Source organism: Streptomyces polyrhachis, from assembly GCF_042663125.1.
In the GTDB taxonomy this organism is placed as follows: Bacteria; Actinomycetota; Actinomycetes; order Streptomycetales; family Streptomycetaceae; genus Streptomyces; species Streptomyces polyrhachii.
Genome location: NZ_JBHSZO010000044.1, coordinates 1 through 43,792, shown reverse-complemented (window position 1 = coordinate 43,792; position 43,792 = coordinate 1). Strand labels below are relative to the sequence as shown.

Annotated in this window: 37 protein-coding genes and 2 pseudogenes; 25 read left to right on the top strand and 14 right to left on the bottom strand. The window is 71.0% G+C overall.

The features are described 5' to 3' along the window. The 10 genes from ACFQLX_RS22525 to ACFQLX_RS22480 form a co-directional block, all read left to right on the top strand. Positions 1 to 6,965 (top strand): amino acid adenylation domain-containing protein (locus ACFQLX_RS22525; RefSeq protein ID WP_386417908.1); only part of this gene is annotated, 6,965 nt, incomplete at its 5' end. A 79-nt stretch (positions 6,966 to 7,044) separates the two neighbouring features. After that, positions 7,045 to 8,307: an enterochelin esterase gene (gene fes / locus ACFQLX_RS22520; RefSeq protein WP_386417906.1), complete on the top strand. Its 1,263-nt coding sequence runs from the start codon at positions 7,045 to 7,047 to the stop codon at positions 8,305 to 8,307. After that, the gene (leuB, locus tag ACFQLX_RS22515) at positions 8,304 to 9,440 is read left to right on the top strand and encodes a 3-isopropylmalate dehydrogenase (protein WP_386417904.1); all 1,137 of its coding nucleotides are present in this window, start codon (positions 8,304 to 8,306) and stop codon (positions 9,438 to 9,440) included. Before fes ends, leuB begins: the two co-directional genes overlap by 4 nt. After that, positions 9,437 to 10,912 carry a pyridoxal phosphate-dependent aminotransferase gene (locus ACFQLX_RS22510; protein ID WP_386417902.1) on the top strand — a complete coding sequence of 492 codons (1,476 nt, stop codon included), beginning with the start codon at positions 9,437 to 9,439 and terminating at the stop codon, positions 10,910 to 10,912. The genes leuB and ACFQLX_RS22510 overlap by 4 nt, the downstream gene beginning before the upstream one ends. 10 nt (positions 10,913 to 10,922) lie before the next feature. Further along, complete coding sequence (locus tag ACFQLX_RS22505) at positions 10,923 to 12,269, top strand: hypothetical protein (RefSeq protein WP_386417901.1); 1,347 nt, start codon at positions 10,923 to 10,925, stop codon at positions 12,267 to 12,269. A gap of 44 nt (positions 12,270 to 12,313) precedes the next feature. Further along, positions 12,314 to 13,717 (top strand): 3-isopropylmalate dehydratase large subunit, encoded by a 1,404-nt coding sequence (leuC, locus tag ACFQLX_RS22500; protein ID WP_386417899.1) that lies wholly within the window; start codon positions 12,314 to 12,316, stop codon positions 13,715 to 13,717. A 57-nt stretch (positions 13,718 to 13,774) separates the two neighbouring features. After that, complete coding sequence (leuD, locus tag ACFQLX_RS22495; protein WP_386417897.1) at positions 13,775 to 14,404, top strand: 3-isopropylmalate dehydratase small subunit; 630 nt, start codon at positions 13,775 to 13,777, stop codon at positions 14,402 to 14,404. A gap of 17 nt (positions 14,405 to 14,421) precedes the next feature. Further along, complete coding sequence (locus tag ACFQLX_RS22490; RefSeq protein WP_386417895.1) at positions 14,422 to 14,622, top strand: MbtH family protein; 201 nt, start codon at positions 14,422 to 14,424, stop codon at positions 14,620 to 14,622. 93 nt (positions 14,623 to 14,715) lie between these two features. Continuing rightward, positions 14,716 to 15,066 carry a hypothetical protein gene (locus ACFQLX_RS22485; protein ID WP_386417894.1) on the top strand — a complete coding sequence of 117 codons (351 nt, stop codon included), beginning with the start codon at positions 14,716 to 14,718 and terminating at the stop codon, positions 15,064 to 15,066. Between the two features lie 60 nt (positions 15,067 to 15,126). Further along, positions 15,127 to 16,311, top strand: a complete 1,185-nt coding sequence (locus tag ACFQLX_RS22480) for a S8 family peptidase (RefSeq protein WP_386417892.1) — start codon at positions 15,127 to 15,129, stop codon at positions 16,309 to 16,311. An 87-nt stretch (positions 16,312 to 16,398) separates the two neighbouring features. Here ACFQLX_RS22480 and ACFQLX_RS22475 read toward each other — a convergent pair whose 3' ends face one another. From ACFQLX_RS22475 to ACFQLX_RS22440, 8 genes are all read right to left on the bottom strand, one after another. Further along, positions 16,399 to 17,595 (bottom strand): M23 family metallopeptidase, encoded by a 1,197-nt coding sequence (locus ACFQLX_RS22475; protein WP_386417890.1) that lies wholly within the window; start codon positions 17,593 to 17,595, stop codon positions 16,399 to 16,401. A gap of 88 nt (positions 17,596 to 17,683) precedes the next feature. Further along, entirely contained in the window at positions 17,684 to 18,421 is a 738-nt protein-coding gene (locus tag ACFQLX_RS22470) for an ABC transporter permease (protein WP_386417888.1), read from the bottom strand. Continuing rightward, positions 18,402 to 19,349, bottom strand: a complete 948-nt coding sequence (locus ACFQLX_RS22465) for an ABC transporter ATP-binding protein (RefSeq protein ID WP_386417886.1) — start codon at positions 19,347 to 19,349, stop codon at positions 18,402 to 18,404. Before ACFQLX_RS22465 ends, ACFQLX_RS22470 begins: the two co-directional genes overlap by 20 nt. Positions 19,350 to 19,697: 348 nt before the next feature. Further along, the gene (locus tag ACFQLX_RS22460; protein ID WP_386417884.1) at positions 19,698 to 20,972 is read right to left on the bottom strand and encodes an MFS transporter; all 1,275 of its coding nucleotides are present in this window, start codon (positions 20,970 to 20,972) and stop codon (positions 19,698 to 19,700) included. 81 nt (positions 20,973 to 21,053) lie between these two features. Continuing rightward, positions 21,054 to 21,920, bottom strand: a complete 867-nt coding sequence (locus ACFQLX_RS22455) for a hypothetical protein (protein ID WP_386417883.1) — start codon at positions 21,918 to 21,920, stop codon at positions 21,054 to 21,056. Positions 21,921 to 22,077: 157 nt separating this feature from the next. After that, on the bottom strand, positions 22,078 to 22,533 hold the full coding sequence (locus ACFQLX_RS22450; protein ID WP_386417882.1) for a VOC family protein: 456 nt from the start codon (positions 22,531 to 22,533) through the stop codon (positions 22,078 to 22,080). 88 nt (positions 22,534 to 22,621) lie between these two features. Continuing rightward, positions 22,622 to 23,023: a LysR substrate-binding domain-containing protein gene (locus tag ACFQLX_RS22445; protein ID WP_386417881.1), complete on the bottom strand. Its 402-nt coding sequence runs from the start codon at positions 23,021 to 23,023 to the stop codon at positions 22,622 to 22,624. Beyond that, positions 22,996 to 23,157 (bottom strand): LysR family transcriptional regulator, encoded by a 162-nt coding sequence (locus ACFQLX_RS22440; protein ID WP_386417880.1) that lies wholly within the window; start codon positions 23,155 to 23,157, stop codon positions 22,996 to 22,998. The genes ACFQLX_RS22445 and ACFQLX_RS22440 overlap by 28 nt, the downstream gene beginning before the upstream one ends. Positions 23,158 to 23,414: 257 nt before the next feature. Here ACFQLX_RS22440 and ACFQLX_RS22435 point away from each other — a divergent pair, with 257 nt between their 5' ends. The 8 genes and pseudogenes from ACFQLX_RS22435 to ACFQLX_RS22400 all read left to right on the top strand — a co-directional run bounded on the left by ACFQLX_RS22435 (position 23,415) and on the right by ACFQLX_RS22400 (position 30,531). Next, positions 23,415 to 24,440: an LLM class flavin-dependent oxidoreductase gene (locus ACFQLX_RS22435; RefSeq protein WP_386417879.1), complete on the top strand. Its 1,026-nt coding sequence runs from the start codon at positions 23,415 to 23,417 to the stop codon at positions 24,438 to 24,440. A 40-nt stretch (positions 24,441 to 24,480) separates the two neighbouring features. After that, on the top strand, positions 24,481 to 24,900 hold the full coding sequence (locus tag ACFQLX_RS22430) for a DoxX family protein (protein WP_386417913.1): 420 nt from the start codon (positions 24,481 to 24,483) through the stop codon (positions 24,898 to 24,900). A gap of 318 nt (positions 24,901 to 25,218) precedes the next feature. Continuing rightward, a complete protein-coding gene (locus ACFQLX_RS22425; RefSeq protein ID WP_386417877.1) occupies positions 25,219 to 26,382 on the top strand; it encodes an ATP-binding protein in 1,164 nt (387 codons plus the stop codon). Next, a pseudogene (locus tag ACFQLX_RS22420) lies at positions 26,379 to 26,782 on the top strand (roadblock/LC7 domain-containing protein). The gene ACFQLX_RS22425 and the pseudogene ACFQLX_RS22420 overlap by 4 nt, the downstream one beginning before the upstream one ends. Next, positions 26,779 to 27,156, top strand: a complete 378-nt coding sequence (locus ACFQLX_RS22415; protein WP_386417875.1) for a DUF742 domain-containing protein — start codon at positions 26,779 to 26,781, stop codon at positions 27,154 to 27,156. Before ACFQLX_RS22420 ends, ACFQLX_RS22415 begins: the two are co-directional and overlap by 4 nt. Beyond that, positions 27,131 to 27,724 carry a GTP-binding protein gene (locus ACFQLX_RS22410; protein ID WP_386417873.1) on the top strand — a complete coding sequence of 198 codons (594 nt, stop codon included), beginning with the start codon at positions 27,131 to 27,133 and terminating at the stop codon, positions 27,722 to 27,724. Before ACFQLX_RS22415 ends, ACFQLX_RS22410 begins: the two co-directional genes overlap by 26 nt. A 9-nt stretch (positions 27,725 to 27,733) precedes the next feature. Continuing rightward, complete coding sequence (locus ACFQLX_RS22405) at positions 27,734 to 29,077, top strand: cytochrome P450 (protein ID WP_386417872.1); 1,344 nt, start codon at positions 27,734 to 27,736, stop codon at positions 29,075 to 29,077. Between the two features lie 272 nt (positions 29,078 to 29,349). Then, positions 29,350 to 30,531: a tryptophan dimethylallyltransferase family protein gene (locus ACFQLX_RS22400; RefSeq protein ID WP_386417870.1), complete on the top strand. Its 1,182-nt coding sequence runs from the start codon at positions 29,350 to 29,352 to the stop codon at positions 30,529 to 30,531. Positions 30,532 to 30,600: 69 nt separating this feature from the next. Here ACFQLX_RS22400 and ACFQLX_RS22395 read toward each other — a convergent pair whose 3' ends face one another. After that, positions 30,601 to 31,911, bottom strand: coding sequence for a flavin-containing monooxygenase (locus tag ACFQLX_RS22395; protein ID WP_386417868.1), 1,311 nt, complete (start codon positions 31,909 to 31,911; stop codon positions 30,601 to 30,603). Positions 31,912 to 32,269: 358 nt separating this feature from the next. On the opposite strand from ACFQLX_RS22395, the gene ACFQLX_RS22390 reads away from it, so the two are divergent. Beyond that, positions 32,270 to 32,782, top strand: a complete 513-nt coding sequence (locus ACFQLX_RS22390; RefSeq protein WP_386417866.1) for a GNAT family N-acetyltransferase — start codon at positions 32,270 to 32,272, stop codon at positions 32,780 to 32,782. Between the two features lie 220 nt (positions 32,783 to 33,002). Here ACFQLX_RS22390 and ACFQLX_RS22385 read toward each other — a convergent pair whose 3' ends face one another. Both ACFQLX_RS22385 and ACFQLX_RS22380 read right to left on the bottom strand, forming a co-directional pair. Next, the gene (locus ACFQLX_RS22385; protein ID WP_386417911.1) at positions 33,003 to 33,251 is read right to left on the bottom strand and encodes a DUF6892 domain-containing protein; all 249 of its coding nucleotides are present in this window, start codon (positions 33,249 to 33,251) and stop codon (positions 33,003 to 33,005) included. Positions 33,252 to 33,350: 99 nt separating this feature from the next. Further along, entirely contained in the window at positions 33,351 to 34,262 is a 912-nt protein-coding gene (locus ACFQLX_RS22380) for a phosphatase PAP2 family protein (protein WP_386417865.1), read from the bottom strand. A gap of 588 nt (positions 34,263 to 34,850) precedes the next feature. On the opposite strand from ACFQLX_RS22380, the gene ACFQLX_RS22375 reads away from it, so the two are divergent. After that, on the top strand, positions 34,851 to 36,236 hold the full coding sequence (locus ACFQLX_RS22375) for a PP2C family protein-serine/threonine phosphatase (RefSeq protein ID WP_386417864.1): 1,386 nt from the start codon (positions 34,851 to 34,853) through the stop codon (positions 36,234 to 36,236). Between the two features lie 365 nt (positions 36,237 to 36,601). Here ACFQLX_RS22375 and ACFQLX_RS22370 read toward each other — a convergent pair whose 3' ends face one another. Further along, positions 36,602 to 40,276 carry a S8 family serine peptidase gene (locus ACFQLX_RS22370; protein ID WP_386417862.1) on the bottom strand — a complete coding sequence of 1,225 codons (3,675 nt, stop codon included), beginning with the start codon at positions 40,274 to 40,276 and terminating at the stop codon, positions 36,602 to 36,604. 682 nt (positions 40,277 to 40,958) lie between these two features. Here ACFQLX_RS22370 and ACFQLX_RS22365 point away from each other — a divergent pair. The 3 genes from ACFQLX_RS22365 (at position 40,959) to ACFQLX_RS22355 (ending at position 42,353) form a co-directional block, all read left to right on the top strand. Beyond that, the gene (locus ACFQLX_RS22365; RefSeq protein WP_386417910.1) at positions 40,959 to 41,696 is read left to right on the top strand and encodes an ATP-grasp domain-containing protein; all 738 of its coding nucleotides are present in this window, start codon (positions 40,959 to 40,961) and stop codon (positions 41,694 to 41,696) included. A 151-nt stretch (positions 41,697 to 41,847) separates the two neighbouring features. Beyond that, positions 41,848 to 42,081 carry a hypothetical protein gene (locus ACFQLX_RS22360; protein WP_386417861.1) on the top strand — a complete coding sequence of 78 codons (234 nt, stop codon included), beginning with the start codon at positions 41,848 to 41,850 and terminating at the stop codon, positions 42,079 to 42,081. Then, a complete protein-coding gene (locus ACFQLX_RS22355) occupies positions 42,081 to 42,353 on the top strand; it encodes a hypothetical protein (protein ID WP_386417859.1) in 273 nt (90 codons plus the stop codon). The genes ACFQLX_RS22360 and ACFQLX_RS22355 overlap by 1 nt, the downstream gene beginning before the upstream one ends. Before the next feature lie 28 nt (positions 42,354 to 42,381). Here the strand turns inward: ACFQLX_RS22355 and ACFQLX_RS22350 are convergent, their stop codons facing one another. Further along, the gene (locus ACFQLX_RS22350) at positions 42,382 to 42,579 is read right to left on the bottom strand and encodes a hypothetical protein (RefSeq protein WP_386417858.1); all 198 of its coding nucleotides are present in this window, start codon (positions 42,577 to 42,579) and stop codon (positions 42,382 to 42,384) included. Positions 42,580 to 43,038: 459 nt separating this feature from the next. Here ACFQLX_RS22350 and ACFQLX_RS22345 point away from each other — a divergent pair, with 459 nt between their 5' ends. Both ACFQLX_RS22345 and ACFQLX_RS22340 read left to right on the top strand, forming a co-directional pair. After that, positions 43,039 to 43,473 carry a hypothetical protein gene (locus ACFQLX_RS22345; RefSeq protein ID WP_386417857.1) on the top strand — a complete coding sequence of 145 codons (435 nt, stop codon included), beginning with the start codon at positions 43,039 to 43,041 and terminating at the stop codon, positions 43,471 to 43,473. Between the two features lie 91 nt (positions 43,474 to 43,564). Further along, the gene (locus tag ACFQLX_RS22340; RefSeq protein ID WP_386417856.1) at positions 43,565 to 43,699 is read left to right on the top strand and encodes a hypothetical protein; all 135 of its coding nucleotides are present in this window, start codon (positions 43,565 to 43,567) and stop codon (positions 43,697 to 43,699) included. Here the strand turns inward: ACFQLX_RS22340 and ACFQLX_RS22335 are convergent. After that, positions 43,691 to 43,792, bottom strand: a pseudogene (locus ACFQLX_RS22335) (IS5/IS1182 family transposase); the annotation flags it as partial. The gene ACFQLX_RS22340 and the pseudogene ACFQLX_RS22335 sit on opposite strands and share 9 nt — an antisense overlap.

Here is a 43,792-nt window from a genome sequence, read left to right as displayed (position 1 = left end):
TGCCAGTACCGTCCCCGACTGCTCTCGGCGAAGGGTTAAAGGAGGTCAAGGAGCTGCTGCGGGCACGTCCCCGGCAGGGCATCGGCTACGGACTCCTCGCCCATACCGGCAACCACGACCCCGCCCCCGACCCCGACTCCAGCCCGGTCAGCGCGATACCGGCGCAGATCAGCTTCAACTACCTGGGTCAGTTCGACGGTTCCATGGCGGGGAGTTTCGCGGCGTCCTCCGGCATGGCAGGACCCGACTGGCACCCCGACAACCGGCGCCCGTACCTGATCGATGTCATCGGCCGGGTCCAGGACGGCCGCCTGCACCTGGAGTGGACCTACAGCGACGCCGCACACACCCAGGAGACCATCAGCCACGTCGCCGAGAACACCCTCAATGCGCTGCGGCGCCTCACCGGCGAGGCGAAGCGACCCGATGTCCAGGGCTACAGCCCCTGCGACTTCCCGCTCGGCGCCCTGACGCAGGCACAGATCAACGACCTGATGGCGGAGCTACGCACCCAGCCCGCATGGCGCGAAGGCAGACAACCCCGCCCACTGGAGGACTGCTATCCGCAAACACCCGTCCAGCAGGGCCTGTGGTTCCAGAGCCACTACGCGCAAGGCGAGGGCATCTACCACGTCCAACAAGTGCTGCGGATTGAACAGCAGTTGGACACGGACGCCTTCCGGGAGAGCTGGGCGCAGGTCATGCGACGCCACCCGATCCTGCGCACCAGCTTCTGGGACAACGGGAGTCAGGCACTCCAACTGGTCTGGCACGACATCCCCGTCCCCCTCGAAGTACAGGACTGGCGCGACCGCAGCCCCGAGGAGCAGCAGGAGAGACTGAACGCCCACCTCACGCACGACCGCGCCCGGGGCTTCACCCCCCAGGACACCCCCCAGTGGCGGATGCTCCTCGTCCGCACCGCCGACGACGCCTACGAACTGGTCTGGAGCGCCCACCACACCATCCTCGACGGCTGGAGCATCAGCCTGCTGCTCGGCGAGGTCGTGCGGCAGTACGGCGTCCTCACCGGCGGCCGGCACACAGAGGTCGCACCGGTGCGGCCCTACCGCGACTACGTCTCCTGGCTCCAGCGCCAGGACACGGCAGAAGCCGAGGAGTACTGGCGCCACACCCTCCAGGGGCTGGAGGAGCACACCCCACTGGACCTCGGGAAACCACGGGGTGCCGAGGGCGGCAGCCCGGGGGATTCGGGCCGCCAGACGTGGGCCACCGAGTACCTCAGCGAGGCGGAGACGGCGGAGCTGCACAGCCTCGCGCAGCAGCACCGCCTCACCCTCAACACCGTGCTGCAGGGCTGCTGGGCACTGCTGCTCGCCCGCTACTCGGGCACCGACGACGTCGTCTTCGGCACCGTCACCTCGGGACGCCCCTCCGAGGTCGAGGACGTCGAGCGCATGGTCGGCATGTTCATCAACACCCTCCCGCTGCGCGTACACCTGCCGGCGGCGGCAACCGCCCTCGACTGGCTCCACGGCCTGCAGGAGCAGAACGTGCAGATGCGCCAGTACGAGCACAGCCCGCTCAGCCAGGTCCACCAGTGGAGCGGACTGCCCGCCGGCGCCCCCCTGTTCGAGAGCCTCTTCGTCTTCGAGAACTATCCCGAAGGCGACGGCCACGAGGAGGCCCTGCGCTTCACGGAGGCCGTCTCGAACGAGCAGACCCACTACCCGCTCAACACCGTGATCACGATGGGTGAACGGCTCGGCCTCAACATCCTCTACGACCCGCGGCGGTTCGACGGGCGCACGGCCGAGGCGATGCTCCGGCACCTGCGGCAGATCACCCGCGAACTGGTGGCCGCGCCGCACACGCCCCTGGCCCGGATCACCATGCTCACCGACGAGGACCTCGGCAGAGCCCTGGACGAGTGGAGCACCGGCACCACCGCGGAGACCGGCACCGCCCACGTCCACGAGCTCGTCGCGGCACAGGCGCGGCGGACCCCCGACTCGGTGGCGGTGGTCCACGAGGACGAGCACCTCACGTACGCCGAGCTCGACAACCGCGCCAACCGGCTCGCGCACTGGCTGCAGAGCCGCGGCGTGGGGCCCGAGACCCGGGTCGGCCTGTGCCTGGAGCGCTCGCTGGAGGGCATCGTCGGCCTGCTGGGCATCCTCAAGGCCGGCGGGGCGTACGTCCCCATCGACCCGCGCTATCCCCAGGACCGGATGGCGTACGTCATCGACGACACCCGGATGCGCCTGCTGCTCACCCAGGAGCATCTGCTGCCGACGCTGCCGGCCCGGGAGTTGGAGACCCTCTGCCTGGACTCCGACTGGTCCGCCGTCACCGCACAGCCCGCGCACGCCCCCGCGACGGCCCTGACCCCGGAGAACCTCGCGTACATCATCTACACCTCCGGATCGACGGGGCGGCCGAAGGGCGTGATGGTCGAGCACCGCAACCTTGGCCACGTGGTGCCGTGGATCGGCCGCAACGCCTGCTTCGAGCGACCGCAGAACGTCCTCCAAGTGGCCTCCATGAGCTTCGACTTCTCCGTGTGGGAGATCGTCATGCCGCTCGTGACGGGAGGCACGCTCCACATCCCGCGTGCGGACGCCCGCATGATCGGCACCGATCTGCACGACATACTGGCCGAACGGGCCATCGAGAGCCTGAACTTCACCCCGGGCGCGCTGGCCACCCTGGCGACCGAGCCGCCGCTGCCGCACCTTCGCACGCTCGTGGTGGGCGGCGAGGCGTACTCGGCGGACCTCATCAGGACCTGGGCGCCGGGCCGTACGTTCTTCAACGTCTACGGCCCCACCGAGACGACGATCTTCGCGACCGGTACGCACACCGACGAGCACCTGGACGTCATCCACATCGGCCGTCCCCTCACCAACGTGCGCCTCTACGTCCTCGACCCGTTCATGCAGCCGGTGCCGGCCGGTGTGCCCGGTGAGCTGTACCTCGGCGGAGTCGGCGTGACCCGGGGCTACATGAACCGCCCCGACCTCACCGCGGAGAACTTCGTCGCCGACCCGTTCTCCGGGGAGCCCGGCAGCCGGCTCTACAAGAGCGGCGACCTCGTCAGGTATCTCCCGGACGGCAACGTCGAGTTCGTCGCACGCGTCGACAACCAGGTGAAGATCCGCGGCTTCCGGATCGAGCTGGGCGAGATCGAGTCGGTGCTCGACCAGCACCCGCGGGTGCACAGCTGCGCCGTGCTCGCCCAGCCGGACGGCTCCGGCAAGCGCCTGGTCGGCTACGTGGTGCTGAACGAGGACGCAGAGGACGCCGAGAACACCGCGGACGCCGAGAGCACCGCGGACACCGCCGACCTGCTCCGGGCGCACCTGAAGGAGAAGCTGCCCTCGTACATGGTGCCGTCGGCCTTCGTCCGCCTCGACGAGCTTCCCCTCAACAGCAGCGGCAAGCTGAACCGCCGGGTGCTCCCGGTGCCCGGCGCGGACCGCGCACCGGCCGCCCGCGGAGGCGTACCGCCGCGCACCACCACCGAGGCACGGCTGGCCGAGATCTGGGAGGAGGTGCTGGGGTGCCGGCCCGTCGGGATCACCGACGACTTCTTCGAGCTGGGCGGGCACTCGCTGCTCGCGGTGAAGGTCCTGGCCCGGGTCCGGCAGGCGTTCGGCGTCGAGCTGCCCGTCAAGGCCGTCTTCGAACTGCCGACGGTCGCCCAGGTGGCCGCCGAACTGGACGGCCTGCTGCGGGACCGCCGGCCGTACGACGACCTCCCCCTGGTCCCCGCGGCGCGCGACGAGCCCATCCCGGCGACGTTCGACCAGCAGCGGCTGTGGTACATCGACCGCCTGCACCCGGACAGCCCGCTCTACACGGTCGGTTGGCTGGTGCACCGCCGCGGCCGGACCGACACCGAGCGGCTCAGGCGCGCGTTCGCGGTGCTCATCGAACGCCACGAGACGCTGCGGACGACGTTCCACGAGAGCCGGGGACGACTCCGCCAGGAGATCGCCGAGTCCGCCCCCGTCGTCCTCACCGAGGTGGACCTGTCGGCGGAGCCGGCCGACCGGCAGCCGGGCCTCGTCCAGGCCCGCACGCGCGAGCTGTGGCTGGAGACCTTCGACCTCGCCCGGGGACCGCTGCTCCGCGCGCTGCTGGTCCGCCTCTCCGACACCGAGTCGCTCCTTGCCTTCAGCGCACACCACGCGATCATCGACGGCTACTCGGTGCGGATCGTCAACGAGGAGCTGGAGCGGATCTACGACGCCCTGGGAGCGGACGGCCCCGTACTGCCGCCGGCGCCGGCCGTGCAGTACGCCGACTACGCGGTGTGGCAGCAGCAGTGGCTCGACGAGGACAGGCTGCGCCCGCACCTGGAGTACTGGAAGGAGCAGCTGTCCCAGGCGCCCGCGCTGATCTCGCTGCCCACCGACCACCCGCGGCCCGCGGTGCAGACCTACGAGGGCGCCTCCCTCACCCTCTCGCTGCCGGCCGACCTCACCGAACTGCTCGGCAGGGTCGGCCGCGAGCACGGTACGACGCAGTTCGTCACCGTGCTCAGCGCGTTCGCGACGCTCCTGGCGCACTACAGCGGCCAGGACAAGGTGGTCATCGGCATCCCGGTCGCCAACCGCGGCCGGATCGAGACCGAGCCGATGATCGGCTTCCTCGTCAACACGGTGGCCCTCTGCGTCGACCTGAGCGGCGACCCGGACTTCTCCGACGTGCTCAAACAGGTCCGCTGGAAGCTGCTGGAGGCGCAGAGCCACCAGGAAGTGCCGTTCGACCGCATCGTCGAGGAGCTGAGGCCCGAGCGCAGCCTGAGCTACAGCCCCGTGTTCCAGGTGATGTTCTCGGGGCTCGACAAGCTCTTCGAGGAGGCCCCCGCGGGCCAGGAGCAGCCGGCCTGGATCGACGACGTCGCGGAGGCGGGCATCGGGGTCGCCAAGTTCGACCTGGGACTGAGCATCCAGCAGCGCAAGGGGGAGCTGCGGTTCACCTTCGAGTACAGCACCGCCCTGTTCGAGAGGGACACGGTCGCCGCCATGGGCGAGCACCTGCGGACCCTCATCGAGGAGGCGCTGCGCTCGCCGCACACCCCCGCGGCCCGGCTGCCGCTGCTGTCGGCCGCGGAGCGGGCGGAGATCCTGTACGAGCGCAACGCCACGCGGGACGAGGACGCGCTGCGGCCCGTATGCCTCCACCGGCTCTTCGAGGAGCAGGCCGCGCGCACACCGGACCGCATCGCGCTCTCCTACGAGGACGGGCAGATCGGCTACGCCGAGCTGGACCGGCGCGCCAACCGGCTGGCGCACACCCTGCGCGACCGCGGCGTGGGCCCCGAGACGCGCGTCGGCATCGCCATGTACCGCTCGCTGGACCTGGTGACCGGGCTGCTCGCCATCCTCAAGGCCGGCGCCGCCTACGTACCGCTCGACCCCGACTACCCGGGCGACCGCATCGCCTACATCGCCGAGGACGCCGGGGTCGGGACCGCCCTGGTCCAGCCGGACACCATGGAGCGCGTCGGGTTCCTCCGCGAGCGCGGGGTCGGACTCATCGAGCTCGGCGGCACCGACGCCTCGTGGCTCCGGGCGAGCCCCGCCCCCGTGGACGCCGCGGTGGGCCCGGACAACCTGGCGTACGTGATCTACACCTCGGGCTCCACCGGCCGGCCCAAGGGCGCGATGCTCTCGCACCGCGGCATCACCAACCGGCTGCTGTGGATGCAGGGCGCCTACGACCTGGGGGAGCACGACCGCGTCCTGCAGAAGACCCCGTTCAGCTTCGACGTGTCGGTCTGGGAGTTCTTCTGGCCGCTCATCGCCGGCGCCCGGCTGCACCTCGCGCGCCCGGACGGGCACCGCGACCCCGCCCACCTGGCCGAGGTGATCGACGAACAGGGCATCGGCACCCTCCACTTCGTCCCCTCGATGCTGCAGGCCTTCCTGCGGCAGCCGACCGTGTCCGAGCGCTGCACAGGCGTACGGAGCGTGGTGTGCAGCGGCGAGGCCCTGCCGCTGGAGGTCCAGGAGCAGTGCCGGCAGTCCCTGCCGAACGCGCGGCTGCACAATCTCTACGGGCCCACGGAGGCGTCGGTCGACGTCAGCTTCTGGGAGTGCGCCGACGTGCCCGGCGCGGTCAGCGTCCCCATCGGCCGACCGGTGGCCAACACCCGGCTGTACGTGCTGAACGAGGCGATGTCACCGGTGCCCGACGGCGTCGTCGGCGAGCTGTTCATCGGCGGCGTCCAGCTGGCCCGCGGCTACCTGGGGCGCCCCGACCTGACCGCCGAGCGCTTCGTGGCCGACCCCTTCGGCCCCGGCCGCCTCTACGCCACCGGCGACCTCGCCCGGTTTCGCCCGGACGGCGTCATCGAGTACGCGGGGCGCAGGGACCACCAGGTCAAGATCCGCGGCTACCGCATCGAGATCGGGGAGATCGAGGCCGTACTCGCCGAGCACCCGGCGGTACGGGCGTGCCTCGTCGTCGTCCACGAGGCCGGCCCCACCGACAAGCGGCTGACCGCCTTCCTCACCACGAAGGACGGCGGCGAGGCGCCGCAGGACGACCTGCGGGCGCACCTCATGGAGCGGCTGCCGGAGTACATGGTGCCCACGTACTTCGTCAAGCTCGACGAGTTCCCGCTGACCTCCAACGGCAAGGTCGACCGCACGGCCCTGCCGGCGCTCACCGACGTCGTGTCGCAGGTGCGGTCCGGCGAGGGCTACGTCGCTCCCAGGACGCAGACCGAGCAGGCACTGGCGGCCATCTGGGCGCAGCTGCTGGAACTGGAGCGCGTGGGCGCCAACGACGACTTCTTCGCCCTGGGCGGCCACTCGCTCCTGGTGGCCTCGATGGCCACCGGGGTCCGGGAGCGGTGGGGCATCACGCTGATGCTTCCCACGGTCTTCCAGAACCGGACCGTCGCAGCCCTCGCCCGGGTCATCGACGACAGCGCCGACGGGGACGGCGACGAGGAGGCGGACGCGGCGGAGTTGTTCGACCTGCTCTGAGCGCCCCGGGCACACCACCCCCGCCCCCGCGCCGCCAAGACACCGCCAAGGCGCCTCCCACACCCAAGGAGAACCGACCATGTTCGCTCCGGAGCGATCCCTCGTGAGCCCCCGCCTCACGCAGGTGGTGAAGGCCGTCGAGGCGGGGGACGGCGACGCCGTCGACGAGCTGTGGCACGAGGTCGCCGAGTCGGGCGGGCCCCTGATGGAGCAGGTCGGGGACGACGACTCGCGGACCCTGGTCACCTTCCTGTGGCGGGACCCGGGCGACACGCACAACGTCCTGGTGCTCTTCTACAGCGCACCGGACGGAGACCCGGGCGACACCAGGATGAGCCGCGTCCCCTCCACCGACATCTGGTACGTGTCCTACTTCCTGCCCTCGCACCTGCGGACGACGTACCTGCTCTCGGTCAACGACCCGCTGAAGCCCTTCGCGTCGTACGCGGACATGATCTCGCGCGTCCCGTCCTACCGGCACGACCCGCTCAACCCCCGCCAGCACTCGATCCTGGGCCAGGGGGTGGGGCTGACCGTGTCGGTGCTGGAACTCCCGGAGGCGCCCAAGCAGCCCTGGAACATCCCGCGGCGCGGAGTGCCCAAGGGCGAGACGCACATGCACACGATGGAGAGCTCCATCCTGCGGACCCAGCACCACGTCTCCGTGTACACCCCGCCCGGCTACCGTACCGACGGCGAACCGTACAACGTCTTCCTCCTCTTCGACGGCTGGGCGTACTACAACTTCGCCGCCGTCACGACCCTGCTGGACAACCTGCTCCACGTCGGCAGGATCCCGCCCTACGTCCTGGTCATGCACAGCAACGCCGACCAGGAGACCCGGGCCCGCGAACTGACGTGCCACCAGCCCTTCGTCGACTTCCTGAACCACGAGCTGATGCCGTGGGTGGACGAGAACTACCACATCGCCTCGGACCCCGCGCGGACCGTGGTCGGCGGCTCCTGCTTCGGCGGACTCGCGGCGGTGTACGCCGCGTTCACCACGCCGGAGCGGTTCGGCAACGTCATCTCCCAGTCGGGCTCCTTCTGGTGGCCGGAGAAGGGCACGCCGGACATCGAGGACGAGTGGCTCACACGGCAGTTCGAGCGCAATCCCAGGCTCCCCATCCGCTTCTCCCTGGAGATCGGGAGCCTGGAGCGCGCCATCGTCGACTACGACCCGATGACGGCGCACCAGACCTTCCGCGACGTCCTGCGGGACAAGGGCTACGAGGTCGACTACTCCGAGTACATGGGCGGCCACGACCTCATCTGCTGGCGCGGCTCCATGGTCGACCGGCTGCTCGCCTTCCACTCCGATCCGAAGGACCAGGTCCGATGACCAATGCCACGATCATGATCCTCCCGGGCGACGGCGTGGGCCCGGAGGTGACGGCGCAGGCACTGAACGTGCTGCGCGCCGTGGAGGAGCGGTTCGGCCGCACGTTCACGATCCGCTCGCGCCTCGTCGGCCTGGACGCCATCGAGGCCGAGGGCACCGCGATCTCCGACGACACCTTCGAGGAGTGCGCGCAGAGCGACGCGATCCTCTTCGGCGCGGTCGGCAGCCTCCCCGCCGGCGAGCGCCGCAGCGGCGGCCCGCGGCCGGAGCAGGCGCTGTTCCGGCTGCGCAAGGAGTTCGGGTTCTTCGCCAACCTGCGGCCGATCCGCCCCTCGGAGTCCATGTACGGGGCGTCCTCGCTGAAGCCCGAGCACCTCAAGGGCACGGACATGGTCTTCGTACGCGAACTGTCGGCCGGCCTCTACTACGGCCACATGGAGTCGATCCCCGGCAAGCCCAGCGAGATCCGGCACACGGGCCGGGACACGGAGGCCGTCGACACCCTCCTGTACACCGAGGCGGAGATCGAGCGGGTCGTACGCGCCGCCTTCGAGATCGCCGCCGGCCGCCGGGGCAAGGTCACCTCGGTCGACAAGGCCAACGTGCTCAGCTCCTCGGTCCTGTGGCGGCGGGTCGTGGACCGGGTGGCCCGCGAGCACCCCGCCGTCGCCTACGAGCACATGCTCGTCGACACCTGCGCCATGCGCCTGGTCAGGACCCCGGCGGACTTCGACGTCGTCGTCACCGAGAACCTCTTCGGCGACATCCTCACCGACGAGGCGTCGATGCTGACGGGCTCGATCGGCATGCTCCCCTCGGCGAGCCTGGGCGTCCGGCGCACCCAGGGCGGGATGTTCGGCCTGTACGAACCCGTCCACGGCTCCGCCCCCGACATCGCCGGACGCAACGAGGCCAACCCCATCGGCGCCATCCTCTCCGCCGCGCTCCTGCTGCGCCACTCGCTCGGCCTGGGCAAGGAAGCCGGGGCCGTGGAGGAGGCGGTCGAGGAGGTGGTCCGAGCGGGATACCGGACGGTGGACGTCCACGAGAGCGGGGCCACCGTCGTCGGAACGCAGGAGATGGGCCGGCGGGTCGTGGACGCGCTGCTGCAGCGGGACGGGGTGCGCGCATGAGCGCGCCGGAGTCCGCCGCCCCTGACTCCGCCGCCCCTGACTCCACCGCGGCGGCCGGCAGCGGCCTGGAAGAGCAGCGCCTGCTCATCCGCCGGGCCCGCAAGGAGATGCTGCGGCGCCGGCCGGACCGGAGGGAGGTGGGCGTGGAGCCGCCCATCCGGGTCATGGCGCGCATCGTCCAGGAGCTCCAAGACGAGTGCGCGGCACGGCGGTTCGACCCGGCGGCCACCCGGCTCGAGATCGTCAACCGCACGCTCGGGGACGTCAACGTACGCCTGATCACCGAGTGCGAGGGCGACGAGGGCGGCCCGCAGGACTACCGCACGCTCGGCGACGAGCTCGGCATCGCGCTGCCGGGCGAGGACCTCAACGGCTACACCGCCTCCGGCAAGCGCTACCAGTGGCTGCGGGAGCAGATGACGGAGGCGGAGCGGCAGTTGGTCGACTCCGGCTACGACCCGCGGGTCTACGACCTCCAGAGCATCGGCAACCCGCTGCTGCGCGGCCTGCTGGCCGAGGACATGCGGCAGTGGGGTCTGACGACGACCGCCGAGCACGTGGCCCTCGGGCTGGGTGCGACGGACTGCCTCGACAAGGTGCTGCGCGGGCTGGCGTACCTCGCCCGCCGCCGCGACGAGCCGCCCGGCGCGGTCCTCTTCCCCGCACCCGGATTCAACATGCCCGAACTGCAGGCCGCGGCCTACGGATACCGGCTGCACATGGCCCCGACCCGGGCCGAGGGCGGCTTCAAGCTCACCGGCCCGCTGCTCTCGCGCCACCTGGAGGAGAACCCGGACGTCAACGTCGTCTATCTGACGGTGACGAACAACCCCACGACGTTCGCGTACACGCCGGAGGAACTGGCGGAGATCCAGGACGTCGTACGCCGCCTCGCGCAGCGGGGCCGCCGCGTCCACGTCCTCGCGGACCTGGCGTACCTCGGCACCGGCCGGCCGGAAGAGGACCGGGCGCGGATGCACAGCCTCACGTCGGCCACCGACGTGGCCGACCTGATGATCTACGTCAGCAGCTTCTCCAAGACGCACACGCTGACCGGGGACAGGTTCGGCTGGGTCGTTTTCGGCGAGACCGAATTCGCCCGGGCCATGAGGATGAGCTGGATGAACAGCGTGAGCTCGCTACCGGCGGAATGGCAGCTGCGGTTCATGGCCTATCACGCCCTCTTCCGCGAGAACCCGCGGCTGATCGAGAGAATCCGGGACCTCTACAGGCTGCGCCGCTCCCGGCTGCGCCGGCAGCTGGACCGCTTCGACAAGGAGCACCACCTCTTCGAGCGCGTCTATCTCGACGACGACGCGACCATCTACAACTGGAGCAAGCTCAGAAAGGGCGAGGACTGCTTCTCCGTCCTCGAGAAGACCGGAATCGCCGGAATTCCCGGCTCTGCCTTCGGCTACTCCGACGACTACATCCGTTTCTCGGTCGGCATCCTGCCGGTCGAGCTGGACTGAGGGGACGGACATGGATGTCACCGACATTCCTGTGAACTTCAACTGGAACAGAGACCCGAGTCCGATCTCACCGCTGCCGGAGAGACTCCCCGGCGAACCGCTCCCCGCGCAGGTCGCCGACGCGCAGATCCTCTCGGAGTGCCTGCGGGACGGCCTGCAGGGCATAACCGGCTATCCGTCGGTCGACGAGATGGTGCAGTACCTGCACCTGCTCAAGGACTTCGGGGTCACCTGCGCCACCGTCGGCATCTACCCGGGCGAACAGGGCACGCTCAGCGCGACGATGAAGCAGCTCCTCGCGCGGATGCGGGACGAGCTCCCCACCGTCGTCCCGTCGGTGCTCTCCATGTGCACGGAGGACTCGCTGCGCTGGACCATCGAGTGCAGGGAGATCCATCCGGCGCTCCAGTCCGTGGTGTTCATGGGCAGCGCCCCGTCCAGGAGGCTCGTCCAGGGCTGGGACCTGGAGTTCATCCGCAACCGGCTGGACACGTTCATCCGCAAGACCGTGGAGCTGGGCATCCCCGTCATCGCGGGGACCGAGCACACCACGCAGACCTCTCCCGAGGACCTGCGCGCCATCACCCGTACGCAGGTCGAGGCCGGCGCCTCCGTGGTCGCGCTGGCGGACACCATCGGCACCATCCGCCCGGTCGGCGCCTACCGGATCGTGCGCTTCGTACGCGACGAACTCGAAGCGCTGGGCGTACCCGGGATGAGGATGGACTGGCACGGCCACCGCGACACGGGCAACGCCTTGGGCAACGCCATGATGGCGGTGGCCGCCGGGGCGAACCGCATCCATGTCGTCTCCCGCGGCGTCGGCGAGCGCTCGGGCAACGCCGCCCTTGAGGAGGTCGTCCTGAACTTCGCCGCCATCGAGCGGGAAGCGGGCCTGCCGGTCTCCTGGGACATGCCCCGGCTGCTGGAACTGATCTCGTGCTACCAGAGCATGGTCGGCGTCGCGACCGCCGAGCACGGCGTGCTGGCCAAGCGCTACAGCCACACCTCCTCCGGCATCCACACCGACGCCATGCTCAAGGCCCACGCGCTGGCCGAGACCGCCCGCCGGGAGAAGGACTTCGCGCGGGAGGCCAGGCTGCTGGAGATGGCCCGCACCGTGTACTCGGCCGTCGACCCCGCCTCCGTGGGCGGCGCGATGTCCGTCGGCGTCAGCCCGTGGAGCGGCCAGAGCTCGGTGAAGCTCGCCTACCTGCACAGCGGCCGCGACGTCGAGGACCTGTCGGCGCAGACCGTGCGGGAGGTCCTCGACCGGGCGCACCGGCTGGGCCGCGAACTGACCTCGGACGAGCTCGAGGAGTGCTTCACGGGCGCCCGCGCCCCGCAGGGAGCCTGAGGACCCGTCCACATCACGACGGCACACATGGGAGTTGCAGAGCGATGCCACGAACGATGTTCGAGAAGATCTGGGACACGCACGTCGTGCGCGACGAACCGGGTGAGATACCGATGCTGTACATCGATCGGCATCTCACCCACGAGGCGACCTCCCCGCAGGCGTTCGCCGGGCTCAGGGAGCGCAGGCTGCCGGTGCACCGCCCCGAGAGCGTCGTCGCGGTGATCGACCACAACGTCCCCACGATGCCGGGGCGCAGGCTCGTCGACGTCATCGACAGCCAGAGCACCGTGTGCATCGAGACGATGGAGGACAACGCCCGGGACTTCGGCATCAGGCTCATCGGCATGAACGACGAGGACCAGGGGATCGTCCACGTCATCGGCCCCGAGCTGGGCCTGTCGCTGCCCGGCATGACGGTGGTGTGCGGCGACTCGCACACCTCCACCCACGGCGCCCTGGGCATCTTCGCCGTCGGCATCGGCACGAGCGAGGTGGAGCACGTCCTGGCCACCCAGTGCCTGCTGCAGCAGAAGCCCCGCACGATGAACATCAGGATCGAGGGGACGCCGGCGCACGGCGTGACGGCCAAGGACATCGCGCTGGCCGTGATCCGCCGGCTCGGCACCGACGCCGGCACCAACCACGTCATCGAGTTCAGCGGCTCCGCCGTGCGCGCGCTGTCGATCGAAGGCCGCATGACGCTGTGCAACATGGCCATCGAGGCCGGCGCCCGCGCGGGCATGGTCTCCCCCGACGACGTGACGGTGGAGTACGTGCGCGGGCGGCTCCACGCCCCCGCCGGCGAGCTGTTCGAGCGCGCGGCGGTGCAGTGGAAGCAGCTCGCGAGCGACCCCGGCGCCCGGTTCGACACCACGTACGAGGTGGATGTCGAGGGCCTCGTCCCGCAGATCAGCTGGGGCACCAATCCCGGAATGGTCGCCGACGTCACGGGGACGATCCCGGACCCGGCCGACGCCGCCGACCCCGCCACCCGGGCGGCACTTGAGCAGGCCCTGGAGTACATGGGCCTGGAGGCGGGCCGGCGCGTGCAGGACATCCCGGTCGACACCGTCTTCATCGGCTCGTGCACCAACTCGCGCATCGAGGACCTGCGGGTGGCCGCCGGCTACGTCGCCGGCAGGCAGGTCGCGCCGGACGTACGGGCCATCGTCGTCCCCGGCTCCATGCGCGTGCGCCGCCAGGCGGAGGAGGAGGGACTGGCGGAGATCTTCCGCCAGGCGGGCTTCGAGTGGCGCGAGTCCGGGTGCAGCATGTGCATCGCCATGAACGGCGACCGCCTGAAGGCCGGCGAGCGGTGCGCCTCGACGAGCAACCGCAACTTCGAGGGGCGTCAGGGACGCGGCGGCCGCACCCATCTGGTCAGCCCGGCCACCGCGGCCGCCACGGCCGTCGCCGGCCACTTCGCCGACGTCCGCCACCTGTAGGGATCCGTGCGGACCCGTAGCGATCCGTAGCGATCCATCCGGAAAGAAGGGACCCCAGTGGAGAAGTTCATCACGCACGAAGGCATCGCCGTGCCGCTGGCGCGGACGAACGTGAACACCGACGACATCGTTCCCGCGCGTTTCCTCAAGTCGGTCCGCAGGACCGGGTTCGGCGCCCACCTCTTCGCCAACTGGCGCTTCCTGGAGGACGGGAAGACCCCCGACCCGGAGTTCCCCCTCAACCGTCCCGGCTACGAGACCGCCAGCATTCTGCTGGCGGGTGAGAACTTCGGCTGCGGCTCCTCGCGCGAACACGCCCCCTGGGCACTGCGGGAGTACGGTTTCCGCTGCATCATCGCCCCCGGCTTCGCCGACATCTTCCACAACAACTGCTTCAACAGCGACATCCTTCCGGTGACGCTGGAGCCGTCCGCGGTCGAGACGCTCTTCAAGACCCTCGAAAGCGGCACACCGGCCACCCTGAGCGTGGACCTGCCCGCACAGTCCGTGACGGTCCCGGGCGGGCAGTCCTTCCCCTTCGAGATCGACCCCTTCAAGAAGAACGCCATGCTCGAGGGCCTCGACAATATCGGCTGGTCGCTCTCGCACAAGGACGAGATCCTCGCCTACGAAAGGCGCCGCTCCGAGGAGGCGCCCTGGCTGTTTCCCGAGAAGACCGCGAACTAGAGGCTGGAGCAGGAGCGATGGCGGAGAACGAGACGAAGGTCCTCGTCAACGACGAGGAGCAGTACTCCCTGTGGCCGGCGTACCTCGCCGTGCCCTCGGGCTGGCGGGACACGGGGGTCGCCGGCACGAAGGAGGGCTGCCTGGAGTACGTGCGGGAGGTCTGGACCGACATGCGCCCGCTGAGCCTGCGCAGGCACATGGAGGCAGGCGAACGCTGACGCGGAGCCGATGCGCTCCCGCTCAGCCGGACCGGTGCGGGCCGACCGGCGCGCAACGGCCCTGCCAGGAAATCGACACGAAGGGATTCTTCCATGAACGAGCTCGTCGAACGTCTGTCGGCCGAAGGGCAGAGCGTCGCCGTCGGTGGCCCTTCCCCCTCCGCGGCGGAGTTCCAACGGCGCCTCACGGAGATGGGGTACGTCTTCGTCAAGTTCCCCGGCACGAACGGGGGAACGGACCTCGGAGTGCGGGTCGACGAGGCCGCCACCGACCTCGGCAAGGCGGACTTCGCGAACGCCACCGGCAGCGTGCACGTCGAAGGGACGCTGACGCTGAACTACGTGCCGGTGCGCTGCGTCGCCGACATCGACGTGGCGTCACTGAGCGGAACCGGCAACCTCGTCGTCCTCGAAGAGCCGACCACCCGGCCCGCAACCCTGTGAGGGCCATCCCCTACCCCGACTCCCCACTGCAACACGACCGTTGACACACCAGGAGGAACCGTGCCCGCAGCGCCGCCGACCTTCCGCCGCAGAGCCGTCGCCGTCGCGGCGGCCACCGGAGCAGTACTGGGGGCCGGCCTCCTGGCCGGCCCCGGAGCCGAGGCCACCGGATCCGTGGCCAACTCCGCAAGCCCGCAGGCCGTGAGCGGCAGCTATCTGGTGCTCTTCGAGGAGGGGGAGCGGCCGGACGTCGCCGCCGAGTACGGGGTACGGGTGGTGGAGAGCTACGGCAGCGCCCTGAACGGTGTGCTGATCCAGGCCGGCAGGGGGCAGGCACGGCGGCTCGCCGCGGATCCGGCCGTGCGGCTGGTGGAGCAGAACACCACACTGCGGCGCGGGGCGCCGTCGCGCCCCCGTACGCAACCGGGAGTCTCCTGCGGTCTGGACCGGATCGATCAGCGCGAGCTGCCGCTGGACGGCACGTACCGCTATCCGCCCAGCGCGGGGGCGGGCGTCGACGTCTACATCGTCGACACCGGCATCGACTACGGCCACCCCGATCTCGCGCCGCGCGCCACCCCGGGCTTCGACGCCTTCGGCGGCGACGGCGGCGACGGGCACGGCAACGGCACCCTCATGGCCGGGATCGTCGGCGGCACCGAGTACGGGGTCGCCAAGAAGTCCCAGCTGATCTCGGTGAAGGTGCTCGACGCACAGGGCGGCGGCACCCTCGCCGGAGTGGTGGGGGGAATCGACTGGATCACCGAGCACGCCTCGGGGCCCTCGGTGGCCAACTTCGTCATCGGCGCGCCCGTCAGCGACGTGCTCGACGAGGCGATACGCGCCTCGATCAAGTCCGGTGTCACCTACGCGGTGTCGGCGGGAGCGAGCAGCGACGACGTCGACAACTCCTCCCCGGCCCACGTGCGCGAGGCGATCACCGTGGGTTCCTCGGACTGCGCCGACAACGTCGCCTCGTTCAGCAACTACGGCCAGGGGCTGGACCTGTACGCCCCCGGCGTGGAGATCACCTCCGACTGGCCGGGCGGCACAACGAACAGCGACTCCGGCACCTCGGTCTCGGCCGCCCACGTCGCCGGCGCCGCGGCGGTCTACCTCAACCGCCACCCCGGGGCCGGTCCGGACGAGGTGGCCGCGGCCCTGGACGGCGCGGCCGTGACCGGCGCCCTGTCCGCAGTGCCCGCCGGCGGCTCGCCGAACAAGCTGCTCCAACTCGTGCGCTGACCGCGCCGACCGGCCTCGCGAACTGATAGGCCCCGGCCCGCCCGGGCCGGGGCCCTCACTGGCCCTGGGCCCGGGCCGGCGTCCGGCTCAGCTGCGGGGGAGCGGCTCGACGACCGCTTCCTCCTCGGGCAGCGCGTGCTCCTTGACCACAGCCGGCTCCTGGCCGGCCGGGGCGGTACGCCACTCGCGGAAGCGGTCGAAGAGCATCGGCACGCCGTTGGCCCTGGTGTGGTCGTGGTGGTCCATGAGCTGCAGATGCACGTGCGGCTGGGTGGAGTTGCCGGAGTTGCCGCAGTCGGCGAGGTGCTGGCCGGTGCGGACGCGCTGGCCGGCGGAGACACGCAGGGAGCCGGCCCTGAGGTGGGCGAGCACGACGTAGAGCTCCCTGCCGCCGGGGGAGTCGGCCAGGGAGATGACGACGTGGTTGCCGGCCACCGCGCCGGCTCCCCGGCGGACCCGGGATGCCTGACCCAAGGCGTAGGGCAGCAGCGCCAGTTGGGACCGGCGCCCTTCGTGGTCGGGTTCGCGGTCGTGGACCGCGACGACGGTGCCGTCCACGGGGGCCAGGACGGGCCGGCCGAAGGAGAGGTAGCGTTCCGGGGGTTCGGTGGCCAGGAAGGTACGCCAGTCGCGCACCCCCGCCGTCCTGCGGTGCTCATCGACGCCGATGAAGTCGATGGCGTACCGGCTGCCGAACATGTCGGTGCCGTGGCTGGGCACCCGCCGGGCCGGGCTGTTGCGCGCCAGCCACAACCCCGTGAAGGGCATCGCGATCACCACCGCCCCGGCCTCGGGACCCTGCCCCGCCGCCCCGTCCGACCGGCCGGCGACGGCGGCGCCGGTGGCCAGGACGGCGGCGCCGATCGCGACGCTCCGTGCGACGAAGAGCCGCCGGGAGGCGTCGGCCGTCTCCCCCTCGCCCTCCGGCGCACCTACCGGGCCGGCCCCCGGTGGCGTACGGCCGTCACGGCGGGCGAGCACGCGGCGCAGCAGCGGGCGGACAAGCTCGCCCAGGAGCAGCGCGGCCACGACGTACGTCAGCAGCGGAAACCAGGCGCCGGCCACCCGGGCGGCGGGGCCGGCGACCTCGGGAGACGGCTCCGCGGGCCCCACCGCCAGCAGGAGTACGGTGCCCGCCGCGAGCAGTGACACCAGCACCGCGCCGGGACGCCGCCACCGGCTGCCCTCCGGGAGGACATCCCCGACCAGGCGCCGGTGCAGATACCAGTGCGCGGCCGCCAGGAGGGCCAGCAGGAGGACGGCGGTCAGCAGTGAAAGGGCCATGCACACGAGCCTCGCCGCATCGGATGCGCCAGGCACGCCGAACACGGAAGATTGAGTGATCTTCCTAGTTCCGTGGTGCTGCCCCGCCTCAGGGCCTGCGGGCCATGATCCGGAAGGTGAGCAGGAACCCGGCGGCGGCCCAGGCGAGCAGAACGGCGAAGGGGAGCAGGGGGACACCGCCCGCGGGGGTGTTGAGGGTGTCGCGTACGGAGTCGGCCATGTACTGGAACGGCAGCACGGTGTGGACCGACTCGAACCAGTCGGGCAGCCGTGACGCGGGGAAGGTGATCGGGGAGAACATCAGCGCCACGAACACCACCAGTTGGGACATCATGCGGGCGGCCGGCGGGGCCATCCCGTACCCGATCCCGTACCCCAGGCCGATGGCGGTGACCGCGGTCAGGAGGAACGCGGGGACCACCAGCGCACTGATGTCGAGCGTGAGGTCGAAGCGCAGCGTCGCGACCACGAGCGCGGTCACGATGCCGGGCAGCGCCACGAGCAGCGCCACCGTGGCGTCCGACGCGATGAGGGCGGACCTGGGCACCGGCAGCGAGCGGTTGAAGTCGAAGATCCCCTCCTGCTTGGACGAGGCGACCTCCTGCGGGCCGATCACCATGCCGACGGTGATGAGCCCCAGCACCGGCGCCCCCGTCGCGAAGTACAGCTCGGTGGCGTCGTCCAACTCGGGGACAAGATAGGCGAATCCGACGATGATGCCCACCGCCAGGCAGGTCTGGATGATGAGGTTCAGGGGCAGCGTCGCGCGGCTGCGCAGCGCGGTCCAACCCAGCAGCAGGCCGTAACTACGCAGCCAGTGGCTCACGCCGCCCACCCCTCCCGGTGCCGACGCCGGCCTCGGTGCCGGACAGGTGCAGGTAGACGTCCTCCAGGCCGACCGGTACGAGCGCGAACTCGTCTATCTCCCCGGCGTCGCGGAGCCGCTGCGCCCAGGCGAGCGCCGGCGCGGCCGCGGCGGAGTCCAGCGGCAGCGCCAGCCGCCGGGAGCTGCGCAGCGGCGGTCCCGCGGCGGGAATGTGGTCGGGCAGGTCCGGGAGGCCGCCGGGGGAGGCCGCCGTCAGCTCCAGCCGGAGCTCGCCGACCGCCCGGGAGCGCAGTTGCGCGACCGTGCCCTCGGCCAGCACGCGCCCGGAGCCCAGCACGACGATACGGTCCACGCTGCGCTCGGCCTCGATCACGTTGTGGGTGACGAGCAGGACGGCGCAGCCGCGGTCGGCGAGCTGCCGTATCTGCTCCCACAGCAGCCTGCGGCGGACCGGGTCGACGTCGTTGGTCGGCTCGTCGAGCATCACGACCCGCCCGGGACCCGCCGCGGCCATGCCGAACGCGGTCAGCCTGCGGACACCGCCCGACAGCCGCTCCCCGACAGTGTCGGCCCACTCGCCCAGGTCGAGCGCGTCGAGCACCTCACCGGTCCTGGCGGCGGCGGTGCGCTTGTCGAGGCCGCGGATACGGGCCATCGTCCTGACGGCCTGCCGCGGCGTGACGCCGGCCAGCGGTGCGTGCGCCTGGGGCATCACCGAGACCATGCGGCGCACCCGTGCGGGCTCGGCGACCGGATCGCACCCGTCGACCCGGATACTCCCGGACGTCGGGAGCACGAGCCCCGCCACCTGGTTGATCAGCGTCGTCTTGCCCGCGCCGTTGTGCCCCAGAAGGCCGACGACCTCACCTGCCCCCACATGCAGGCTGACGCCGTCATTTGCCCGGGTGCCGTCCCGATAGCACTTCACGAGATCTTTGATGATCAGCAACTTACCGCCCAATATCTCAGCATTGGCCACGCTTTGGATTCCGATGCCCGTCTGCCACGATCCCGGGCGGAGCAGCGTTCCTGCCGAACATCCCGACCGGTGCTAAGAGAAGTCCCAGAGTCTCCACCGGAACGTTGCGCATGGCTGCCGCCCGCTCCATCGCCCACCTACTCAGATGCCTCCTCCATGGATCCGAAGGGGCGGAACGGAGCTGAGACAACGCCTGCTGATGGCAACGGAGTCGGGTGCGACCGGGGCGTCAGGCGACGGAAGCGTTCGGTGTGACTCCCGATCAGGGAAGATGCGCCGATGCTGCGGCGGGGCGCTTCACGCGGCCCTGGACAGGGTGGACCGGTCCGTGGTGGGTACGTGCCGGGCGGCGGTCACGGGGCTGGTCACGGTCTCTCGTCCGTCGTGGCGCGGCCACAGGAGGAGGGCGGCGGTCGCTCCCGCCGCGGCGAGGACCGCGAGGACGGACCAGGCGAGGGTGAAGCCGGCGCCGGTGCCGAGCCGGCCCGCGATGGGATACGTGATCAGCCAGGCCAGGTGCGACAGGGAGAACTGGGCCGCGAACGCCTCGGGGATCGCGCTGCGGGCGACCGAGGCGCGCAGGACCGCGCCGGTCGGCGTGATGACCAGTGCCATACCGATGCCGATCACGGTCCAGATGAGCGCCGTACCGGCCCAGGTGCCCGGCCCGGCCGCGCTGACCGCGACCGCGGCGCTCGTAGCGACGGCCAGGACCGCGGCGCCGGTCAGCATGACGCTGCGGGCGGCGATCCGGTCGAGGACGCGGGGGAGCGCGAGGGCGGCCACGAGGGTCCCGGTGCCGGAGGCGGCGAGCATCCAGGCCACGCCCGACTGCGAGCCGCCGAGTTCGTCGCGTACGTAGTTGACGGTGCTCACGACGACGATCGAACCGGCCGCGGCGACCACGAGGTTGAGCGCCATGACGCCGCGCAGCCGCGGTGTGGTGAGGAAGGTCCTGAGCCCCGAGGCCGCCTTGTCCCAGGCCCCGGCACGGGTGCTGGGGCGGGCGTTGGGGACGCGCGCCGCCAGGACGAGCAGGCCGGAGGCGAGGAACCCGGCGGAGGTGCCCAGGAACAGCCGGTCGAAGCCCATGAACGTCAGGGCGACGGCGGCCAGTACGGGGCTGAGCAGGCTCTCCATGGTGGAGGCGACCTGGGAGGCGGACAGGGCGCGGGTGTAGTCGGACTCGTCGGTGACGATGTCGGGGATCACGGCCTGGAACGTCGGGGTGAACGCGGCGGAGGCGGCCTGGAGCAGGCCGATCAGGACGTAGATGTGCCAGACCTCGCTGACGAGCGGCAGGGCCAGGACCACCAGGGCGCGGATCACGTCGAGGAGGACGAGGAAGGCTCTTCGGGGGAGGCGGTCGATGTACGCGGCGGTCAGCGGGGCGATGACCACGTACATGGCCATCTTGACGGTGAGGGCGGTGCCCAGGACCAGGCCGGCGCGCGGTCCTGCGAGGTCGTAGGCGAGCAGTCCGAGGGCCACGGTGGTCAGGCCCGTACCGAACAGGGCGATGACCTGGGCGCCGAAGAGGAGGCGGTAGTCGCGGAGGGCGAAAAGTCGCATGACGGGTTCCTTCGGTGCTCATGCGGCGGGGCACGGCCCCGGGGCGGCGGCCGTGCCCCGCGCTGACAGCGGGCGGGGCGGTCAGTGGTGGGCATGGTGGGTGGAGTGGGCATGGTGGGTGTGGTGCTGCTGGGGCGAGTGGTGGCTGTCGTGGCTCCCGGGCCCGGCTTCCGCGGTCCGCACCGTGAACTCGGCCGTCCGTACGACTCCTTCGTGCTGGAAGTCCAGATACAGGCGGTACGTGCCGACCGTGGGCGCGACCGCCGTGAAGGAGATCTCGGGGCCGGGCGCGGTGGTGCCGTCACCGGGCTCGCCCTGCGGGTGCACGTGGAGGTAGCCCAGGTCGCCGACCCGCAGCGCGACCAGGTGCCCGTACGCGGACAGGTAGGGCTGCAGGTCGGTGACGGGCCGGCCGTTGCGGCTGACGGTGAGGGTCAGGTCGCTCGCCTCGGCGGCCCGCAGCCCGCCGTCGAGCGTCACGGTGTACTCGCCGGTCCGCGCGGTCGCCGCGGCCTCGGGCAGCGGCCTGGGCTCGTAGTGCCCGGCGACCGCGGCGTCGATCCCCAGCGTCATGGATCCGCCATGACCGACCGGGTGGATGTCGGCGAAGAACCTCCAGTCCCCGGGCTCCAGCTCCAACTCGACGCTCCAGGTGCCCTCCCCGTCCCTCACCGGGTGCACGTGCTGGAACCCGGCCGTGTCCCGCCGCACGGCGATGAAGTGCAGCTCCTTGCCGTGCTCGGTCTTGAACTCGGTCACCGGCCGCCCGTCGGGACCGACCACGCGGAAGCCGACCGGCTGGACGCCGGCGGTGAGGACCGCCGCATCGAGTTCGAGGGTGTACCCGTCCTGCGAGACGGAGAGGCCACCGGGCCGGGCGCCGCCGTGGGCCGCGTGCGGGCCGTGGTCGGTGTGGCCGGTGTGGTCGTGGCCGACGTGGTTGCTCATGACATCTCCAGGGGTGCGATCAGGCTCCGATGCCGCCCCGTTCGGGCCGACGATCAGAACAATATACCCCCAGGGGGTATATGGCGAGCCTTGATGTGGAAATCTCGAGAGGGGCCTCACCGAGGATGCGGCAGCCGCCCGGACGGAGCGCCGGCGCTCAGAGGTCCACCGCCGACGCGGCCTCCCGCAGCTCCCGCTCGTCCATGTCGGCGACGCGGGTGGTGAAGAACCAGGAGTGCCCGAACGGATCCTCCAACTCGACCTGCAGATCCCCGTGGAACTGCATCGCGACCGGCCGGATCACCCGCGCCCCGGCGGCGACGGCCCGCTGGGCGAACGACTCCACATCCGGTACGAAGACCAGCAGGTTGACCGGCGTACCGCCGACCGTCCGCGGGCTCCGGAAGCGGTACTCGGGGTATTCGTCGCGCAGCATGAAGACCGCCTCGCCGATCCGGAGTTCGGCGTGCGCGACCTTGCCGCCCTGCCGCGGGATCTCCACGCTCACCTCGGCGCCGAAGGCCGCCCGGTAGAAGTCGAGGGCCGCCCTGGCGTCGTGCACGTTGAGGTAGGGGACGGCGCTCTTGTACGCGGCGGGGACCGGGTTCGTCATGATGGTTTCCTCTCGTCGTCGGTAGGTCCATCCTCGGCGGCGGCGCCCGTACCAACGACGAGATCCGTACCGATCGATAAGCCAGGACTTACCGATCGCCCTGCGCGCTCACCCGCAGGAGCTCGATGAACGCACGGACCCTGCTGGTCAGGGCGCCGGTCGGCCGGATCGGCCCGTACTCGAGGGGAGGCAGCCCGGTCAGCGGGACGTACACGATGTCGGGCCGGGCGTGGTAGCGCCTGGCCTGGCCGCCCACCACGGCCATCCCGGCACCACCGCTGACGAGCGTCAGCAGCTCCTGCCGCGAGGTCGCCGCCGCCTCCCGCCGGACGGCCCGACCGCTGGGCGCCCGCCGGAACGAGCACGGTGTCGCGGGTGAGGTCCTCCACGGTGGCGCGCTCCCGCCGCGCGAAGGGATGGCGCGCGGAGTGCACGGGCAACTCGGTGATCTGCACGTCGAGTTCACCGCCCCGCAACGCGCCGAACGCATCGGACAGATGCACCTCCCGACTGCTTGACCGTCTGGCTCACCCGCGCCCCACTGACCCCCAACCGCTCAGCGGTCCGCCCGAAATGCAGCTCCTCGGCCAACGTCAGGAATACCTCGATCTCACGCCGCTCCACACGGGCAGGCTAACGATCCCCGGCGTACCGCACATCGGCTCGTCCTCGACCACCTCAGACAGCGCGGGTACGTCCGTCCAGTCGGTGACCTGTCCCCTCTTGAATTGCGCAGAAAAGCAAGAAATGCCATGAAGGGCATCAAGAAGTAAAATAGCCACGATTCCATGCCGCGATCCGGCCGATATGCACACCCCTTATGCACACCCCCGGTTTCGCACAGAGCGCCACCCGACACAGCCGAGAAGAACCGAGCCGACATGCAGCCACCGAAGGTCCCCCTGTCGATCCTCGACCTCGTACCGATCGCCTCCGGCACGAGTACGCACACCGCGCTGAAGCAGTCCGTGGAGCTGGCGCAGCACGCCGACGCCCTGGGCTACCACCGGTACTGGTACGCAGAGCACCACAACGTCCCCACGTTCGCCTCCTCGGCGACATCGCTGCTCATCGGCCGGGCGGCCGAGCACACCACGCGCATCCGGCTCGGATCGGGCGGGGTGATGCTGCCCAACCACAGCCCGCTGATGGTGGCGGAGTACTACGGCACACTCGCCGAGATGTACGGCGACCGCATCGACCTCGGACTGGGCCGCGCGCCGGGGACCGACCCGGTGACGGCCGCGGCCCTGCGCCGCGGCGCCGCTGCCGCCACCGACGCGTTCGTCGAGGACGTCGTCGAGCTGCACACCTACCTCAGCGCCCCGGACGGGGGGCGGGCATCGGTGAGGGCACTGCCGGGCCAGGGCACCGAGGTGCCGCTGTGGATGCTCGGCTCAAGCCTCGACGGCGCCGCGGTCGCCGCGTACCTGGGCCTGCCCTTCGCGTTCGCCTCGCACTTCGCCCCCCGCATGCGGCACGAGGCACTGGAGCTGTACCGCGCACGCTTCTCCACGGAGTTCGCCACCGCCGAGATCAAGCAGCCCTACGCCATGGCGGGCGCCAACGTGCTCGTCGCGCCCACCGACGAGGAGGCGCACTACCTGTTCACCACGGCCCAGCAACTGGCCGCAGGCATCTACACGGGCCGCCGCGGCCTGCTGCAGCCCCCCGTCAAGGACCTGGCGGGCACGCTCGGTTCGGACGCCGCCCACTTCGTGGCTGACTTCCAGCAGGTGCACGCGGTCGGCTCTCCGCGAACGGTCGTCGCACAGCTGGAGGCGATCGTCGCGGACCTGGAGGTGGACGAACTCATCCTCACGACCTACACCCACGACCCCGCGCACCGCATGCGTTCGTTCACGCTGCTCGCCGGGGCCTGGGGCCTCCCGGGCCACGCCAGTTGAACACCCCCTGGCAAAGCGTCACTTACGGAAGGTGAGCACCATGCACATCCTCGGCAGACTCGGCGAGGCGTTCCTCGGCGGCACCTTCGCGGTGCTCGGCTCCAGCGCACTGCGCGCCCCCCGCGGACCGGCCGAGCTCGCACGTCCGGCGCTGGAGCGGATTCGTAAGGTCCTCCCGCTCCCGAAGGACGACGACCTGCTCGTACGTGTCAACGGCGCGGTCCAGGCCGGAGCCGGCGCGAGCATGGCCATCGGAGTGCTCCCGCGCCCCGCCGCCCTTGTCCTGGCCGCGACACTGATCCCGACCACCTACGCCGGACACCCGTTCTGGAGCACCCACGACCCCGCTCAACGCACGGCCCAGCGCACCCAGTTCCTGAAGAACGCGGCGATGTTCGGCGGACTGCTGGTTGTCGCCGGTACGCGCCGCAGGGTCGGCACAGCGTGCGGCACGAGCTGACGTCCCGTCCGTCCGCCGCCGGCACCTCATCGCTTGACTTGCCGCATCGGACGCGGTCCGGGGCGCCGCACAAGCCCCGGGTTTTCCTTGCCATTGACGGGGTGCGCCAACGCCCGCTGCAGTCGCCCAAATTGACGGGTAGTCATATGTTTGCGCGATGATACGATCACGGCACATGCGGGAGGGGCAGATGGGCCTAAAAGGACATCTGTGACTGTAGGGACGGCTCGGGCGGCAACTCTGGTGCGGGCGGTCGGCAGATCCATCCGCATTGACGGAAGTCCAGTACCTGGCCGTCAGCCGCCTGAAGAGAGCCTTATGACGCATATCATACAGAGCCCGACACTCTGGGCCCTCCTTGTCGTAATCCCCGCCGCGATCGCCGTCATCGTCCGCCAGCGCAGGGCGGCCGAGAGCTTGCGGCGGGAGATCGCAGGGCTCAAAACCCACTATTCCGACCTGGAGAACCAGTACGAGGAATCCGTCGCGACGGCCCGTGACCAGGCACAGGAGGCGACCAGAGCGGTCCTCAAGTCGGCGATGCGGACACTTCAGGGCCTTGCGGCAGAACAGCAGTTGGGCATTTCCAGACTGCAGACCAAGTACGGCGAGTCGGCCATTCTTCAGGACCTCCTGGAGATCGACCACATGAACTCACAGTTCGGACGCCGCGCCCAGTCCATCGCCGTGCTGTGCGACGGCTGGTTGGGACGCAAGCGCGAGGTCGCTTCGGTATACGACGTGGTCCGCAGCGCACAGGGCAGAATCCGTCATTTCCAGCGGGTGGAGATTCGCTCGCAGGTCGACTTCGGTATCACCAGCCGAGCTGTCGAGTCCGTGGCGTTGGCCCTCGCCGAGTTGCTCGACAATGCCACCAGCTATTCCAGCCCCGACTCGGCGGTCGAAATCAATATTCGCACCGTCCCCAAAGGCATCTGCATCGTCGTGGACGATGCCGGCGTCGGCATGAACGACGAGGAGCGGGCACGGGCCGAGAAGCTCCTCAGCAGCGAGCGCGTCTCGGGCGTGGCGGAACTCGGCAACCCGCCGCAGTTCGGCTTCGCGGTGATCGGCGTGCTCTGCGACCGCTTCGGCTTCGAGGTGTCCGTCGATTCCACGTCCCCCTACGGCGGCGTGCGGGCGGTCGTCTTCCTGCCCCATGAACTGCTCGCCGCCATGCCGGAGCACAAGCCGCCGGCCGCCCCCGCGGCCGTGCCGTCGGGCCGCAGTGGTGGCGAGCGTACGGGGACCGCGGCCCGCGCTGCCGGGGACCTGCCGCAGCGCCACCGCAAGGCGCCGATGGCCATCGTGCCCAGCGGCCCGGCCGACCCTGGCACTCCGGAGCGCCCCAGCCAGGAGAAGGCAGCGGTCTACGGCGCCTTCCAGCGCGGCACCAACTCCGGTCGCGCCACGCCCCCGGGCACCGCGGACCAGGAGATCAGCACAGGAGCGGCACGCAGCGAAGGGGACGAGCCCTCATGAACGACGACGACCTGTCGTGGATGCTTGACAGCGCCCTGGAGATACCCGGGGCCCTGCACGCGGTTCTCATATCCGCCGACGGCCTGCTGATGGCCCGTACCAAGGACGTCGACAAGGACGACGCGGACACGGTCGCCGCCGCGATGAGCGGGGTGCAGTCGCTGAGCCGCGCACTGGGGTTCTTCTGCGAGGACCCCGCGCAGCGCTGGCGGCAGACGCTGGTGGAGTTCGACGGCGGCTGGGTCTTCCTGATCTCCGCCGGAGAAGGCGCCTATCTCGGCGTCTCGGCCCACCCGACGTCGACATGGCCGACATCACGTTCAGGATGCAGCAACTGGTCGGCCAGCTGGGGAAGGTGCTGATGGCACCGCCGCGCGCAAACCTCGGCGCACCGTCATGACCGATCCCGCCAAGCTGGAGTCCGACGCTGCGGGATTAGTGCGACCGTACGTCATCACCAAGGGCCGCGACCTTCCCGAGGAGGGGAAACTCTCCCTGATCACCCTGGTCACGGCAGCAAAAGACGATCAGCAGCGGCCGGTCGGCCTCTCGCCGGAAGAGCAGAAACTGCTGGACATATGCACCGCCGGCTACCTCTCGGTCGCCGAGATCGCGGGGCACACGGAGCTGCCCGTGGGCGTGGTGAAGATCCTCCTCGCCGCTCTCGCCGAAGGCGGCTATCTCATCGCCCGTCCGCCCGTGGAGCGCGCCCAACAAGCCGACCGGCAGATCCTGGAAGAGGTGCTGAATGGTCTCCGCGCCAAGTTTGGGTGAACGGGCCTACGTCCGCGGCGGGGCGACGCAAACCGCCGTGAAGATCCTCGTCGTCGGCCACTTCGCGGTGGGCAAGACCACCTTCATCAAGGCGATATCCGAGATACCCCCGCTGTCCACGGAAGAGCGGATGACACGGGCCGGGGAGTTCGTCGACGACCTCAAGGGCGTCGCGGGCAAGACCACCACGACGGTCGCCATGGACTTCGGCCGCCTGACGCTCAGCGAACGCGTCGTGCTGTACCTGTTCGGAACACCCGGACAGCAGCGGTTCGTGCAGATGTGGGAGGACATGGCCCGCGGCGCCCTCGGCGCGCTGGTGCTGGTCGACCCCGAACGGCTGGCGGACTCCTTCCCGGTGATCGACCTGATCGAGCACTACGGACTTACCTACGCCATCGCGGTCAACCACTTCGACGGATCGCCACTTCGCGACGAGGAAGCCCTGCGCCAGGCCCTGGACCTGCTCCCCGACACCCCGGTCGTCACCTGCGACGCGCGTGACGAGAAGTCGTCGGCCCAGGCCCTGATCACACTCGTCCGCCACTTGCAGGACCGCGCCCGATAGGAGCAGACAATGGACGCTCAATCCACCACCCCCGTTCCCCCGCCCGGGTGCCCCGCCCACCACAGCGGTGGCCGAGTGCCGCTGTACGGGCCGGAGTTCGCGGCCGACCCGCAGGCGTACTACACCTACATGAGCCACGAGCCGACCTCGGCCGTGGAACTCGCCCCGGGGGTGGAGGCGACCTTGGTCACGGACTACTCCGCCGCCCTGCGCCTGCTGCAGGACTCCGGCTCCTTCCGCAAGGACGCACGCCGGTGGCGGGACTTCAACGAGGGCGGCGTCAGCCCCGACAGTCCGGTCCTGCCCCTGCTGGTCTACCGGCCCAACTGCATGTTCAGCGACGGCGCGGAGCACCTGCGCCTGCGCCAGGCGGTCACGGACAGCATGGCCCGGGTGGACTCCCGCCGACTGAGCCGCAGCACCGAGCAGATCGCCGACTACCTGATCGCCCAGTTCAGCAGCCGCGGCTCGGCGGACCTGCTCGCCGGCTACGCCAAGCTGCTGCCGCTGTTCGTGTTCAACGAACTCTTCGGCTGCCCCGCGGACGTCGGCGACCGGGTCCTCTTCGGCATATCCGGCATGTTCGACGGCGTCAACGCCGAGCAGGCGACCGGTGTGTTCTTCCAGGCCGTGGGAGAACTGGTGGCGCTCAAGAGGACCACACCCGGCGACGACGTCACCTCGTGGCTGATGCAGCACCAGGCGGGGCTGACCGACGAGGAGATGGTCCACCAGCTCGCACTGCTCCTGGGCGCGGGCGCCGAACCGCTGCGCAACCTCCTGGGCAACACGCTGCACCGCCTCCTCACCGACGACGCGTACGCCGACAAGGGCGGCCTGATCGAGGAAGCCCTCGACGACACCCTGTGGAAGAACCCGCCCATCACGAACTACGCGCCCCACTACCCCGCGGCCGACATGGAGTTCGCCGGCCGGAAGCTGCGGGCGGGGGACCTGGTGATGGTCAGTTTCGCGGCCGCCAACGCCGGCCCCGCGCTCTCGGCCTCACGCCAGGCGCGCAGCCGCGCCCACCTGGCATGGAGCGCGGGGCCGCATGCCTGCCCGTCCAAGGAGCCCGCCCGGCTCATCACCATCACCGCCCTGGAGCGCCTCCTCAACCGGCTGCCCGACGTCGAGCTCGCCGTGCCGGAGGAGAGCCTGACCTGGCGCCCCGGCCCCTTCAGCCGGGCACTGGCCGCACTCCCCGCCAAGTTCACCGCGCTCCAGCCCGCGTCCGGGCCGCAGGCGGCCCCTCCCGCGCAGGCGTCCGGGAGCGACGGACACGCAGGCACCGCACCCAAGCCCGAACGGGACGGAAGGTGGAGCCAGTTCCTGACGTGGCTCACGAGGTGAACCACGCCACTCCAGCCACACCCGCGACCGCATGGCCCGCAACCAGTCGGGTAATGATCGCGGTATCTGTTTTGACTACCAGGCAAAGGAAGTGCTGTGCCCCACATACCCGTCGGCGCTGCTCACGTTGAGCACGCCCCCGCGTTGCTCCGCCCAGCACGGCACATATCCCGGCGGTCCAGGCACAGTCCGCACGACACACAGCACGCGCGGCTGCCCGCCGCGATCGGCGGCCAGCCGCGCGGGTACGGCGGCGTACGCCGGAACGGCCGGTGACCGCCTCGCGGCCCGACGGCCGAAGCAAACCGGGCGAGCAGACACTGGGCCGATTCGCGGCAGGTCAGCTGACGCGGCTGTGCGACGCCCTGGGGATGGACCCGGCCGACGCCGAGACGTACGCGCAGGTGCTGGTCGAATCGCTGGGCCACGCGGCCGGGCGAAGCCTGGACCGGCCGCCGCCGTTCCTCAGCACGCTGTCCGACGACCACACCCCGGTGGAGTACTCACTCGCCTTCACCCCCGATGCCCCGCCCACCCTGCGCCTGCTGCTCGAACCGGGCTGCGGCGCCGACACTTCGGCACACAGCGGCCGCGTCGGACTGCGCGTCATCCGCGAGATGGCACAGCGCTGGAACTTCGCCACCGACCAACTCGACACGCTGGAGGACCTGTTCCTCCCCGCGTCCGCCCAGGGCGCCTTCGCGCTGTGGTGCGCGCTGGAACTGCGCCCCGGCGGCGTCCCCAAGGTGAAGGTCTACCTCAACCCCGCCGCGTCCGGACCGCGACGTGCCGCAGCGACCGTACAGGAGGCGCTGCGCCGGCTCGGCCACCCGCGGGCGTTCGCCGCGCTGCCGCCCGCGGACGGCTACCCGTTCTTCGCCCTGGACCTGGGCGACTGGGACGTCCCGCGGGTGAAGGTCTACCTCAGGCACGACGATATGTCGGCGGTGGAGGCGGGCGGCCTGTCCCGGATGAACGCCGGACCCGCCTCCGCGGAGATCCAGGAGTTCCTCCGTACGGCCGCCGGCTTCGACGCCGACACCCCTGACCGCAGGACCGACGACCGGCGCGACGCCCGGCTGCGCGGTCGGCCCGCACTGTCCTGCCACGCCTTCACCGAGGCGGCGAGCGGCCGACCGAGCGGCTTCACCCTCCACATACCGGTCAGGGACTACGTCCAAGACGACCGGGAGGCGCTCGCACGTGCCGAGGCCGTGCTGCGCCGCTGCGGCATGGACACCGCCCCGCTGCTCAGGTCACTGGCCGCCGTGACCCGGCGCCGGCCGCAGGACGGTGTGGGGCTCATCGCCTACCTGGCGCTCGTCCACCAGCAGGGCCGGCCGCCGCGGGTCACCGCGTACGTCTCCTCCGAGGCGTACGCGGTCCGGCCGCCGCTCGCCCGGCAGCCCGCGGAGGCCGAAGCCACCCGCCGGACCCCCCTGTTGACCGGCTAGGCACCGCCCCGGGCGCTCCGGTCGTGGCAACCGGAGCGCCCGGGGCGGGCGTCGGACCCGCAGGTTCCCCTACGCGGCGTGGGAGCCCTCCTGCTCGTCGCGCAGTTCCTGAAGGTAGGGAACGACGTCAACCTGGATGGAGGAACCCTCCCCCTGTCCGTAACGCTCCGCGACGCCGGCCAGGTAGCCGCTGATCTCCTTGTGCATGATCTCCGGGTCCGGCAGGCCGCCCGCGCCGCCGATGAGGTGGGCGACCCAGCCGGACTGGGCTTCCAGCAGACGCGTGATGGCGCCCACCGGGCGGACCAGGCCGACGAAGTACAGGCCGCGACGGTCAGGGGCGACGACCCGCTTGTACAGCTCGACCGATCCCCCCGGGCCCTTCGGGCAGCCGGCCGGAAGGAAGGGGAAGGCGCTGCGGAACCCGGTGCAGTAGACGATCGCGTCGGCGTCGGCGGAGGTTCCGTCGCTGAAGACAACGCGGCTGCCGTCGATGGCGTCGATCGCCGGCCTGGGCGTCACCGCTCCGTGCCGTATGCGGCTGAGGATCTCGTCCGAGATGGTCACGGCGGACGAGAAGATCCGGTGGTCGGGCTCGGGAAGGCCGTAGTCGGCAAGCTTTCCCCGCGCGACGAGCAGTGCCTGCTCCACGAAACTGCGCTGCTCGGCCAGTGACATCCGCGTCCACCACGGGGCGTTGGCTATCTCGTCCAGCGAGAGGCCGTAGAGCTGTTTGGGGACGATGTGGAGCCCTCGGCGGACGGAGAGCACGGTCTGGGAGGCATGCCGGGAGAGGTCCGCGGCGATGTCCACCGCGGAGGCTCCCAGCCCGACGACGACGACACGCTGGCCGTCGAAGTCGCGCCCGTCGTGGTAGTCGACCGAGTGCAGGATCCTTCCGGCAAAGGTCTCGGCGCCAGGCGGCAGAGGGCTCGGCAGGGCGGGCTCCGCGTGGGGGCCGACGGCGACGATCACGTGCCCGTACCGCCGCGTCGTCGATGCGCCCTCCGCGTCTTGGCTGACGACCGTCCACGCTCCGTCGGGATCCTGGCGCGCGGACACCACCTCGGTCCGCAGTTCGATGCGGTCCAGAACGCCGGCCCACTCGGCGAACGACCGCAGATAGGCGGCGACATCGCCGTGCCGGGGGTAGAGGGGGAAAGCGTCCGGCATGGGGAAACCGGTGAACCCGGAGAGCTGCTTGGCGGTGTTCAGGTGCAACGACTGGTAGGCAGGCCCTCGTTCACCGGCTTGCGCCTGACGCCAGATCCCTCCGACATCCGCGGCCCTCTCCATACAGTCGAAGTCGACACCCCTGACCGCCAGCGCCCGCGCGGCCGCCAGCCCCGCCATCCCCGCACCGATCACACACACACGCAAGGTCCCCTCCACGGGGCCCCCCTTTCTCGCAAAAGCCATCACTGCACAAGCGCCCGTCAACTACGCACCAACGAGACGGATTTGCCGCCCCGCCTGTCCATCCGGTAACACAACTGCCTGCTGGCACCGTAGCGCGCACGGGCAACCTGAGGCACGCCGCCTGACCTGGACATCCTGGTACGCACAGGGGCGGCCCGGCCGGCCTTCCCCTACAGCGCGTTCACACCGGCCGACGTCGCGAGCGCGGACAGGTCCGTGTAGTCGACGGTGATCAGCACGATGTCCGGCACCGTGGAAGAGGGAACGGCCGGCGTCGAACACTGGACGAGTGGATCCGAGGCCGGGGAGGATCGGCGGTATGGGTACGGTCCTGCGTGGGTCCTTGGTGACGCTTCGCCCGTCGACGGTGGGCGACATCCCGGCTCTGGCCGCGATCCGGGCCACGCCGGAGGTGTACGCGCGCTGGCGGGGCGGGGAGGACCTGGCAGCCGCTGTGGCCGAGGACCTCGACGACCCCGGGGCGCGGACCTTCACGATCGAGTACGGCGGGCGGGTGGTCGGCGCGATCCAGTGGGGCGCGCAGGAGGATCCGGACTACCGGCACGCCAACATCGACATCTACCTCGACCCGGCGGCGCACGGACGCGGCCTCGGCACCGACGCCGTCCGCGCCCTGGCCCGCCATCTGATCGATGACCACGGATACCACCGACTGGTGATCGACCCGGCCGCCGACAACGCCGCCGCCATCCGCTGCTACCGCAAGGTGGGCTTCCGCCCGGTGGGCATCATGCGCCGCTACGAGCGCGGCCCGGACGGCAGCTGGCACGACGGACTCCTGATGGACCTGCTGGCGCAGGAGCTGGAGTAGGTCCCGCGTACGACTCCACCAAGACAGCGGGCGCCTCAAAGATCTGTGCGTGACGACAGACCTGGAAACCAGGCCCCACAGCCCTCCTCCCCGCGGCGATACACCAAGAGACCGCCAGGTCGAGCATGGCCGCCGGGTGCGGGTGTGCGGTCGACGGGCTTGGCCCGGGCTCACGCCGCGTTCATGGACCCGGCCGCCGCGACGGACCACCTCGGTGAGGTCAGCGCCTGAGGGGCCACCCGGAGGACGACACGGATGCCGGAGCCCAGCCGTCGGTGTCGATGCCGCGCGCGGCGAAGACCTCCGCCGCGTCCGGCACCGCCAGGACGCCGTCCTCCACGAAGGTGGCCTCCCGAAGGTTGGGCGGCAGGGCGAGGTCGTCGAGCGAGCGGACGTCGACCAGGTCGTCCTCCCCGTCCCAGGCGGGGGCGCAGTGCCGGAAGACGTCCGCCCCGGCGTCGAAGCACAGCTCCTCGACGCGGGCGAGCAGCTCGGCCGGAATCTCCAGTGCCTCGAATGGGCCCGGGACTCCGCCAGCACCTCCGCGTGCAGGCCGTTGTCCGGGTTCTTACTGTTCGCGCGCCTGCCACGGTGTCGCTACCGCCCCGCCGGCCCGCTTCTCCCGGGCCGGCGGGGCGCCGAAGTCGACGCCCCGCAGCAGGGCGAGCATCACCAGGGCGGTGATGGCGGAGGCGGCCGAGGCGAAGGACTGGGCTGCCAGGTACGCCTCCCAGTTCGCGTCCCCGATCACGCCCGGCTGCCCGGCGTCGCGGGCGTACAGGACGGCGAACAGGGCCCCGAGTGCCAGACCGGTCACCGTGAGGAAGCCGAGAACCAGCACCGCGACCTTCATCAGCGGCGCCCGCTCCGCGGCGAGCGGGGCCGCTCTGCCGCACCACGCCAGGAAGGCCAGGGCCGCGGCACCGAAGGCCAGCGCGATCAGATCCCCGCCGACGGTGTCGCTGAGCCGGTGCCAGTGCGCCGAGACGGTGTTCGCCCCGATCCCCACCGCCCACAGCGCTCCGAGCAGGGCGACAAGCCCGCGCCAGCGCGGCGCCACCACCATCAGCAGGGCGAACAGGCCGGCCATCGCGATCGTCGTGTGCCCGCTGGGGAAACTGTTGCGCACGTCGCCTGACTGTCCGTGCAGCAACGGCCGCGCCACCACGTACCGCTTGAGGACCTCGGCCACCACCAGCCCTCCGACCAGCGTGAACAGCGACGCCAGCGCCAGCAGCCACCGCCGCCGCACCCCGCCGATCACCACCACCAGCAGGCACAGGGCACCGAGCGAACCCGTCGTGATGGCCCGCAGGTGCTCGTTGGCCGCCTGCCGCTCGGGACGGTTGGCGTACTCCCGGGTGCCCCGCAGCGCCGCATCCTCAAAGCGCTGGCCCACTCCGGTCCGCACCATCAGCCAGTACACGGCCACCAGCAGCACCAGCGCCACCACCGCAGTGACCAGCCCCCTGCGGGACACCGACAGCGGCAGACCGCTTCGTGGCAGACCGCTTCGTGGCAGACCGTTCGACCGGCTCACGAGCCCCTCCGAACCCGGCAATGATCAACCACGCTCGCGTACGGCAGCCGCCCCCGCATCCCTGGAGCGCCCAACCGGCGGATGAGGTGCCCGACCCGATCACGACCGCAGGAGCGGGCGAGGTTCCCAAGGCCGCTCCCGGACGAACGCGGCCGACAGGTGCGCGGTGTCGGCGTGGTACGTGACCACGCTGATCGCGTGGGCGATGTGGCGGGCGGCGGCTTCGCCCCAGCGCGCGGAGGCCCAGGCGTGGAAGTCCTCCACCCGCCCACAGAGGCCTCACGCCGCGCCTTCGCCCGCCGGAGCCGGTCAAGGGCCAGCCGGGTCGTCACCGTCACCAGGAAACCCTCCGGATCGGCCACCGAAGCGGGGTCGGCCCCGCCTACCGCAGCCACGCCTCCTGCACCACGTCGCAGCCGCTCCCCGTCATTCTCCTGGCGCAGTCCGGCATGCCCGCGCGTATCCGGGACGCAACCATCGGAGAGATCTCAATGATCGGCTACGCCAGGGGCCACGGTAGGGAGCGGGATGGACGGCAACAGCGAGGACGGCGACAGAGGCCGCCCCCGTCAGCCCCTTGGGACCCCGGGCCCGCAGGACCTCCACGGCCCGCCCCGCCCCGCCTCCTACTACAGCACCATCGGCGGCGAGTCCCTGTCGGTTTTCATCCCGGAGGACCCTGCCATCCCCCGGCGCGCCTCGCACCACATGCTGCGCAACGCGTCCAATCCACGGCACGTCAGGTCCCTCGTCCAGCGGGTGACCGCACGGGGCGGGTACCACCTCGTGCTGCTCCTCGCCCCCTGGGCACTGATCATCATCGGGGTGCCGTTCTACCAGTACACCCCGCCGGGGATGACCGCCTCCCCCTTCTTCGTCAGTGCCGCTCTCATCGCGGCCCCCTTCCAGAGCCTGCGGGCGACCGTCGCCGTCGCCCTCGCAGCGGTGTCGGCCGATGTCCTGCTGGAGGTCTTCAACGGCACGGCGGAGCAGCCGGAGGCCATCATCGAGATGGTCGCGGTCGTCTGCGTGGGGGTCATCGCCGTCGTCGTGAACCTCTCCATCGCCCGCCACGCCCGCCGGCTGCGGGATGTCACGACCGTCGCCGAGGTGGCCCAGCGCGCCCTCCTGCCCACCCCCGCCGACGACCTCACCGGGCTGCGCGTCGCCACGCACTACCAGGCGGCCGACACCGAGGCCCGTATCGGCGGCGACCTCTACGCCCTCCAGGACAGCCGCACGGGCGTGCGCCTGATGGTCGGCGACATCAAGGGCAAGGGCCTGGAGGCCGTGGCCGTCGTCGCCACCATCATCGGCGCCTTCAGCGAGGCCGCCCACGACGCCCCCGACCTGCAGACGATAGCGGCCAGGATCGAACGCGCGCTGAACCACGACGGCCTGCACCGCTCCCCGGACCGCTCCGAGGCGTTCACCACCGCCGTACTGGCCGAGATCACCCCCGACCGCCGGCGCATCCACCTTCTCAACCGGGGCCACCCCGCCCCCCTGCTGCTCCTGTCCAACGGCATCGTCCGCGTCTGCGAGCCCGCGAACCCCGCGCTGCCCCTGGGCCTGAACCACCTGGGCACGTGGTCCGACGAGACACTGGAGGTGGACTTCCCCCCGGGGGCGACGTTCGTGCTGTTCACCGACGGCCTCACCGAGGCCCGCAACGCCCGCGGCGACTTCTACGACCCGGCCGAGCGGCTGAGCGGACGCGCCTTCGACTCCCCACGCACACTGCTCACCGCGCTCACCGAGGACGTCGCCCGCCACACCGGCGGCCACAACGACGACGACATGGCACTCATGGCCATCACCCGCGAACCGCACGACTCCGGGCTCGGCACCGACAAAAACGACGAAAAAGCTTTCGATCGCGGCGAACAACCCCGCTCCACTCAGCACCGCTGAGCAGACCGCCAGCAGCAAGCTCACTCAGCACCGGGTTTCCAGCAGGTCGACGGTCGCGCGTGGAGTCACTCATGCTGGCTGCGCTCCCATCAAGTTCGAAGCCCCGGTATCACCACCCGCAGCACCCCGGCCGGTGCCACCAGCCCGGGCTCTGTGGATGTTCCGGGTGACCATGGACCCGGCGCCGACCCGGTCCTGTGCACGGACGCTGACGCCGGACCGGACCGTGGAGTTGGAGCCGACCTCGGCGCCGGACCGAACCTCCGTGCCGGATCCAGCGGCCCGACGAGCCCCGTGCAGACGTGGCCGACTCGGAAAGCCGCGGCCGGGGCGGCCCGTGCCACGGGGCCGCCCCGGCCGGCGGATCAGCGGCGTACCTGGTACGCGCGTGTCACTGTCTGTTCCACGCTGCTGCCGTCCTGGGTGGTGATCTGGGCCCGTAGCGAGACGAAGCCCTCACCCGCGGGGTTGGTGATCGTGCCGCGGCGGGAGGCGTCGAGTGCCACCGCGTGCCAGGTCGCGCCATCGTCGTACGAGGCCCACAGCCGGGCCTGGGCGAGCTTCGGGGCGGCCAGGCCGAGTGGGTAGTGCGCGTTCAGGGACACGGCTGTACGCGTGCGGGGGCGGGCGCTGTTGCCCTGGTCGACGGCTACGCCGTAGTCGGCCTGCAGCAGCGGCAGACGCGTCCGTGCACCGGTGTCCTGGGACGTGAACCGCCAGTCGGTGCGTACCGCGGTCGAGGTCGTCCAGCCGGGCTGGTCGCGCTGGACGTCGGTCACCACCCGGTACGCGGCGCGCTCGGGCACCATCGGGAAGGCAACGACGGTCGAGGGGGCGCTGCCCAGGCGTGTGCCGTCCCGGTAGACCGTGGTCAGATTCGTGTCGCCGAAGCCGGGGTAGACCCACTCCTGGTCGGGCGCCGTGTCCATCATGCCGCCGGCGTACAGCACGCCGACGCCCTCGTCGCGGACGGTGGCCTCCTCCTGGTCCCAGACCGCGGTACGGACCACGGCCTTGTGCCAGTCGCGGCGCGTCTGCTCACCGGCCTCGCGCACGGTGGGCTTCGTCAGCCGGTACGGGACCCCGCCCTCCCGGGTGGTCCCGTCGACGACCATCTCCCAGGTCCGCACGCCGGGAGTGAGGTACTCCGTCAGTGTCCGCGCCCCGGACAGCAGCCGCGGTCCGGTGTATGCCGTCCGCTGCTGCGGCGAGGCCATCAGGCGGTGGTGGCCGGAGAGGGTGTCGGCCTGCGCGGCGTAGAACTTCGACTCCTGCGTGGCGAGTTCGTCTGCCTGGACCGCGTACCGCTGGGTGGCCGGGATGCCGCCTGCGTGGTATTTCAGCAGTTCGTACGCGTACGGGCTGACCGCCGTGCCCGTGAAGCGGACCTCCGCGTCGGCCAGCGCGGCCAACTCGCCGCCCTGCGCGCCCGGCAGGGTCATCGCGGGGATCCGGGTCGGTTCCAAGCCCCACCAGTCGCCGCGCCAGTCGCCCGGCTGGTCGTTGTAGAGCAGGGCCGCCGCGGCGCCGGCCTCGGCGGCCGCCTCGACCTGCTGCGAGGGCTCCGTGTCGCGGTCCCGGCGCAGCAGCGCGAGCCTGCCGCGCACGTCCTGGCCGGCGACGGCCACCTTCAGCACCCGGGTGCCGTCGATGCGCTCAGAGCCGGGCTGACCCTGGAAGTAGTGCACGTCCAGGGGGCGTTCATCGCCGGTGGCGAGTCGGGCCCGCAGCGCGGGGGCGCTCATCGACCAGCCGACGCGGGACTCCACCTGGGCGTTCTCGGTGGGGATGACATACGCGGCCGTCTCGCCGCCGAGCCAGTCCTCGGTGCCGTAGCCCTGGCCGCCGGTGCGGTCCCGCACCTCCAGACCCACGCGCAGCCGGTCGGTGTCCGCCGGCTTGGGCGTGGTCATGCTGATTTTCCGGGCGGTGGAGGCGTCGACGGTCACGGTGCGGTCCGAGTCGATCACCGTGCCCGGCACGATGCCGGAGGTGTTCTCCCACACGGTGTGGAAGTCGTCGCTGAAGTGGAGGATCTGCACCCGGAAGGCGTGTTCGCCGATCGGGACACGGATGGTCGCGGTGCCGTCCGCGGCGACCGGGTACTCCTCGGGGAAACCGATCCGGTCGAGGTCGAAGTCGCTGACGGAGGCCATGCCCGTCGTCGGCCTGCCGTCCCGGTCGAGGACCTTGAGCGTGACGTCGAAGCGCTGGACGTCGCGGCTGAAGCCGACGGCGGTGACCACCGAGACCGCGCCGTTCGCGCTGACGGCCCTGACCTGGGCGCCGTAGGAGCCGGTGGCCAGCTTCGCGGGGTCCACGGTGACATCGGCCGTCGCGGTGCCGTGGGCCGGGACGGTCACCGAGTCCGCGTCCAATGCCAGGGCCCCGGCGGGCAGTTCACTGGCCGTACCGACGGTGGACAGGGCAAGGGCCACCGGCTGGTCGCTGTCGTTGGAGTAGCGGATCTGCTGGGTCTGGACGGCTGTGGTGTCCCAGTTCAGCAGCCCGAAATCGACGGTGCCGGTGGCCGACAGGGACTGGCGAACCGAGCGGGCGACGTCCGTACGGCCTGCGCCCTGCGCGTACACGGAGGTGTCCGCGGTCGGCTTGGCCGTGCTGACCAGCTGGGTCTTCAGCCGGTCCGCGACCCAGTCGGGGTGGCGCTGGGCGAGGATCGCGGCCGCACCCGCCACATGGGGCGTGGCCATCGACGTACCGCTGGCGGACGTGTAGTGGGCGTCCACGACACTGCCCATGGCGGTGCCGGACGCGCGGGCCGCGACGATCCCGGCGCCGGGCGCGGTGATCTCCGGCTTGAGATGGCCGTCCCCGCCGCGGGGGCCGCGGCTGGAGAAGTCGGTGACGGCGTCGGCCCCGTCGACGGCGCCGACCGTCAGCGCCGCCTTGGCCGCGCCGGGCGCGCCGAGGGTACGGGGGCCGGGGCCGGCGTTGCCGGCGGCGATGGTGAACAGCGTCCCGGTCTCGGCGGTGAGCTGGTCGACGGCCTGCGACATCGGGTCGGTGCCGTCGGTGCCCGCCCCGCTGCCGAGGCTCATCGAGACGACCTTCGCACCGGAATGCGCGGCCCAGTCCATGCCCGCGATGATCCCCGACATGTCGCCGCTGCCCGAGTCATCCAGCACCTTGCCGACCAGGAGCCGGGCGCCGGGGGCAACGCCCTTGTACTTCCCGCCCGATGCGGCGCCGCTGCCGGCGATGGTCGACGCGACATGGGTGCCGTGGCCGTGGCCGTCCTGGACCGACTCGCCCGCGACGAAACTGCGGCTCTCGACGATCCTGCCGGCGAGGTCCGGGTGGTCCGGGTCGACGCCGGTGTCCAGCACCGCGACCTTCACCCCGGTGCCGTCGTAGCCGTCCTGCCACGCCTGCGGGGCGCCGATCTGCGGCACGCTCGCATCGAGCACCGCCGACACCTTGCCGTCCAGCCAGATCTTCTCTATGCCGCCCGCCAGTCGGGCCCGGGGCGCGCTGTCGCTGTCGCTGTCGCCGTCGACCGACTTCCAGAACCTGCCGCGCTGCTTCTTGTCCGCCGCGACCGCGGCGCCGTGCAGCACGGGCAGCCTGCGTGTCTCGCGGGCACCCGGCAGCGAGGCCGGCCGCTTCGCGTCGGTGTAGCGCACGATCGTCGGGATGGTGGCGCGGTGGGCGTCGTCGTAGCCCTGGGCGATCAGCTGGGTGACGTTGAAGAGCTGGCGGTCCACCTGCCCGCTCCGCAGCAGCGGTTCGACCTCGCGGGGGATGACGTACACGTCCCTGCCGACCGTGAGCGTCCGCAGCCCGGCATCCGACCGCTGGAACGGCACGACGGCCACGGAGTCAGGCCGGCCGGGTGCCCGGGTAACCGTCACCCGATCACCGGTGATGAGGGTGACGGTGGCACTGCTGCCTCCCTTCACCGCCGGCAGCGCCCGCACGCCGCCGTTCGGCGCGGGAGACGCGCCGAACGCGTACGTGCCGGTGGCCAGAGCGGCGGTCAGGACACAACTGAGCAGGCCGACTGCCCGTCTGTATCGCATGCTGAAGCTCCTGTTCTGCCGGCAAGGGAGGGATCGAGAACCGGCAGAAGCATGCTTTGGCAACGGGTGACGCCCCCGCTACGGATAGGCATGTCCAACAGCGGACATGTCGCCAAGCCGACACAGCGAGAGGAACCCGCAACCCCAAAGACACCCCGCACCACACCACACCGACCAGCGCGATCACTATCCCCACCGCTGCCTAACGCACTCCACGCACCGGGGAACCCTGCACACCCCACGGCCCCCGGCACGTGGACCCACCCCCCGCCTTCCACGAACCGAAGCCGTACCACTGCCGATTCCCCCGTGGCCGAGCCGCCGGGCGCAGTCCCCGCGACCGGCGCCCCAGGCTCGCCCCTACGCCAGACCCTGGCGCGGCCTGGACCCGCGAGAGCGCCGACCAACTCGCCGCCGTCCTGATCGAGTTCGAAGACCGACTTACCCCGACCGATCATTGACACCCTCAACAACCAAGATCAGCCGCTAACCCAACAGTCCCGTAGACGATGGTTTTGGCCGATGTGTCGTTGCGTGGACTGTGGTGCGGGCGGGAGGCAGTCAGGTGAAACTCACTTGTCAGGGGCGTGCGGTGGTGGGCACGGTGGGGTCGGCGCGGTGGTTTTGCTCAGTGTGGGAGGGGTTTGCGGTGTTGGTCATGCCTGGGCGGCGGACGTCGACGATGGGGCTGCTGGCCATCGAGGCGACGGGCCGTGGGATGTCGGTCCGGGCGGCGGAGGAGCCCGGCCTGGCAGCGCCTGCGTACTGGTACGGCGGCCCGGTCGCGGGTGCGCGACTGGCGGGCCGGCTCGGGTTCGCGCTGCTGGAGCCGACGGACGGCTGGCTCGCTGAGTTGCCGGAGGAGTTCACCGGCCGCCGGGTCCGGGCCGGGACCATCGCGGACGCATGGGCGATCGACCGGCCGATGTTCGTCAAGCCGCCCCGTGACAAGTCCTTCCCGGCCGATGTCTACACCGACGGCTCCCGACTGCCCTCCGCCCTGGACCCGACGACACCGGTGCTGCTGTCCGAGGTGGTGACCTTCGCGGCCGAGTACCGGTTGTTCCTGCTGGACGGCCAGATCGCCGCAGCGAGCCGCTACGCAGTGTTCGGCCGGCTCGACCCCCGCCCGCTGGGTACGGACCGCGCGGACCGGGCTACTGCCGCGCAGATCACCGAGTTCGCCGCCCGGCTGACTGCCGCAGCCGGACACACACTGCCAAGCGCCGTCGTCGTGGACATCGGGCAACTGCTCGACCCGTACCGCCCAGGCCACCGCTGGGCGGTGGTGGAAGCCAACATGGCGTGGTTCTCCCACGCCTACGCTGCCGACCCGGCACGGGTGCTGGACGTGGTCCTGCGGGCGGCGGGCCCACGCGATCACATGCAGCCGCGCGACCTGGCGTTCGAACGGCACTGATCCGCACTGATCCGCACCGCGCGAAACACGGCGCCCCGCCCGCTCCCGACTCCCGGCCGGGTGGTGCGGTGATGCCGGCGGATGACCCCCAGGGCGTGTGTCCGCCCGATACCGTGGTGGTACACGCCCGTTCGCGCCCTGGAGGCCCTCGATGAGCGAAGCGCCGACCCCAGTCGACCACGCCTGCCAGCAGCTGGAGCCCGCAGCCGCCGACAGTTTGCGCGCGTACGCGGCCCGCACCCGCGAGAACGCCGACCAACTCGCCGCCGTCCTGGAGGACATCGCCACCAACGGCCTGCCCGCGGTGGAGGACAGCACGCCGTGGGAGGAACTACGCGAGACCCACCTCGCCCGCCTCACCGCCCAGCGCCCGGCCGTCGCCTGATGCCCGCACCGCACGGCCCACGCCGCGCCCAGGTCGCGTTCTCCGACTCCGCCGCCAAGCAGCTGGAAGCCCTCACCCGCGAAGCCGAACTGCACGCCCTGGACCGCGCCCTGGTCGTCATCTCCGTCGACCCGGACGCCGGCGAGCCACTCCCCGGCGACAGCCGCGGCCCGCGGCTGCGCCAGTACGTCGATGACGTCGAACGCGTCCGTCTCGTGTACTGGGTAACGGCCCTGAAGACAGTGGTCGTGGTCGCCTTCATCGAGGTGTAGCAGCCACCTGCCGTCCTCGTACCTCGTACTAATCGTGAAGCAAGGCCGTCTCGCCGTGCAGCGAGGGCTTGCAGCAGCGCGACCGGCTACGCCACCCCGCCGGCGCCGCGCCACCGAGCCGCGAGCACGCTTGCAGCGCGCAGTCGAAGTACACATCGATGTCCACGCCGCGCTCGCGGCGGGCGACCTCGTACACGCCCTTCCTCACTTCGAAGGCGGCCACCACAGGCAGTGCGCCCTCCTCGAACGCGCCGGCCGTTGACAGGCCGTCGCGTCCAGGTAGTAGGAGAAGCCGAAGCTGTCGCCGCGTTCATCGTCGATCACACGCCGGTGGTCCTGGCGTGCCGCCTCACGACGACGACCAGGTCGGCGTCGTGGGAGATGCCCGCACCTTGCAAGGTCCAGCGCACGCCGCATTGTCCACGGACGTCCTGGTTTACGGGTCGTCTCCGGTAACGGCCCGACCGTTTCCGGAGCCCTCCGTACGCTTGGGCGCAGAGGTACCGGAAGCGAAGGAGGACGGCATGGCCCACGACCCCATCGGTCGGTGCGTGAACGAGAAGCATCTCGGCGGCGTTGCCGTACGCGCCGACTGCCCCCGCCCTGCCCCCGCCACCCTGCCTGCCACCGTCGCCCCTCCCACGACTCCGCCCGCTCCTACCGTGTGCGCTGCGGGGGAGTCGTCGTGACGCGCGCCGCTCCCGTAGCGCACGACATCGCGCCTGCGCTGTGGAGGGTGGAGGAGGTGCAGGCCGAGATGTTCGCGCAGCGGGTGTTCGATCCCTCCCGCAGCCGGCCGCTGATCCTTGTCTCCACCTCCCGCCATGCCGGCGGCAGGCCGCTGCTCGATACGGACGACCTGCGCGAGCGCGCCGGGGACCTCGCGCAGGTCGCGGTCATCGCCGATGACGCCGCCAGCTGGGCCCTCTCCAAGCACCTGGACCACCTGAGCGCCTACGGCGGCGCGGTGCGCCTCTACCGACCCGGCGCCCGCCCTGGCGACCCGTGGCACCACCACCCCCTGGTCAAGGTCGAGGCAGCCCGCCCCCAGATCGCACTCGGCCAGATCAGCGCGCACCTGCGCCTGGCAGCCGGCCGGCCCCCGCGCGGGCCGCGCTGAGCGTGGCGCCAGCGCCGCCACCCGCCCTCCGCCTGTCGGCAGCGCTCTGCCCGCCCCCCATGATCCCAAGGGGAACGCTTGTGAAGGCTAGTTGGACCACCTCGCCGCTCAACTCGCCGACAAGGAACGCCTGCTGCGCGAGCGTGACGCAACGATCGCCGAACTGCACCAGCAGGTCCAGCGGCTCGCCAAGCAGGGGAGTGAGTGTTTTCCAACCTCAGTTTGAGCAGGTCAGGTGCAGGGTGAGGACTGCTTGAACGAGGTTGGTGATGCGGGTGGTGGAGCATCGCAGTTTGCGCGGGAGCCGCCAGGTCTTGAG

Coding starts and splice junctions, on each gene's coding strand:
- fes (WP_386417906.1), top strand. CDS start 7,045: ATGTTCGCTCCGGAGCGATCCCTCGTGAGCCCCCGCCTCACGCAGGTG.
- leuB (WP_386417904.1), top strand. CDS start 8,304: ATGACCAATGCCACGATCATGATCCTCCCGGGCGACGGCGTGGGCCCG.
- ACFQLX_RS22510 (WP_386417902.1), top strand. CDS start 9,437: ATGAGCGCGCCGGAGTCCGCCGCCCCTGACTCCGCCGCCCCTGACTCC.
- ACFQLX_RS22505 (WP_386417901.1), top strand. CDS start 10,923: ATGGATGTCACCGACATTCCTGTGAACTTCAACTGGAACAGAGACCCG.
- leuC (WP_386417899.1), top strand. CDS start 12,314: ATGCCACGAACGATGTTCGAGAAGATCTGGGACACGCACGTCGTGCGC.
- ACFQLX_RS22490 (WP_386417895.1), top strand. CDS start 14,422: ATGGCGGAGAACGAGACGAAGGTCCTCGTCAACGACGAGGAGCAGTAC.
- ACFQLX_RS22485 (WP_386417894.1), top strand. CDS start 14,716: ATGAACGAGCTCGTCGAACGTCTGTCGGCCGAAGGGCAGAGCGTCGCC.
- ACFQLX_RS22475 (WP_386417890.1), bottom strand. CDS start 17,595: ATGGCCCTTTCACTGCTGACCGCCGTCCTCCTGCTGGCCCTCCTGGCG.
- ACFQLX_RS22460 (WP_386417884.1), bottom strand. CDS start 20,972: ATGCGACTTTTCGCCCTCCGCGACTACCGCCTCCTCTTCGGCGCCCAG.
- ACFQLX_RS22455 (WP_386417883.1), bottom strand. CDS start 21,920: ATGAGCAACCACGTCGGCCACGACCACACCGGCCACACCGACCACGGC.
- ACFQLX_RS22450 (WP_386417882.1), bottom strand. CDS start 22,533: ATGACGAACCCGGTCCCCGCCGCGTACAAGAGCGCCGTCCCCTACCTC.
- ACFQLX_RS22445 (WP_386417881.1), bottom strand. CDS start 23,023: ATGCGTTCGGCGCGTTGCGGGGCGGTGAACTCGACGTGCAGATCACCG.
- ACFQLX_RS22435 (WP_386417879.1), top strand. CDS start 23,415: ATGCAGCCACCGAAGGTCCCCCTGTCGATCCTCGACCTCGTACCGATC.
- ACFQLX_RS22430 (WP_386417913.1), top strand. CDS start 24,481: ATGCACATCCTCGGCAGACTCGGCGAGGCGTTCCTCGGCGGCACCTTC.
- ACFQLX_RS22425 (WP_386417877.1), top strand. CDS start 25,219: ATGACGCATATCATACAGAGCCCGACACTCTGGGCCCTCCTTGTCGTA.
- ACFQLX_RS22415 (WP_386417875.1), top strand. CDS start 26,779: ATGACCGATCCCGCCAAGCTGGAGTCCGACGCTGCGGGATTAGTGCGA.
- ACFQLX_RS22410 (WP_386417873.1), top strand. CDS start 27,131: ATGGTCTCCGCGCCAAGTTTGGGTGAACGGGCCTACGTCCGCGGCGGG.
- ACFQLX_RS22405 (WP_386417872.1), top strand. CDS start 27,734: ATGGACGCTCAATCCACCACCCCCGTTCCCCCGCCCGGGTGCCCCGCC.
- ACFQLX_RS22390 (WP_386417866.1), top strand. CDS start 32,270: ATGGGTACGGTCCTGCGTGGGTCCTTGGTGACGCTTCGCCCGTCGACG.
- ACFQLX_RS22375 (WP_386417864.1), top strand. CDS start 34,851: ATGGACGGCAACAGCGAGGACGGCGACAGAGGCCGCCCCCGTCAGCCC.
- ACFQLX_RS22370 (WP_386417862.1), bottom strand. CDS start 40,276: ATGCGATACAGACGGGCAGTCGGCCTGCTCAGTTGTGTCCTGACCGCC.
- ACFQLX_RS22365 (WP_386417910.1), top strand. CDS start 40,959: ATGGGGCTGCTGGCCATCGAGGCGACGGGCCGTGGGATGTCGGTCCGG.
- ACFQLX_RS22360 (WP_386417861.1), top strand. CDS start 41,848: ATGAGCGAAGCGCCGACCCCAGTCGACCACGCCTGCCAGCAGCTGGAG.
- ACFQLX_RS22355 (WP_386417859.1), top strand. CDS start 42,081: ATGCCCGCACCGCACGGCCCACGCCGCGCCCAGGTCGCGTTCTCCGAC.